The organism is Pseudaquabacterium terrae (genome assembly GCF_013266755.1).
Taxonomy (GTDB): Bacteria; Pseudomonadota; Gammaproteobacteria; order Burkholderiales; family Burkholderiaceae_C; genus Pseudaquabacterium; species Pseudaquabacterium terrae.
In genome coordinates this window covers 390615-445811 of the sequence record NZ_JABRWJ010000001.1, presented here as the reverse complement: position 1 = coordinate 445811, position 55197 = coordinate 390615, and the positions used below count along the sequence as shown (strand labels likewise).

At 71.0% G+C, this 55197-nt stretch carries 54 protein-coding genes and 2 pseudogenes (2 of these 56 running past the window's edge); 18 read left to right on the top strand and 38 right to left on the bottom strand.

The genetic code is table 11. The features are described 5' to 3' along the window. Positions 1–1018: the start of a TonB-dependent receptor gene (locus HLB44_RS02115; RefSeq protein WP_173120108.1), read on the bottom strand. It extends 2075 nt beyond the left edge of the window; 1018 of the gene's 3093 nt are visible here — the first part of the coding sequence; its start codon is at positions 1016–1018; its stop codon lies off the left edge, out of view. Positions 1019–1225: 207 nt separating this feature from the next. Here HLB44_RS02115 and HLB44_RS02110 point away from each other — a divergent pair, with 207 nt between their 5' ends. Next, positions 1226–2083: a glycoside hydrolase family 16 protein gene (locus HLB44_RS02110; protein WP_173120105.1), complete on the top strand. Its 858-nt coding sequence runs from the start codon at positions 1226–1228 to the stop codon at positions 2081–2083. 17 nt (positions 2084–2100) lie between these two features. On the opposite strand, the gene HLB44_RS02105 is transcribed toward HLB44_RS02110, so the two are convergent. The 13 genes from HLB44_RS02105 to HLB44_RS02045 form a co-directional block, all read right to left on the bottom strand. Then, the gene (locus tag HLB44_RS02105; protein WP_173120103.1) at positions 2101–3162 is read right to left on the bottom strand and encodes an ABC transporter ATP-binding protein; all 1062 of its coding nucleotides are present in this window, start codon (positions 3160–3162) and stop codon (positions 2101–2103) included. 21 nt (positions 3163–3183) lie between these two features. Then, on the bottom strand, positions 3184–4518 hold the full coding sequence (locus HLB44_RS02100) for a GH1 family beta-glucosidase (RefSeq protein WP_173120101.1): 1335 nt from the start codon (positions 4516–4518) through the stop codon (positions 3184–3186). 70 nt (positions 4519–4588) lie between these two features. Further along, on the bottom strand, positions 4589–5425 hold the full coding sequence (locus tag HLB44_RS02095; RefSeq protein WP_173120099.1) for a carbohydrate ABC transporter permease: 837 nt from the start codon (positions 5423–5425) through the stop codon (positions 4589–4591). Next, positions 5422–6462 carry a carbohydrate ABC transporter permease gene (locus HLB44_RS02090; RefSeq protein WP_246312007.1) on the bottom strand — a complete coding sequence of 347 codons (1041 nt, stop codon included), beginning with the start codon at positions 6460–6462 and terminating at the stop codon, positions 5422–5424. The genes HLB44_RS02095 and HLB44_RS02090 overlap by 4 nt, the downstream gene beginning before the upstream one ends. Before the next feature lie 11 nt (positions 6463–6473). Beyond that, positions 6474–7763: an ABC transporter substrate-binding protein gene (locus HLB44_RS02085; protein ID WP_173120097.1), complete on the bottom strand. Its 1290-nt coding sequence runs from the start codon at positions 7761–7763 to the stop codon at positions 6474–6476. Positions 7764–7905: 142 nt separating this feature from the next. Continuing rightward, the gene (locus HLB44_RS02080; protein WP_173120095.1) at positions 7906–8943 is read right to left on the bottom strand and encodes a LacI family DNA-binding transcriptional regulator; all 1038 of its coding nucleotides are present in this window, start codon (positions 8941–8943) and stop codon (positions 7906–7908) included. Between the two features lie 54 nt (positions 8944–8997). Continuing rightward, positions 8998–9336: a hypothetical protein gene (locus HLB44_RS02075; RefSeq protein WP_173120093.1), complete on the bottom strand. Its 339-nt coding sequence runs from the start codon at positions 9334–9336 to the stop codon at positions 8998–9000. Then, on the bottom strand, positions 9333–9809 hold the full coding sequence (locus tag HLB44_RS02070) for an MOSC domain-containing protein (RefSeq protein ID WP_217283502.1): 477 nt from the start codon (positions 9807–9809) through the stop codon (positions 9333–9335). The genes HLB44_RS02075 and HLB44_RS02070 overlap by 4 nt, the downstream gene beginning before the upstream one ends. 39 nt (positions 9810–9848) lie before the next feature. Then, a complete protein-coding gene (locus tag HLB44_RS02065; protein WP_173120091.1) occupies positions 9849–10121 on the bottom strand; it encodes a hypothetical protein in 273 nt (90 codons plus the stop codon). A gap of 15 nt (positions 10122–10136) precedes the next feature. Further along, entirely contained in the window at positions 10137–10547 is a 411-nt protein-coding gene (locus HLB44_RS02060) for a GNAT family N-acetyltransferase (protein WP_173120089.1), read from the bottom strand. 8 nt (positions 10548–10555) lie between these two features. Further along, a complete protein-coding gene (locus HLB44_RS02055) occupies positions 10556–11005 on the bottom strand; it encodes a DUF6174 domain-containing protein (protein WP_173120087.1) in 450 nt (149 codons plus the stop codon). After that, complete coding sequence (locus HLB44_RS02050) at positions 11002–12549, bottom strand: ATP-dependent DNA ligase (RefSeq protein WP_173120085.1); 1548 nt, start codon at positions 12547–12549, stop codon at positions 11002–11004. The genes HLB44_RS02055 and HLB44_RS02050 overlap by 4 nt, the downstream gene beginning before the upstream one ends. Positions 12550–12577: 28 nt before the next feature. Continuing rightward, entirely contained in the window at positions 12578–13708 is a 1131-nt protein-coding gene (locus tag HLB44_RS02045; RefSeq protein ID WP_173120083.1) for a hypothetical protein, read from the bottom strand. An 85-nt stretch (positions 13709–13793) separates the two neighbouring features. Here HLB44_RS02045 and HLB44_RS02040 point away from each other — a divergent pair, with 85 nt between their 5' ends. The 3 genes from HLB44_RS02040 to HLB44_RS02030 all read left to right on the top strand — a co-directional run bounded on the left by HLB44_RS02040 (position 13794) and on the right by HLB44_RS02030 (position 17344). Continuing rightward, entirely contained in the window at positions 13794–15407 is a 1614-nt protein-coding gene (locus HLB44_RS02040; RefSeq protein WP_173120081.1) for a hypothetical protein, read from the top strand. A gap of 133 nt (positions 15408–15540) precedes the next feature. Further along, the gene (locus HLB44_RS02035; RefSeq protein ID WP_173120079.1) at positions 15541–16410 is read left to right on the top strand and encodes a helix-turn-helix domain-containing protein; all 870 of its coding nucleotides are present in this window, start codon (positions 15541–15543) and stop codon (positions 16408–16410) included. Positions 16411–16456: 46 nt separating this feature from the next. After that, complete coding sequence (locus HLB44_RS02030; RefSeq protein ID WP_173120077.1) at positions 16457–17344, top strand: SDR family NAD(P)-dependent oxidoreductase; 888 nt, start codon at positions 16457–16459, stop codon at positions 17342–17344. Positions 17345–17349: 5 nt separating this feature from the next. Here HLB44_RS02030 and HLB44_RS02025 read toward each other — a convergent pair whose 3' ends face one another. Then, the gene (locus HLB44_RS02025) at positions 17350–18576 is read right to left on the bottom strand and encodes a YncE family protein (RefSeq protein WP_173120074.1); all 1227 of its coding nucleotides are present in this window, start codon (positions 18574–18576) and stop codon (positions 17350–17352) included. A gap of 119 nt (positions 18577–18695) precedes the next feature. Between HLB44_RS02025 and HLB44_RS02020 the strand changes: the two genes are divergently transcribed. Together HLB44_RS02020 and HLB44_RS02015 are read left to right on the top strand one after the other, a co-directional pair. Next, positions 18696–19682, top strand: coding sequence for a L,D-transpeptidase family protein (locus tag HLB44_RS02020; RefSeq protein WP_173120072.1), 987 nt, complete (start codon positions 18696–18698; stop codon positions 19680–19682). A gap of 6 nt (positions 19683–19688) precedes the next feature. Continuing rightward, positions 19689–20336: a M23 family metallopeptidase gene (locus HLB44_RS02015; protein WP_173120070.1), complete on the top strand. Its 648-nt coding sequence runs from the start codon at positions 19689–19691 to the stop codon at positions 20334–20336. A gap of 3 nt (positions 20337–20339) precedes the next feature. Here the strand turns inward: HLB44_RS02015 and HLB44_RS02010 are convergent, their stop codons facing one another. Then, positions 20340–20981, bottom strand: a complete 642-nt coding sequence (locus HLB44_RS02010; RefSeq protein WP_173120068.1) for a PEP-CTERM sorting domain-containing protein — start codon at positions 20979–20981, stop codon at positions 20340–20342. 119 nt (positions 20982–21100) lie between these two features. Between HLB44_RS02010 and HLB44_RS02005 the strand changes: the two genes are divergently transcribed. After that, positions 21101–22144 (top strand): histone deacetylase family protein, encoded by a 1044-nt coding sequence (locus HLB44_RS02005; RefSeq protein WP_173120066.1) that lies wholly within the window; start codon positions 21101–21103, stop codon positions 22142–22144. 73 nt (positions 22145–22217) lie between these two features. Further along, entirely contained in the window at positions 22218–22868 is a 651-nt protein-coding gene (locus tag HLB44_RS02000; RefSeq protein ID WP_173120064.1) for a glutathione S-transferase family protein, read from the top strand. On the opposite strand, the gene HLB44_RS01995 is transcribed toward HLB44_RS02000, so the two are convergent. The 4 genes from HLB44_RS01995 to HLB44_RS01980 all read right to left on the bottom strand — a co-directional run bounded on the left by HLB44_RS01995 (position 22865) and on the right by HLB44_RS01980 (position 29718). Next, entirely contained in the window at positions 22865–23620 is a 756-nt protein-coding gene (locus tag HLB44_RS01995; protein WP_173120062.1) for a M48 family metalloprotease, read from the bottom strand. The genes HLB44_RS02000 and HLB44_RS01995 overlap by 4 nt on opposite strands. 121 nt (positions 23621–23741) lie before the next feature. Then, a complete protein-coding gene (locus HLB44_RS01990) occupies positions 23742–26777 on the bottom strand; it encodes a di-heme oxidoredictase family protein (protein WP_246312006.1) in 3036 nt (1011 codons plus the stop codon). A 245-nt stretch (positions 26778–27022) separates the two neighbouring features. Further along, the gene (locus HLB44_RS01985; RefSeq protein ID WP_173120058.1) at positions 27023–29245 is read right to left on the bottom strand and encodes a xanthine dehydrogenase family protein molybdopterin-binding subunit; all 2223 of its coding nucleotides are present in this window, start codon (positions 29243–29245) and stop codon (positions 27023–27025) included. Beyond that, positions 29242–29718, bottom strand: a complete 477-nt coding sequence (locus tag HLB44_RS01980; protein WP_173120056.1) for a (2Fe-2S)-binding protein — start codon at positions 29716–29718, stop codon at positions 29242–29244. The genes HLB44_RS01985 and HLB44_RS01980 overlap by 4 nt, the downstream gene beginning before the upstream one ends. A gap of 158 nt (positions 29719–29876) precedes the next feature. Between HLB44_RS01980 and HLB44_RS01975 the strand changes: the two genes are divergently transcribed. Together HLB44_RS01975 and HLB44_RS01970 are read left to right on the top strand one after the other, a co-directional pair. Continuing rightward, positions 29877–30605, top strand: coding sequence for an alpha/beta fold hydrolase (locus HLB44_RS01975; RefSeq protein ID WP_173120054.1), 729 nt, complete (start codon positions 29877–29879; stop codon positions 30603–30605). Positions 30606–30646: 41 nt separating this feature from the next. Continuing rightward, a complete protein-coding gene (locus HLB44_RS01970) occupies positions 30647–31378 on the top strand; it encodes a BPSS1780 family membrane protein (protein WP_173120052.1) in 732 nt (243 codons plus the stop codon). 37 nt (positions 31379–31415) lie between these two features. Here HLB44_RS01970 and HLB44_RS01965 read toward each other — a convergent pair whose 3' ends face one another. Genes HLB44_RS01965 through HLB44_RS01950 form a run of 4 tightly spaced genes read right to left on the bottom strand, consistent with a single transcriptional unit; the run spans position 31416 to position 36332 of the window. Then, entirely contained in the window at positions 31416–33545 is a 2130-nt protein-coding gene (locus tag HLB44_RS01965; protein ID WP_425500757.1) for an alpha/beta hydrolase domain-containing protein, read from the bottom strand. Next, positions 33542–34522 (bottom strand): Bug family tripartite tricarboxylate transporter substrate binding protein, encoded by a 981-nt coding sequence (locus HLB44_RS01960; RefSeq protein WP_173120048.1) that lies wholly within the window; start codon positions 34520–34522, stop codon positions 33542–33544. Before HLB44_RS01960 ends, HLB44_RS01965 begins: the two co-directional genes overlap by 4 nt. Positions 34523–34580: 58 nt before the next feature. Further along, complete coding sequence (locus HLB44_RS01955; RefSeq protein WP_173120046.1) at positions 34581–34955, bottom strand: AtuA-related protein; 375 nt, start codon at positions 34953–34955, stop codon at positions 34581–34583. Between the two features lie 9 nt (positions 34956–34964). After that, positions 34965–36332: an acyclic terpene utilization AtuA family protein gene (locus tag HLB44_RS01950; RefSeq protein ID WP_173120044.1), complete on the bottom strand. Its 1368-nt coding sequence runs from the start codon at positions 36330–36332 to the stop codon at positions 34965–34967. A 63-nt stretch (positions 36333–36395) separates the two neighbouring features. Between HLB44_RS01950 and HLB44_RS01945 the strand changes: the two genes are divergently transcribed. Then, a complete protein-coding gene (locus tag HLB44_RS01945; RefSeq protein ID WP_173120042.1) occupies positions 36396–37319 on the top strand; it encodes a LysR family transcriptional regulator in 924 nt (307 codons plus the stop codon). Further along, positions 37316–37855 carry a GNAT family N-acetyltransferase gene (locus tag HLB44_RS01940; RefSeq protein ID WP_173120040.1) on the top strand — a complete coding sequence of 180 codons (540 nt, stop codon included), beginning with the start codon at positions 37316–37318 and terminating at the stop codon, positions 37853–37855. The genes HLB44_RS01945 and HLB44_RS01940 overlap by 4 nt, the downstream gene beginning before the upstream one ends. A 43-nt stretch (positions 37856–37898) precedes the next feature. Here HLB44_RS01940 and HLB44_RS01935 read toward each other — a convergent pair whose 3' ends face one another. Next, a complete protein-coding gene (locus tag HLB44_RS01935) occupies positions 37899–38558 on the bottom strand; it encodes a class I SAM-dependent methyltransferase (protein WP_173120038.1) in 660 nt (219 codons plus the stop codon). 95 nt (positions 38559–38653) lie between these two features. Here HLB44_RS01935 and HLB44_RS01930 point away from each other — a divergent pair, with 95 nt between their 5' ends. Further along, positions 38654–39913 (top strand): amidohydrolase family protein, encoded by a 1260-nt coding sequence (locus HLB44_RS01930; protein WP_173120036.1) that lies wholly within the window; start codon positions 38654–38656, stop codon positions 39911–39913. A gap of 37 nt (positions 39914–39950) precedes the next feature. On the opposite strand, the gene HLB44_RS37725 is transcribed toward HLB44_RS01930, so the two are convergent. The 3 genes from HLB44_RS37725 to ada all read right to left on the bottom strand — a co-directional run bounded on the left by HLB44_RS37725 (position 39951) and on the right by ada (position 42429). After that, complete coding sequence (locus tag HLB44_RS37725; protein ID WP_173120034.1) at positions 39951–40457, bottom strand: H-NS family nucleoid-associated regulatory protein; 507 nt, start codon at positions 40455–40457, stop codon at positions 39951–39953. 173 nt (positions 40458–40630) lie between these two features. Further along, complete coding sequence (locus HLB44_RS01920; protein ID WP_173120032.1) at positions 40631–41326, bottom strand: 2OG-Fe(II) oxygenase; 696 nt, start codon at positions 41324–41326, stop codon at positions 40631–40633. Continuing rightward, positions 41323–42429, bottom strand: a complete 1107-nt coding sequence (gene ada, locus HLB44_RS01915) for a bifunctional DNA-binding transcriptional regulator/O6-methylguanine-DNA methyltransferase Ada (RefSeq protein WP_173120030.1) — start codon at positions 42427–42429, stop codon at positions 41323–41325. Before ada ends, HLB44_RS01920 begins: the two co-directional genes overlap by 4 nt. Positions 42430–42560: 131 nt before the next feature. On the opposite strand from ada, the gene HLB44_RS01910 reads away from it, so the two are divergent. After that, entirely contained in the window at positions 42561–42977 is a 417-nt protein-coding gene (locus HLB44_RS01910; protein WP_173120028.1) for a GFA family protein, read from the top strand. Between the two features lie 63 nt (positions 42978–43040). Continuing rightward, a complete protein-coding gene (locus HLB44_RS01905; protein WP_173120026.1) occupies positions 43041–43502 on the top strand; it encodes a cupin domain-containing protein in 462 nt (153 codons plus the stop codon). Between the two features lie 15 nt (positions 43503–43517). Here the strand turns inward: HLB44_RS01905 and HLB44_RS01900 are convergent, their stop codons facing one another. Then, a complete protein-coding gene (locus HLB44_RS01900) occupies positions 43518–44414 on the bottom strand; it encodes a ketopantoate reductase family protein (protein WP_173120024.1) in 897 nt (298 codons plus the stop codon). Further along, entirely contained in the window at positions 44411–45244 is an 834-nt protein-coding gene (locus HLB44_RS01895; protein WP_173120022.1) for an SDR family NAD(P)-dependent oxidoreductase, read from the bottom strand. The genes HLB44_RS01900 and HLB44_RS01895 overlap by 4 nt, the downstream gene beginning before the upstream one ends. Positions 45245–45352: 108 nt before the next feature. Here HLB44_RS01895 and HLB44_RS01890 point away from each other — a divergent pair, with 108 nt between their 5' ends. Next, the gene (locus HLB44_RS01890) at positions 45353–45712 is read left to right on the top strand and encodes a hypothetical protein (RefSeq protein WP_173120020.1); all 360 of its coding nucleotides are present in this window, start codon (positions 45353–45355) and stop codon (positions 45710–45712) included. On the opposite strand, the gene HLB44_RS36960 is transcribed toward HLB44_RS01890, so the two are convergent. After that, positions 45693–47582 (bottom strand): tyrosinase family protein, encoded by a 1890-nt coding sequence (locus tag HLB44_RS36960; protein WP_343051229.1) that lies wholly within the window; start codon positions 47580–47582, stop codon positions 45693–45695. The genes HLB44_RS01890 and HLB44_RS36960 overlap by 20 nt on opposite strands. On the opposite strand from HLB44_RS36960, the pseudogene HLB44_RS36955 reads away from it, so the two are divergent. Further along, positions 47488–47757: pseudogene (locus HLB44_RS36955) on the top strand (hypothetical protein); the annotation flags it as partial. The gene HLB44_RS36960 and the pseudogene HLB44_RS36955 sit on opposite strands and share 95 nt — an antisense overlap. 62 nt (positions 47758–47819) lie before the next feature. Here HLB44_RS36955 and HLB44_RS36950 read toward each other — a convergent pair. The 7 genes and pseudogenes from HLB44_RS36950 to HLB44_RS01855 form a co-directional block, all read right to left on the bottom strand. Continuing rightward, positions 47820–50588 (bottom strand): annotated as a pseudogene (locus HLB44_RS36950) (S8 family serine peptidase); the annotation flags it as partial. A 33-nt stretch (positions 50589–50621) separates the two neighbouring features. Beyond that, on the bottom strand, positions 50622–50999 hold the full coding sequence (locus HLB44_RS01880; protein WP_173119337.1) for a hypothetical protein: 378 nt from the start codon (positions 50997–50999) through the stop codon (positions 50622–50624). Between the two features lie 12 nt (positions 51000–51011). Next, positions 51012–51620, bottom strand: a complete 609-nt coding sequence (locus HLB44_RS01875; RefSeq protein ID WP_173119335.1) for a hypothetical protein — start codon at positions 51618–51620, stop codon at positions 51012–51014. 3 nt (positions 51621–51623) lie between these two features. Then, a complete protein-coding gene (locus tag HLB44_RS01870) occupies positions 51624–52091 on the bottom strand; it encodes a hypothetical protein (RefSeq protein WP_173120016.1) in 468 nt (155 codons plus the stop codon). Beyond that, entirely contained in the window at positions 52084–53142 is a 1059-nt protein-coding gene (locus tag HLB44_RS01865) for a hypothetical protein (RefSeq protein WP_173120014.1), read from the bottom strand. Before HLB44_RS01865 ends, HLB44_RS01870 begins: the two co-directional genes overlap by 8 nt. Before the next feature lie 19 nt (positions 53143–53161). Further along, complete coding sequence (locus HLB44_RS01860; RefSeq protein WP_173120011.1) at positions 53162–53377, bottom strand: hypothetical protein; 216 nt, start codon at positions 53375–53377, stop codon at positions 53162–53164. A gap of 129 nt (positions 53378–53506) precedes the next feature. Beyond that, positions 53507–54415: an AfsR/SARP family transcriptional regulator gene (locus HLB44_RS01855; RefSeq protein ID WP_173120010.1), complete on the bottom strand. Its 909-nt coding sequence runs from the start codon at positions 54413–54415 to the stop codon at positions 53507–53509. 179 nt (positions 54416–54594) lie between these two features. On the opposite strand from HLB44_RS01855, the gene HLB44_RS01850 reads away from it, so the two are divergent. Next, on the top strand, positions 54595–55197 hold the 5' portion of the coding sequence (locus HLB44_RS01850; protein ID WP_173120007.1) for an aspartate/glutamate racemase family protein. 120 nt of this gene lie beyond the right edge of the window; only the first 603 of its 723 coding nucleotides appear in the window; the start codon lies at positions 54595–54597; its stop codon lies off the right edge, out of view.

Sequence of the window (55197 nt, the reverse complement as noted above, 5' to 3'; positions counted from 1 at the left end):
CGCCGTTGAAGCTGTAGAGCAGGTTCTGCGGTACCGAGTAGATGTCGTTCGGGCCGGGCCGGTTGGTGATGTTCTCGCTGCCGGGCGTGCCGGGCTGCGGAATCGTGCCCCAGTTGTTCTCGTCGCCCTTGAAGGCGCGCCAGCCGTTCGGCACCGCGGCCTGGTTGAAGCCGAGGTCGCGCTCCTGGTAGCTGGCGCTGATCGCGATGCCGAAGCGGCCGTCGGCGAAGGTGTTGCTGAAGATGCCCGAGATCTCGGGGGTGACCGAGCTGCCCTGCAGGCTGCTCGGCAGGCGGTCGTTGGAATCGTCCTTGACGCCCTTGATGCCGACGCTCGCGCGCAGGCCGGGATTCTCCAGCGGCCGCGCGGTCTTGATGTTCACCGTCGCGCCGATGCCGCCGGCGGGCGAGCTGGCGCGGCTGGTCTTGTAGACCTCGATCGCCGACACCGACTCGGACGCCAGGTTCGCGAAGTCGAAGGCGCGCGAATTCGATGGCGCGGTGTCGGCGATGCTCGACGCCGGCATCTGGCGCCCATTGAGCAGCACGAGGTTGAAGTCCGGCCCGACGCCGCGCACCGTGATCGCCGAGCCCTCGCCGATCGTGCGGTCGATCGACACGCCGGTGATGCGCTGCATCGATTCGGCGAGGTTGGTGTCGGGGAACTTGCCGATGTCCTCGGCGACGATGCCGTCGACCACGCCCTGCGCATTGCGCTTCAGGTCCATCGCCGACTCGAGGCTGCGGCGGATGCCGGTGATGACGACGGTCATCGGCTGCTGCAGGGTGCCGGCCTGGGCCACCGGCGCCACGGTTGCGGCCTGCGCGAGCAGCGTGGGCGGGACCGCGGAGGCGGCCGCCGCAGGCGCCGCGGCGGACGCCGCCGCTGCCGGCGGCGCGGCCGCGGTCTGCGCCAACGCAGCCCCGCTGCACACCAGCCCGCAGGCCGCCGCCAGCGCCGTGATGCGGAAGATCGGGCGCGGGCCGTGAGCCGAACGGGCCGAGGGCAAGGGATTCATCAGCGTAGTCTCCGGTGTGTTTTCGATTGGGGACCCGTGGCGCGGAGGCGGTCAGTGGCGGCAGCCCGTCAAGCCTCCGCGCTCGGTGTCGGTCGAGGGTTGTCGTTGGATTCCGGTGCGTAGAAAGCGCTTTCAGTCGTTGGCGTTTGAAAGCGCTTTCAGCATAATAAGAGCGCCTTCAAGATTTGGAACCTAGGAGACACCCGAATGTCCTTGCCTTTCCAGCGCTTCGGCGCGCTCGCCGCCGCCTTGCTTACCGGCTGCGGCGGCACCGGCGACACCGTGCCGGCGACCGGCAGCCCGCCGCCCGCGCCGACGGCCACGACCTTGACGCTGCCGCCGACCTACCGGCTGGTGTGGTCGGACGAATTCGACGTGCCCGGCCTGCCCGACGCCAGCCGCTGGGTCTACGACACCGGCCTGAACAAGGCCGGCTGGCACAACCGCGAGAAGCAGTACTACGGCCACGCGCGGCTCGAGAACAGCGAGGTGCGCGACGGCCGCCTGGTCATCACCGCGCGGCGCGAAGAACTGCGCCAGGCGGCTGACTGGGGCGGCCAGCGGTACACCTCGGCGCGGCTGATCACCAGCGGCAAGGCATCGTGGACCTACGGCTTCTTCGAGATCCGCGCCAGGATGCCCTGCGGCGCCGGCACCTGGCCGGCGATCTGGACGCTGGGCCACGGCAACTGGCCGGCCGCCGGCGAGCTCGACATCCTGGAACACGTCGGCAGCGCGCCGACGCGCGTCTTCAGCACCGTGCATACCACCTCCGGCAGCGGCGGCCAGGGCGTCGGCGGCGGCTCGCAGCTGCCCACGGCCTGCAGCGCCTTCAACGACTACCAGATGCTGTGGACGCCGCATCGCGTGACGTTCGCGGTCAACGGCCGCGTGCACCACGTGTACGAGAACCGCGGCAGCGGCAGCGCGCAATGGCCATTCGATGCGCCGCAGTTCCTGATCCTGAACCTGGCCATCGGCGGCGACCTGGGCGGGGCGATCGACGACGCGATCTTCCCGGTGCGCTTCGAAGTCGAGCACGTGCGGATCTACCAGGCGCCGTGACGCCCCAGCGCGGCGGCTCAGTGCAGCCGCCGCCCGTCGTCGCCGAAGGCCAGCGCCGCGCCGTCGACGACGCGCAGGTGCAGCACCTCGCCGGCCTCGATCGCCGATGCGCCGTCGTTGATCCGCAAGGTCAGCAGTGGTTCGATGCCGAACACGCGCACATGCGCGACCACGCTGTCGCCCAGACGTTCGGCGAGCGCGACGACCGCCGCGATGCCCTCGCCCGAGGCATCGAGCTGCAGGTGTTCGGGCCGCAGGCCGATGCGCCGCGGCGAGCGGCCGTTGCGCCCGGCCAGCGCCGCATCCCACAGCGCCTGGTGCTCGCGGCTGGCCCCGACCGACGGCGGCGCGTCGACCAGGTTGATGCGCGGCGCGCCGAGGAAGGCGGCGACGAACTCGGTGTCCGGCGCGCGGTACACCGCCATCGGCTCGCCGAGCTGCTCGATGCGGCCGTCGTTGAACACGGCGATGCGGTCGCCCAAGGTCATCGCCTCGACCTGGTCGTGCGTCACGTAGACCATCGTCGTGCCGAGCGTCTCGCGCAGCCGCGCCAGCTCCACGCGCATGTCGACGCGCAGGCTCGCATCGAGGTTCGACAGCGGTTCGTCGAACAGGAACACGCGCGGGTTGCGCACGATCGCGCGGCCGATCGCCACGCGCTGGCGCTGGCCGCCCGACAAGTCCTTCGGATAACGCCCGAGCAGCTTCGTGATGCGCAGCGTGTCGGCCGCGCGCTTGACCTGCTGCTCACGCTCGGCCCTCGGCACGCCGGCCATGCGCAGTGCGAAGGCCATGTTCTCGGCCACGGTCATCTGCGGATACAGCGCATAACTCTGGAAGACCATCGCCGCGCCGCGATCGGCCGGGTGCAGCTCGTTGGCGCGCTGGCCGTCGATGCGCAGCTCGCCGTCGCTGATGTCCTCCAGCCCGGCGATCAGCCGCAGCGTGGTCGACTTGCCGCAGCCGGAGGGCCCGACGAAGACGATGAACTCGCCGTCGTGGATCTCCAGGTCGATGCCCTTGATGACCTCGACGTCGCCGAAGCGCTTGCGCAGTCCGCGCAGTGACAGCTGTCCCATCTCGTGCCCTCTCGAAAACGTTCAGCGCTGCCGTTGACGGGCGAGGAAGTCGCGGTACCAGAGCGCGCTGTCCTTCAGCGTGCGGCGCTGCGTGGCGTAGTCGACGTGCACGATGCCGAAGCGCTTGTCGTAGCCCGACGCCCACTCGAAGTTGTCGAGCAGGCTCCACACCATGTAGCCGTGCACGGGCGCGCCCTGGGCGATCGCATCGCTGACCGCGGCGACGTGCGTCGCCAGATAACGCGCACGATCGGCGTCGTGCACCCGGCCGTGGCTCAGCTCGTCGGCGAAGGCGCCGCCGTTCTCGGTGACGATCAGCGCCGGCACCGGGTAGTCGCGCCCCAGCGCCACCAGCAGCTCGGTCAGCCCCTGCGGGTAGATCTCCCAGCCCATCGCGGTGGTCTCGTGGCCGGCGGCCTGCGCATCCCACGGCTCGGCCGCGCTGACCACCGAGCGCGAGTAGTAGTTGACGCCGAGGAAGTCGATCGGCTGCGCGATGTCGGCCATGTCGCCGCGCTGCACCAGCGGCGCATCCGGGCCGAGCTCGGCGAGCACGTCTTCCGGGTACTTGGCGTGATAGATCGGATCGAGGTACCAGCGCCGCAGCAGCCCGTCCTCGAGCCGCGCCTTGTCGTGGTCGGCCGGGGCATCGGTGGCCGGGTGGAAGGGCGCGAGGTTCAGCACGATGCCGAGCTCGGCCTTCGCGCCGTCGGCGCGCAGGGCCTGCAGCGCCAGGCCGTGGCTCAGCAGCAGGTGGTGCGACACCTGCATCGCCAGCGGCCGGTGCTTCAGCCCCGGCGCGAAGATCCCGTTCTGGTGGCCGAGCACAGCCATCACCCAGGGCTCGTTGTGCGTGGTGATCGAGCGCACGCGGTCGCCGAGGCGCGCATGCACGTGGCGGGCGTATTCGACGAAGCGGTGCACCGTGTCGCGCGCGCCCCAGCCGCCCTCGTCCTGCAGCGCCTGCGGCAGGTCCCAGTGGTTCAGCGTGATGTAGGGCGTGACGCCGCGCGCGAGCAGGCCGTCGACGAGCTTGTCGTAGAAATCCATGCCGGCGGCATTGAACGCGCCGTGGCCATCGGGCCGCACGCGCGGCCAGGCGATCGAGAAGCGGTAGGCCTCGACGCCCAGGCTCTTGACCAGGTCGAGATCGGTCGCCCAGCGGTGGTAGTGGTCGCAGGCGACGTCGCCCGAACAGCCGTCGGCGATCGCGCCGGGCACGCGGCAGAACGTGTCCCAGATCGACGGTCCGCGGCCGTCGACCCTGGCCGCGCCTTCGATCTGATAGGCGCTGGTGGCCACGCCCCAGACGAAACCGGGGGGAAAGGGGGGCGTCAAGCCGAGTGGGTCGTTCATGGTCGAAGCCGGACCTCGCAGGCCGGCGTGCAAGTCAGACAAAGCGGGCCGCAGGAGCCCGGAACAGGCGCTACTGCTTCACGGCGCCCACGGTCAGGCCGGCGATCAATTGCCGGGAGGCGAGCGTGTACAGCACCAGCAGCGGCAAGGTCGCCACCGCCGCACCGGCCATCAATGCGCCCCATTCGGTGTCCGCCGGGCTCTGCAGGCTGCGCAGCGCCAACGGCAAGGTGTAGTTGTCGGGACTGCGCATCACGATCAGCGGCCCGATGAAGTTGTTCCACGAGCCGATGAAGGTCACCAGCCCCAGCGTGCCGAGCGCGGGCTTCAGCAGCGGCAGCACGATGCGCGCATAGATGCCGAGCTCGCCGCAGCCATCCATGCGCGCGGCTTCGATCAATTCGCGAGGCACCGCGCTCAGCACGTATTGCCGCATCAGGAAGATGCCGAAGGCGCTGGCCGCGCCGGGGATGTACAGCGCGCGCGGCTGGTCGATCCAGCCCAGCGCGTCCATGATCATGAAGGTCGGGATCATGCTCATGAACGACGGCAGCAGCATGGTGCCGATGACCAGTGCGAAGAGCGCCTTCTTGAAGCGGAACTCGAACATCGCGAAGGCGTAGCCGCCCATCGAGCAGAACAGCAGCGTCAGCGCCGTCGACGCCAGCGCGACGTAGACGCTCCAGCCGAGATTGCGCCAGAACGGAATGCGCTCACCGAGGATGCGCAGGTTGTTCAGCAGGTCGTCGCCGAACCACATCGGCGGCGGCACGCTGAAGATCTCCGTGCGCGAATGCGTCGCGAAGACGAACATGAACCAGAACGGCGCCAGCATCAGCAGCGCGCCGGCGCCGATGAGGGCGTAGGCGGCCCAGGTGGCGCGAACGGTGTTGCGGCGTGCGTTCATCGCAGGCCTCTGCCGATGCCGCGGTGGATCGCCCAGGTCAGCGCGCCCACCGCGATGAACAGCAGCCAGGACATCGCGCTCGCAGCGCCGAAGTCATTGAAATCGAAGGCCGTGCGGTACAGGTACACCGCGGCCGTCATGCCGGCCTGGTCCGAGCCGCCGCGTCCATCGGGCGTCAGGATGAAGGGCTCCTCGAACAGCTGCAGCCCGCCGACGACGCTCAAGGTGACGCCGAACAGGATCATGGGTTTGAGCCCCGGCAGCGTGATGTGGAAGAACTGCTGCAGCGGGCCGGCGCCGTCGATCGTCGCGGCCTCGTACAGGTCGCGCGGGATCGCCTGCAGGCCGGCCAGGTACAGCACGATGTTGAAGCCGACGAAGCGCCAGAACACCAGCACCGCGATGGCCGGCTTCAGGTGCTCGGGGTCGTTGATCCAGTCGATCGCCTGCGCCGGCATCAGCGCGCCGATCAGTGGCCATTTCGCGAGCCCACGCAGCACCGCATTGATGAGCCCGTATTCGGTGGAATACAGCAGCGTGAAGACGATGGCCACCGCGACGGTCGAGGTGATGTAGGGCACGAAGTACGCGCCCAGCACGATGTTGCGCCAGCGCTTGAAGCCGGCATGGATGAAGCAGGCCAGCGGAATCGCCACCAGGTGCTGCGGCACGCCGCCGGCGACCGCCAGCCACAGCGTGTTCCACATCGACTTCCAGAACCACTCGTCGCTCAACGCGAAGCGGAAGTTGTCCCAGCCGACGAAGCTCATCGCGCCCAGGCCGCTGGTCGGCTCCCAGCTCTGGAACGCGAGGTAGAGCGAAAAGCCCAGCGGGAACAGGCCGAAGATCAGGAACAGCGCGAGGAAGGGCAGCAGCAGCACGTAGGGGGCGGAGCGCGCCGAGATGCGCAGCCGGCTGCCGCGCGCGGGCACCGCTGCACTGGCGGCGCTGGTGGCACTGACAGGAGGCAGCGTCTCGGGTGCATCGGCGGGGCGCAGCGGCGTCGTCATCGCAGGGGGTGTGCCGTCGAGTGCCATCGTCGCCGCTTTCAGCGCAACGCGCGCTGCTTCAGCAGCCGCTCGGCGTCACCCAGCGCGGTGGGAATGTCCTTGCCGCGCAGCAGCACCTTGTCGAGCTCGGTGTTGATCACCTCCTCGGCGAAGCGGTCCTGCTTGTGCACGGTCGGCGCGGTGATGCGGCGTGCAGCCTCACGCCAGACGGTGCGCGCCGGCTGGCCACCGAGAAAGGGAATGGGCTGCTCGAAGAACGGGTCGCCGTAGGTGTCGACCGCCGCCGGGAAGGCATCGTGCTGCTGGAACGCGGCCAGCTGCAATCGGCGATCGGTGGTCAGCAGCGTCGCCAGTTCCCAGGCCAGTGCCTTGCCCGCCGGATCGGCGGCACGCGGCAGCGCGAAGAAGGTGCCGCCGTAGGCCGCGTACGCGCCCTCGGGCAATTGCGCCGCGCGCCACAACCCGCGCGTGCCCGGGGCGAGCCAGTTGTTCAGGTGGCCGGCGAGCCAGGCGCCCATCATCTGCGTGGCGATGCCGCCGCGCCGGAAACCTTCGGTCCAGTCCGACGACCAGGAGCCGATGTTCGCGTCCAGCTTGGCCTTGCGCACCGCACGCGCCAGCTCGAAGGCGCGCGCGTAGTGCGGCGAATTGACGCGCACCGTGTTGCCGCGGCCGAAGTAGATGCCGTCGCCGGGCGTGACGCCGGCGCGGATCAGGATGTCCTTCATGTCGCGCGCATGCGCCAGCAGCACGGCGCCGGTGCTGGCCTTGATGCGCCGGCCGGCCTCGACGAAGCCGTCCCAGCTGCGCACCAGGTCGGCTTCGACCAGGCCGGCGCGCTGCAGCAGGTCGCTGCGGTACAGCAGCGTGCCGGGGCCGACATCGGTGGGCACCGCGACGACCTCACCGCGCGGGTTGGTCGCCTGCTGGTACGCGTAGGGCACGAAACGCTGACGCAGCGCCTCGATGTTGAACGGCGCGCGACGCAGATCTTCGAGCCCGCTGCCGAGCGAGAAGCGGCCGACGTAATCGGCCTCCAGCGCGAACAGGTCCGGCAGGTTGCTCTGGCTCGACAGCGCCGTCGTCATCGCCACGTGGTGGTCCGACGCGCGCCGGCTGACGACCTTCAGCTCGACGTCGGGATGCAGCTCGCGCCAGGCGGGAACAGCACCGCGCACGATCTGGTCGATCGCCGGAAACGCGGCGACCGTCAGCGCGCGCGGCGCCGCAGCGCGCGCCGCCGTCGTGCCGAGGGCCCAGGCCGCAGGCAGCCCCAGCGCGATGCGGCGGCGCAGCGCGTGAACGGTGAAGGGGCGGCGTGAGGACATGGGAAGGCGGGTTGTGCTGAAAGCGCTTTCACACTCTATGAGCGCGCCTCGCAGCTGTCAACTCAGGGTAATCGCGGCCCCGCGGTGCGGCGCGGGACCGGGCGGGCGCTCGAGCGCGCGCTCAGCCCTCTCGGGGCCTCTCTCAGGCCGGCGCGATCGGCCGCGTCGACGCGCGCACGATCAGCTGCGGCTTCGGCAGCTGCGCCTTCGGCAGCTCGCCGGCCAGCAGCTCGAGCAGGCTGGCCGCCGCGAGCCGGCCCATCTCGAGCCCCGACTGCTGGATCGTCGTCAGCGGCGGGATCGAGTGCGTGGCGCCGGCCAGGTCGTCGAAGCCGACCACCGACACGTCGTCGGGCACGCGCAAGCCTTCTTCGTACAGCGCCAGCGCGGCGCCGAAGGCCATCTGGTCATTGGCCGCGAAGATCGCGCTGAACGCTTCGCCGCTGGCCAGCAGCCGCTGCACCGCGGCGCGGCCGCTCTCCTCGATGAAGCTGCCCTGCAGCACCAGGCTCGATTTGAAGCGCACGCCCGCTGCCTGCAGCGCGCTGCGATAACCGCGCAGGCGCTCGTTGGCATCCGGGTGCACCGGATCGCCGGCGATGAAGGCGATGCGCCGATGGCCCAGCGACAGCAGGTGCTCGGTCGCCAGCCGCGCCCCTTCGAAGTCATCGAACTGCAGCGAATACAGCCCCGGCGCCTTCAGCACACGCCCGGTGATCACCGTCGGCAGCGTCTTCGCCACCTTGCCCAACTCGGCATCGCCGAGCCGCCCGGTCAGCACGATCAGCCCATCGACGCGGCGCGAGCGCAGCACCTCGATGCAGCGCTTCTCCTCGTCGGCGTTCCAGTGGCCGCTGACGAACAGCGGGATGTAGCCGGCCTTGTCCAGCACCTCCTCGATGCCGCGCAGCGCGACGCCGTAGAACGGGCTGTCGATCGCCTGCGTGATGACGCCCGCGCTGAGCGTGCGCCCGCCGGCCAGCCCGCGCGCGATCGGGTTCGGCACGAAGCCGAGCTCGGCGATCGCCAGGTCGACCGCCGCGCGCTTCTCGTCGCTGACGACTGCCGTGCCGTTGAGGATGCGCGAGACGGTGGCCGGCGACACGCCGCTGCGCAGAGCGACCATCTCCAGCGTGACCTTGCCGCCGGCGGGACCCGTGCGGGCTGCTGATTTGCGCATGCGCGTGATTGTGCATGCGCTTTCACGGCGGGGCGAACGAGCGCTCAGCCCGGATCAGGCCGTGGGCCTGACTTCGCGGATGATGCTTCCGGCCATGAGGGCGAACACGCCGGCGAATACGGGAGAGACGTAGACGACGAGCACCACGAACAGGCACAGCGCAATGCCGGCACAGACCAGCAGCCGGTCTCTGGACAGCAGGCGCGGCAGCGACAGGAACACCGCCATGGCCAATGAGGCCACCGACAGTGGCCAGCCGACAGTCGGCGCAGACAAGCCCCGCAACCCCGGCAACGGGACTTCAGCGCCAAACAGATGCGGCCACGAGGCGGCAACGATTGCTGCCGCGGCGGCGAGCCAGGCGAGCGGCGCGCTCCCTGCCAGCGGTCTCATGCGCGTGCCTGACCAGACGCCTCGCACTCGAGCTGCGCGCCTTGCCGCAACTCACCGCTCGAGAGCGCATCGGCGCGCAAGCCTGCGCGATGAACGAATGCCTTGACGACGGCAGGCGGTGCAAGCGCTGCCGACGACAGCGCCTGGCCCAGGCCGAGGCACGGCTCGCAGAGCTCGACGCCGCGAAAGCGCAGGCCGCCGGCAATGAACTCCTTGCCGACGAGCTCGTTCAATCGGACGCCGCGGGTCACGACGTTGCGCCTCGTGACCGAAAGATCCCGAGGCCTCGCGTGGAGGTCCTGGAAGGATTCGATGGCCTCCGCCTCGACGAACGTGATGTTCTGGCCCGGCTCGTCATGCCGCCCAAAGTACCGGTCCCCGACGATGCCCGCCCCGGCAATCACCTGGACCGCCGGCACCTCCTGCTGAGAATCGCCGGAGGGTGCGCCGATGTAGATGCGTTCGATGATCAAGCGAATGTCTCCGAGTGGACGGTGAGTTCGAAGAGCCTCCTACTCTTCGGTCAGTGCCGCGATCATCGCCCAGACAGCGCCAAGGAGGATCGCGACGACGGCGAGCTGAAGCCAGGCATCCCACGTCAAGCGGATCCACCTTGCCAGGGCATCGTGTCCGATGAAGTCGGCCGTGCGCTCCCTGCGCGAACGGAAGAGGGCATACGCCCTCAAGCACGCGCTGAACGCGAGGACGAGCAACGTGAACTCGGCCGTGGCCCAGAACAAGGCGGGTACGGCCTCGGCAAGGAAGGCGATGATCCGATCGGCCATCCGTTCGTTTCGCAACTACGCGATGCGCAGGGACATGCCGGACTTCTTGGGAGGCAGCGAGGCTTCGAAGCCGTAGCGCTCGTAGAACTTTGGAGTCCCATGGTCTGCCATCAGGCTGACGTAGGCGGTCGACGGCGCGTTCTCATGAATCCAGCGCATCAGCGCCCTCATGATCATGTCGCCGAGCCCCTTCTTCTGGTGCTCCGGCCGCACCGCGATGTCCACGATCTCGAAGAAGCAGCCGCCGTCGCCGATGATCCGACCGATGCCCACGGGTGCGGCATCCAGGTACACGACCACGCTGAAGAGGCCATTGCTCAGACCGACAGTGGCCGCCTGAGACGACTTCCTGCTGAGGCCCGCTGCGAGGCGAATGTCGATGTAGGTTTCGACGGAGGGAACGTCGTGTCGAAGTACGTAGCGCATTTGATCACTCATGCACCGGCCACGAATTCGACGATGGTGAAGCCGACTTCATCATCGACGAAGCCCCCGCTGTAGTCGATGTACACGCTGGTGGGATAGCCGTAGGTCTGATCGGCCGTCACCCGGATCACACTGGCCTTGTGCGCATAGGCATCGTCGATGCGGTCGAAGATGCGCCCGATGGTCTGAACGGACTTGAGTTCTTCCGCCGGCAGCGCCATGCCGGTCTCCTTCGCGTGCGCCTCAATCACCAGGTTGTCCCGCACCGTGACCGCGATCGGTCCGCGCGAGGGACAGAAGCAGGACATCGAGTACGTGAAGCGATAACTGCGAACGTTGGCGTCCAACCAGCGCTGCTTCGCTGCGGTGACGGTGGGGTCGCGATCCGGATCGGAATCGCCGCCGCAGCCCGTCAACGGAAGCCATGCGGCCACCAGAAGTGCCATCAACCGTTTCATGCCTCATTCGCTCCTTGCGCCGCATACAAAGCCCGCACCGCCTCGATCGTATCCGCCTCCTCGGCCCGCTTGTCCGGCCGGTAGCCCTTGACCCGCGCAAAGCGCAGCGCGAGGCCACCCGGATACTGCGGGCTCTGCTGCAAGTCGTTGAACGCGATCTCGACCACCAGCTCGGGCCGCACATATACCGTGTAAGCATCGCGGCTGCTCTCGCGTGCCAGCAGCTCGGCGGTCTGCCATTCGAGCAGCGCGTCGGTCATGCCCTTGAAGGTCTTGCCCAGCTTCACCCAGCCGCCGGCCGGATCACGCGCACCGAGGTGCAGGTTCGACAGCCAGCCACGGCGGCGGCCGTGGCCCCATTCGGCGGCCAGCACGACCAAGTCGAGCGTGTGGGTGCGCTTGACCTTCAGCCAGCTCGCGCCGCGGCCGCCCGCTTCGTAGGGCGCATCGAGCGCCTTTGCCATCACGCCCTCGTGGCCGCGCGCCAGGGCATCGGCATAGAAGTCTTCGGCGGCGGCGACGTCGGCAGTGATCAGGCGCGGGATCACGAGCGCTGGGGGCACAACGTCGGCGAGCGCATCGAAGCGCTCGCGGGCGGGCCGGTCGATCAGCGGCATGACGTCGCGGTGCAGGCAGTCGAAGAAGTAGACCGCCAAGGGCAATTCGCTGCGCATGCGCGCGACGTCGAGCTTGCGGCCGAAGCGACGCATCGTCACCTGGAATGGCAGCGGCGTGCCGCCGGCGTTCAACGCGACGGCCTCGCCGTCGAGCACCAGTTCCTGCGCCGGCAGCGCCTGCACCGCCTCGACGATCTCGGGCACCGAGGCGGTGACGTCGTTCAGGTTGCGCGTGTAAACCTCGACGCGCTCACCCGACTTGTGCACCTGCACGCGCGCACCATCGACCTTCCATTCGAGCGCCGCGGTGCCCAGCCGCGCCATCGCATCGGCGATGTCCTCGGCCGGCGTTGCGAGCATCGGCTGCAGCGGCCGGTGCAGCGCGACGCCGAAGCCGGCGAGCGCGGCCGCGCCTTCGGTCAGGGCCAGGCGCGCGACCATCCCCACATCGCCGGCAAACATCGCCGCGCGGCGCACGTCGGCCAGCGGCACGCCGGACGCCGCGGCGACCGCATCGATCATCACGCCTTCGAGCGCGCCCTGGCGCAGCTCGCCGACCAGCAGGCGCATCAGAAAGTCCTGCTCGGCCGCCGTGGCGCGCTGGAACAGCTCATGCAGCTGCGCATGGCGCGCGGCCGCCGAGCCTTTGCCGCTCGTCGCCGCGATGCGGCCGAGCGCGGCGTCGACCTCGAGCAGCATCAGCGCGGCTTGCGCCGCGGGCTCGCCGCGTTGTGCGGCCAGCGTGGCGTAGCCGAGGCCGATGCGGCCCTGGCGGATCACACCGGAGAGAAAGGCGACGGCGATCTCGACTTCATCGCCGGCCGCGCCGCGCAGGCAGCCGGCGATCGCATCGCGCTTGGCGATCCGGCTGCTGGTTTCCGCAGCGCGACGGGAGGCATCGACGACAGCGGCGAGCGGGGTCGGCATCGGCGCATTGTGAGTGCGCCGCGCAGCGCTACCGGCGCGTCGAGCGCAGGCCCGCCATCAGCATCAACCCCGTCAGCGCGAGCCCCAGGCTGTCCGGCAGCGGCACGATGAAAGCCGCGCTCATGCCGAACTCCAGGCCGGTGTCGGTCTCGTTCCAGTAGACCTGCTGGTTCGCCCCCAGCCCGTCGATGAACAGCAGGCTCTCGGCGAGGTCCAGCGTCGCCTCGATGTTCATCTCCTGCAGCAGCAGGTACAGCGACTGCAGCACATCGTTGGCGGTCTGGCCCGACACGATGTCGACCACCGCGACCGGCACGCCGCCATCGGGGCTGGTGATCGGATCGCCGAAGCTGTCGACCTCGAAGACGCCGAACGCGGCATACGGCGTCGATGTCGGGTCGCCGGGGAAGTCGCCGATCGAGATGCCGCTGGAGGTCCCGGCCGAGCCCATCATGCTGCCCATCGAGCTGCCCGACGAGGGGGGTGGCGGTGGCGGCACGCCGGGGATCTCGCCCTGGCCCCAGACCCCGCCGCCGGGCTCGCCGGTCGGATTGCCGCCGACGATCTTGATGGTGCCGTTCTGCTGGCGCACGCGTTCGCCGAAGACCACCTGCTGGCCCATCATCTGCGGATCGTTCTTCAGCCGCGGATCGTTGACCAGGTTGGTGAACTCGACATAACCCTGCTTGAACTTCTTGTAGATCGGAATGAAGAAGCCGAACCGATCGCGCAGGTACCTGCCCTGGGCATTCCTGCGATAGCCGACGATGACATTGACCTCCTTGTCGATGGCCTTCGCGGTGCCGGGCACGAGCGCATTGGTCGCGTCGGCGATGGCCGCGGCCTTCTCGCGCGTCAGCCGCGCGGCGTAGGCGAAGTCGTCCTCGCCCTGCTTGCGGTCGGTCTTCACGTAGGTGACGTTCACCTTCTGGATCCGTCCGCGCGTCGCGTCGTTGGGGTCGCGCAATTGCAGCTGCAGGATGATCGGATCGTTGGCCGGCGTGCTGCGCTGCGGTGCGCCGATCGGCGTCTGCAGGGCCGGCAGCGGAGCCAGCGGTTTGGCTGCCTGCGCCTGCGCATCGGCCACGGCCAGGCTGGCGAGCAGCGCGCACAGGGCCGCGAGATGACGCGTGCGCAACCGCAGATCGATGGATCCCATGTCGATGCTCCCTTACAGCTGGACACGACGGTGGATCGCGGTGATGGCACAAACCGGCCCTGTCGACCATCCCTAGGAATTCCAGATGAACGTGCGCGCCCTGCTGCTCTCGCTGTTCGTGACCGCTCCGCTCGCCGTTCAGGCCGGCAGCGTGGTGTGTCCGGCATCGACGCCCGTCCAGGGCGCCGCGGTGCGCGGCGCCGAGCCGGTGTTCCCGGCCGACAACTGGTGGAACCTCGACATCCGCAGCGCGCCGGTCGATGCCAACTCCGCGGCCTTCATCTCGTTCATCAACAACGGCGGCACGCGGCGGCTGCATCCGGACTTCGGCGGCGAGGAGTCCTCCGGCAGCGTCTCGATCTACGGCATGCCCTATGCAGTGGTCGACGGGGCCCAAGTCAAGTCGCGGGTCAGCTTTCTCTACGACGACGAGAGCGACGGCGTCGGCCAGGCCTTCTATCCGATCCCGATCCAATCGATCACGCAGCCGCATTGGGTCGAGGGCGGCGCGCCGGCCAATGTCGACCAGCGCAGCAGTTCCGACCGCCACCTGCTGATGGTCGACTGCAGCAACAACCACCTCTACGAGCTGTACAACGTCTGGTACGACGGCAGCGGCTGGCGCGCCGGCTCGGGCGCGTTCTTCGACATGAACACCAACAATCGCCGGCCGAACGGCTGGACCTCGGCGGATGCCGCGGGCCTGGCGATCTTTCCGGGGCTGGTGCGCTACGACGAGGTGTACGACCTCACGCTTTCCGAGATCGGCCACGCCTTTCGTGTGACAGTTCGTGCGACGAACGGCTACGTCTGGCCGGCCTCGCACCGCGCCGGCAGCACCGCGGGCGCGCTGCCGATGGGCGCGCGGTTGCGCCTGAAGGCCAGCGTCAACGGCGCCGACCCGGCGCTGCGCACCAGCGACCCGAACCTGCGCAAGATCTTCCGCGCGATGCAGAAGCACGGCTTGATCGTCGCCGACAACGGCTCCGACCTGTACGTCACCGGCACCTTCGACACGCGCTGGGACAACGGCGTGCTGAACCCGGCGTTCCGCCTGCTGTCGGCCAGCGACTTCGATGTCATCCAGCTCGGCTGGAACCCGGTGGGCACGGCGCCGGTGCTGAGCACGCTGGGCATCACGCCGAGCAGCGTCAGTGGCGGCAGTAGCGCGACCGGCAGCGTGCAGCTGTCGGCCGCGGCGCCGGCGGGCGGCGCGGTGATCACGCTGGCCAGCTCGTCATCGGCCGCGCTGGTGCCCTCGTCGGTGACGGTGGCTCAGGGCGCGAGCAGCGCGAACTTCACGATCACGACGACCTCGGTCAGCGCGACCACCACGGCCAACGTCACTGCGAGTTATGCCGGCGTCAGCAAGACCACGGCATTGACCGTGACGAAGGCCGCCGCGATGCCCGCGCTGACCTCGTTGGTGCTGCAGCCGCGCAGCGTGGTCGGCGGCCAGTCGGCGACCGGCGTGATCGGCCTGGCCGGGCCGGCTCCTGCCGGCGGCGTGCTGGTGACGCTCGGCTCGTCGACCCCCGCGTGGGCGGCGGTACCGGCCAGCGTCACCGTGCCCGCCGGTGCCAGCAGCGCGAGCTTCACGATCACGACCGTGGTGGCCCCGCGCAACCGCGGCGTGACGATCAGCGCCAAGGCGCCCGTCGGCGCCCGGGCCGCGGGCCTGACGATCACGCGCAACTGACGGCGCCGCGTGGCGGAAATCGCCTCGTCAGCGCATCGCGGCGTAGCATCGCAGAGATGGTCGGCCCCCAGATCACTGCGTTCGCGGCCCCCGGGGGGCGCTCAGTGCCCTTCGGACGGCCGGGCGGGCACTGATGCCCGAGCGCCTCTTCGTTCGCCTCGACGGCGACCCGCTGTACGCGCCGGAGACCGACGTGCCGGCCGGCACGATGCAAGGGTTCGCGGTCGCGCCGCCGCTGCGGGAGTTCGTCGCCAACATCACCGCCTACCGCGAGCAGATTCCCGACGGACGTGCAGTCGAGGAACGTGTGCTGCCCGATGGCGCAGTGCACCTGATCTTCAACCTGGGTGATGCGCCGACGATCGGCGGGCAGGCCGCGTTCGCGGCCGAGGCGGTGGGCGCGAGCGCGGCGCCGGCGGTGCTGCACCTGCAGGGCCGCGTCGCCGGCCTGTCGCTGACCTTGCGCCCCGGCGCGGCCGCCGCGTTGCTCGGCGTGCCGGCAAGCGAGATCGCGAGCACCGCGGTGTCGCTCGAGGCGCTGTGGCGTCACGACGCGGGCGAGCTGCTCGAGCGTCTGGCCGCGGCGCGCGACGATGCCGCCCGTGTCGCGCTGCTGCAGGAGGTGTTGCAGCGCCACTTGAATCCCGCCGACCGCAGCGTGCGCCAGCAGGCGATGCAAGCCGCGCGCCTGCTCGCCGAATCGACCGGCAATGAAGGTCTGCGCGATGTGACCCAAAGCCTCGGCATCGGCGAGCGCCGGCTGCAGCAGATCTTCCAGGCCCACATCGGGCTGACGCCGCGCGCGTGGCGGCGCCTCGCGCGGCTGCATGCCTGCCTGCGTGCGCTGCGCCAGCCAGTGCCGCCGCGCTGGGCGGAGGTCGCGCAGGATCTTGGGTTTTACGACCAGTCGCACCTGGTCAACGAGTTCCAGGCGCTGTGCGGGCTCACGCCGGGATTGTTCTTCGAACGCGTCGTTGCGGGTTCTTCCAAGACGAGCGACTGAGGCGCCGCTATCGTCGATCCATCGTTTCGACGCATGGGAGACTGCCATGGCCCACCCGCCCCTGAAGGACTGCATCGCGATCGTCACCGGCGCCAGCCGCGGCGGCGGGCGCGGCATCGCGGTCGAGCTCGGCGCTGCCGGCGCCACCGTCTACGTCACCGGCCGCAGCACGCGCGCGCAGCCGGCCGAGCGCTACGGCGAGCTGATGGCGATGTCCGGCCTCGCGCGCCTGCCGGGCAGCATCGACGACACCGCCGACGAGGTCACGGCCGCCGGCGGCCGTGGCATCGCAGTGCGGGTCGACCACACGCAGCAAGACCAGGTGCGCGACTTGTTCGAGCGTGTGCAGCGTGAAGCCGGCCGGCTCGACCTGCTGGTCAACAACGCCTGGGGCGGCCACGAGAGTTTCAACGGCGTGTTCCAGGCGCCGTTCTGGGAGCACCCGCTGGCGCAGTGGGATGCGATGTTCGATCGCGGCGTGCGCAATCACCTGGTCGCCGCACGATTCGCCGCGCCGATGATGGTCAAGCAGCGGCGCGGCCTGATCGCCAGCACGACCTTCTGGGACCGCGACCGCTATTTGACCGGCAACCTGTTCTACGACCTCGCGAAGTCGGCGATGAACCGGCTGGCGTTCGGCATCGCGCAGGAGCTGCGCGAACACGGCGTCGCGTCGCTCGCGGTATCGCCGGGCTGGATGCGCACCGAATTCATCCTCGCCGGCCACAAGACCGACGAGGCGCATTGGCGCGAGCGGCCGGCGCTCGCGCGCACCGAGTCACCGCGCTACCTGGGCCGCGCGATCGCCGCGCTGGCCGCCGACCGCGAAGTGATGGAGAAGAGCGGCCGCGTGCACCGCGTCGCCGACCTGGCCCGCGAATACGGCTTCACCGACATCGATGGGCGGCAGGTGCCGGCGTTCGAGATCGACTGAGCCGTCTACTCGGCAATCAGCAGCTTGCCCGTGCGCACCCGTTGCGGGTGATCGCCGACCTTCACGCTGGCCACTTCCCGCGCTTCAGCGAACGAGATCACCGACACGCGGTCCTGTTCGCTGACGGAGATGTAGCAGTGCTTGCCGTCGGCGCTCTCGGTGGCCCAGTACGGCTTCGCGCCGAGCGGCTTGTCGGACAGCGGGATGATCGTCGGCTTCAGCGTCGCGCGGTCGACGATCGCCGCATAACCCGACATCGTGGCGGCCACGCAGAGCTTGGTGCCCTCGGAATTGATCGCCAGCCCGTGGTGCGCCGAATTGAGCTGGTAGCTCCAGTACGAGAGCTTGGCGATCTCGTCGGGCACCGGCAATTCGGCGACGCGGGTGATCTTCTCCTGCTGCAGGTCGTATTCGAAGAAACCGTGGAAGAACGAGACCTGCATGTAGACATGGCGCTCGTCCGGCGCCACCGCCATCGGCCGCACCGCCTTGTCGACCCAGGGCCGGCCGAATGCTTTCAGTTTCTCGCCGATGTCGATGCGCTTGAGCACTGCCCAAGTCTTCGCATCGACGACCTGGAACCAGCGGTCGCCCTTGATGCCGTCGAGCCAGCCGGCGGTCGTCGGCACGTAGACCTTGCCGATGCTGGCGTGGTAGATGCGCTGGCCGTCCTTCGAATAGTTGCTCTCGTGCGGCTGGTCGCCCGACTCGAAGCCGCCGATGATCTTGCCGGTGGCGGTGTCGATCGCGTGCACCTTGCGTGCGGTGGACGCCGAGACGAGGAAGGTCTTGCCGTCGGGCGACAGCGCCGCGTGGTCGGCGCGCACGCCTTCGATCGGCGTGCGCCAGGCGATCTTGCCGGTCAGCACGTCGAGCGCGACGACGTCGGCGAAGCTCGGCCGCGACGCAAAAAGCAGGCGGCCGTCGTGGGACGGGAACAGGTCGTCGACGAGCTGGTCGTGGCCCTCGCCGATGACACGGCGGATCAGCTGGAACATGAAGCGGCGCTTCAGGCCGGCGTCCTCGATCTCCTGCAGGCGCTCGGCGCGGTCGGGCACGAGGTTCAGGCGCTTGAGCACCTTGAAGGTGTGCGGATCGAAGATCTCGGCGGTGCCGTCCCAGTTGCTGCCGACGACGACGACGTCGCGGAGCGTGGCGGCCGGCTGCGCGGCGGCGAGGCTGCCGGCGGCGAGCAGGCCGGCGGCGAGGAGGGAACGTGGGAGCAGGCGCATCTCGTGGGTGGCGGTGGTTGGAGCGACGCGCGCGACTCTAAGCCGCGCGCCGCCATCCGCGCCATTGGGGTTCGCCGGCAGTGCCGTGGCACCGGGTACACGGTTTGCCGGTTGTTGCCATGAACACGCTGCGCCTGCTTTCCCCGCTGCTGGCCGCCTTGTTCGCGGCGCCATTGCAGGCGAAGCCGCTGCCGAAGTCGACCGCGGCGTCGATGATCACCGCGATCGAACGCGCCGAGCGCCTGCCGGTGCTCGGGCCCGGCAGCCGCGGCGCGGCCGTGGTGCGCGCGCAGGTGCTGCTCGATCGCCAGTGGTTCTCGTCGGGCGAGATCGATGGCGTGTTCGCCACCAACATGCGGCGCGCGGTGAGCGCGTTCCAGGCCTCGCACGGGCTGCGGCCGAGCGGGCGCATCGATGCGCCGACTTGGGGAATGCTGCAGTCCGACAACGCGGCGCCGCTGGTGCGCTACGTGGTGTCGGAAGCCGACCTGCGCGGCCCGTTCCAGCCGGTGCCCAAGGACATCATGGCGCGCGCCGACCTGCCGCGGCTGGGCTACCAGACCCCGCTCGAGGGCCTGGCCGAGAAGTTCCACTCGTCGCCGCGCCTGCTGCAGCAGCTGAACCCTGGCCGCCAGTGGGCGGTCGGCAGCGAGCTGGTCGTGCCGGCGGTGCTGGACACCAAGCCGCAGCGCGCCGGGGCGTCGATCCGCATCCTGAAGGCCGAGCGGCAGCTGCAGGTGCTGGACAAGCAGGGCCAGCCGGTGGCGGCCTTCCCGGTCAGCATCGGCGGGCGCCACGATCCCTTGCCGGTCGGGCAGATGCGCATCAAGAACGAGGTCGCCGACCCGTCGTTCCACTACGACCCGGCGCTGATGTGGGACGCCAAGCCGAACCAGCGCAAGGTCGAGATCAAGCCGGGGCCGAACAATCCGGTCGGTAGCATCTGGCTGGGCTTGAACAAGCCGCACTGGGGCATTCACGGCACGCCGGAACCGTCATTGGTCGGCCGCATGGAAACGCATGGCTGCGTGCACCTGACGAACTGGGATGCGAAGCGGCTCTCCGCGCTCGGGTCGGCCGGATTCGTGGTCGACGTGAAGGGGTGAGCGCGGATGGTCGCGCGTCGCGCGGTGCGGACGGTCGCGTGGTGCGCGGTGATCGCGGGCAGCGTGACGATCGGCTGCAGCGACGAAGCGGTGCGTGAACGGGCGGGCCGGCACGCCGCGCCTGCTGCCCCGTCCGCCCCGGTCGCCCCATCCGCGCCGGCCGCCGCTGCGGCGGCATCGGCATCGGCGCCAGCGGTGCTCGCCGGCATCCATCCACCCTCGCCGGGCTCGCTGCGGGTCCCGGTGGCCGGCATCGATGCCTCGATGCTGCGCGACAACTACGAGCAGGCGCGCGGCGCGCAGCGCCATGAAGCGCTCGACATCCCGGCGCCGCGCGGCACGCCAGTGGTGGCCGCGGCCGATGGGCGGGTCGTCAAGCTGTTCAACAGCAAGCCCGGCGGCCTGACCGTCTACCAGTTCGATCCGACCGAGCGCTATGCCTACTACTACGCTCACCTGGATCGTTATGCGGACGGCCTCAAGGAAGGCGCGTGGCTCAAGCGTGGGGATCCGGTCGGCACCGTCGGCTCGACCGGCAACGCATCGGCCGACGCGCCGCATCTGCACTTCGCGGTCTTCGTGCTCGGAGCGGAGCGGCAGTGGTGGAAGGGCACGCCGCTGAATCCGTACCCGCTGATCGTCGGGCAGCGCTAGGCACTAACGGCGCACGCCGCGGCGGCCGAGTGCGACGGCCACGAGGCCGACGCTGAGCAGCGCGAGGCTGCCCGGTTCCGGTACGTCCGCGGTGCCGCGGCCCGGCTCGTAGGTGTAGGTCAGCGTGACCTTGCCGTTGTACTCACCCGAGACCTGCGCCGGGAACAGGCCGCTGCTCATGTCGAAGATGGCCTCGAACAGCCCGGCGCTGAACTTGCCGCTGCCGATGACATTCGCCAGGTTCAGGTTGGCACTGCCGTCGGGGCCGTCGATGTCGAAGAGCTTCGTCGTCAGCAGGTGGTCGAATGCCGTCACGTCCTGCTGGCCGCGGAACTGGAAGGTGATCGTGCCATCGGTCCAGACCACCGCGGGCGGCGGCGCGAGGGCCGGCGTCACCGACGTGTTGCCGCCGAGGTCCCATTCGAGCAGCGCCGACTGCAGTGTGCCGAGATTGGTGTCGAACTTCGTGAACTCGACGTCCTCGCTCATGTAGACGACCGGGTTGAGGTTGGTCACGTTCGGGTTGCCGCCGGCGCCGTTGAGCATCGCCGTCTGGGTCATCACGGCCGCCTGCGCCGTCTGCGCTGCACCCACGGCACCCAACGCCGCCAGGACCATCGCATTCATCATCGTTGTCAGCTTCATTACTGCGCCTTCATTGGTGGATTTGCTGTGGAAGGCAGTGTTGCGAGTGCGCGTATCGAGCCCGTTCCAGTTCAAGCACAGCGCGGTTTCAGTTGTTCGGCCTGAACCACAATCGCCCGATGCTGATCTTTCACAACCCCGCCCACGCCCGCCACGATGGCCGCCAGGAGATGTTCCGCGGCCGCCTGGTGCCCTGCCACGAAACGCCGGCGCGGCTGGCGCACGTGATGGCCGAATTGCAGCGCCGGCCGGTCGGCGAACTGCGCACGCCGGGCGATGCGGACCTCGCGCTGATCCGCCGCGTGCACCAGCCACGCTATGTCGATTTCCTCGCCACGGCGTGGGACGAATGGGTCGCGCTCGATCCCGAGAACGCGGCAGTCGACGTGCTGCCCTCGGTGTGGCCGGTGCGCGGCTTTCGCGACGATGTGCTGCCGCTGAATTTCGCCGCGCGCGTCGGGCTGTTCTCGTTCGATGCCGGCTCGCCGCTGACGGCCGGCACCTGGGACGCCGCGCGCACCGGCGCCGCCTGCGCGATCGATGCGGCGCGTGCGCTGCTCGCCGCCAATGCGCCGCGCGCGACGATGGCGCTGACCCGCCCGCCGGGTCACCATGCCGGCGCCGATTTCTACGGTGGCTACTGCTTCCTGAACAACGCCGCGCTCGCCGCGCAGGCGCTGCGCGACGGCGGAGCGCGCCGCGTCGCGGTGCTCGACGTCGACTACCACCACGGCAACGGCACGCAAAGCCTCTTCTACGAGCGCGCCGACGTGATGACCCTGTCGATCCACGGCGACCCGTCGACCGAGTACCCGTTCTTCCTCGGCCATGCCGACGAGCGCGGCGCCGGCGCCGGCGCGGGCTGCAACCTGAACCTGCCGCTGCCGGCCGGCACCGATTTCTCCGGCTGGTCCGCGGCGCTCGAGCAGGCGCTGGCCGAGATCCGTCGCTTCGGCGCCGATGCGCTGGTGATCGCGCTCGGCGTCGACACGTTCGAAGGCGACCCGATCTCGCGCTTCCGCGTGAGCAGTGCCGACTATCTCCGAATCGGAGCGGCCATCGCCACGCTCGGCCTGCCGACGGTGTTCACGATGGAAGGCGGTTATGCGGTCGCCGAGGTCGGCATCAACGTTGTCAACGTGCTCGAAGGATTCGTCGCGTGAGCGCCGCCCGGCCGTTCCGAAGGCGCTCGCTCCCCCTCGGGGGGACCAGCCCGCAGGGCTGTAGGGGGCACGGATGACCGGGCTGACTGTCTACGGCGCGCAGTATTCGGGCTCGACCGCGGTCGAAGCGGCGCTGACGCTGATCGGCCAGCCGTACACGCTGATCGAGGGCGCGACCTGGGCCGAGGCCGACGCGCGCGAGCGCGTCGCAGCGGCGAACCCGATGCGCCAGATCCCGACGCTGGTGAGTCCGGATGGCGCGGTGATGACCGAGAGCGCGGCGATCCTGATCCACCTGGCCGATGCGCATCGCGAAGCGCAGCTCGCGCCGCCGATCGGCGACCCGCGGCGCGCGCAGTTCCTGCGCTGGATGCTCTACGTCTCGTCGGCGATCTATGCGCTGCACTGGATCAAGCCCGACGTGCGCCGCATCGGCGCCGAGCCGGCGCAGCGCGAGCGCGTGCACGATGCGGTGCACGATCGCATCGCCTTCTGCTGGCAGCAGATGGATGCGCAGCTCGCGCCGGCCGGGCCCTACCTGCTCGGCGAAGCGCTGACGGTGCTGGACCTCTACGTCACCGTCGTCTCGCGCTTCGGGCCGTGGCGGCCGCGCTTCTACGCGGTGGCGCCGCGGCTCGCGCCGATCGTGCGACGCGTCGATGCCGAACCGCGGCTGGCGGCGTTCTGGGACGCGCGCTTTCCGTTCGAAGCGGACGAGCGTTAGGTCGTTCCACCCAGCTGCGTGCGCATGCGCTGCGCGCGGTCGCGCGGTGCCGGGTGCGTCGACAGCCAGTGCGCGCCGCCGCCGCCGCTCATCTTGTCGAGCTTCTCCAGCGCTGAGACCGCAGCGCGCCGGTCATGCTGGCGGCGCGACAGGAACTGCATCGCGTAGTCGTCGGCCTCGTTCTCGTTGGACTGCGAATGCTGCGCGCGCACGACCTTGACGAAGAGATCGCCCAGCTCCGATGACGCCAGCGCCCCGGCCTTGCCGCCGGCGGCCAGCGCCGCTTCACGCGCGGCGCCCGAGCCGAGCGCCACCTGCATGCGCTTCTTCGAATGGCCGGCCTGCACGTGGCCGATCTCGTGGCCGATGACGTAGCGGACCTCGTCGTCGCTCATCATGTCCATCAGCCCGCTGTAGAAGCGGATCGAGCCGTCGGCCAGCGCGAAGGCGTTGACCTCCGGCGTCTGGTAGACCTTGTAGTTCAAGGCCAGCCCCTTGTCCTCGCGGCAGCTCTGCGTCAGCGCGGCCAGGCGCTTGGCATGCGCGCTGGTCGCCGGGGCGATGCGCGATTGCGCATCCATCTGCGCGGCCATGCTGCGGGCATGGGCGCGGATGTCGTCGTCCGACAGGCTGGCCGCCTTGGCGGCGCCTTGTGCGGCGCCGAGCGCCTTGTTCAGGTCGAAGGCGAAGGCCTGCGGCGCCAGCGCGGCGGCGGGCAGCAGGAACAGCGTTTGGCGGCGGTGAAGGTTCATGGCGGCTCCGGTGAAACAAGCGCGAAAACGCCACTGTGCGCGTCGCGTGCGTCAGCGGCGCATCAGTGGCGGTTTCGTTCGTTTCAGCGGGCCGCGTTTCCGGAGCCGGGCGTGGCGTGCTTCACAGCGAACGCAGGAAGGCCAGCAAGGCCTCGCGATCGGCCGCCGTCATCGCCTCGAAACCGCGCCGGCTCGTGTCGGCCTCGCCGCCGTGCCACAGGATGGCTTCGGTCAGCGTGCGCGCGCGCCCGTCGTGCAGGTAGCGCGCCTTGTCGTCGCCGCCTTGCACGTAAGGCGTCAGCCCGATGCCCCACAGCGGCGGCGTGCGCCAGTGGCGCCCGGTTGCGCGCGCTTCGCCCAGCGTGTCGGCCAGCTTCGGCCCCAAGTCGTGCAGCAGCAGGTCGGTGTACGGGCGGATCGTCTGGCCGCGCAGCTCGGCGAACGGGTGGTTGGCGCCGGTGCGCAGCTCCGGCGTGTGGCAGCCGATGCAGTTGGCCTGGCCGAACAGCGTGCGGCCGCGCTGGATCTGCGCCGGGTTGACGTCGTGCTCCTTCAGCACCACCGCACCGGTCGGGAAGCCGCTGCGCAGGCTGCGCTGCGCCGGCACCGCCAGCAGCGCCAGGTACTGCGTCAGCCGCGTCAGCTCGGCCTCGCTGACGCCGGGCGCGCTGCCATCGGGCCGGCGGCAATCGAGCTCGGTGTACTGGCAGGACTTGCGCGGAAACACCGGCGTCGTCACGCCCATGTCGCGCAGCAGCGCGGTCGCCACCTGCTGCCGGATGCTGGCCTTCGATGCCTTCCAGCCGAAGCGGCCGAGCCGCGGCTGCGTGCTCTCGCCATCGAAGACGATGTTGGCGATGCCGCGGATGCCGTCGCCGTTCAGGTCGTCGGGATCGGCGCGGGCGAGGATCGCTTCGTCGGGCACCGCCTCCAGCAGCCCGAGCCCGATCAGTGGCATCGCCGCGCGCAGCGAGAAGGTCTGCGGCAACGCGCCGCCGCCGCTGAAATCGAGCACCGGCTTGCGCAGCTCGATCCGCTGGCCGTCCGGCAGCACGCGGGTCTCGGTCTCGAAGCGCGTGACGCTGATGCGGCGGTGCAGCGCATCGGCGCTGCCGTTGAGCTGCACGTTGCCGCCGTAGACCGGGTCGGGCCGGCGCTTGCCATCGGCGCCGACCGTGCCGGTCAGCACCGACATCGCATCGGGCCGCTGGCCGAGCGCGAGCGCCGGGCTGCGGCCGTTGAGCGTGTGGCATTCGATGCAGGCGGCCTTGTTGAAGCTCGGCCCCGCCTTGCCCACGGCCGGTTCGTAGACGCCGTTGTCGTTGACATGCTCCGAATGGCGGCCGGTGACGAACGAGGTATGCAACAGCCGCCGCCCTTCGACCCAGCGCTGCGCATTGCGCATGCCGATGTTGTTGAACATCTGCTGGAACATGCGGAAGGCTTCGTCGGAATAGTTGTACGAGACCGAGCCGAGCCCGCCCGACAGCGTTTCGTCCGGCAGCGGTGCCGAGTCGAGCCGCGGCTCGACGCCGATCCACGGCCGCAGGCCCCTGCCGACGACGTACAGCGACTCGGCCGAGTAGTAGCGCGCGCCGCCGCCATCGGCGGTGGGCCGCGCGAGGAACGGCGCCGGCGCCAGTTCGATGCGGTCGCCGATCTTCAGCGGGCTGTGCGGGCTGGTCGACCAGTTGCTCGAGACCACCAGCTTGCACAGGCGCTGGCCCTTCGGGCAGAAGTGCGACGACGGGCTGCCGTGCGTGAAGCCGCCGTTGAGCGACCAGCCGTAGTCGCGCACCTCCGGATTCAGCACGTTGCGGAACAGGCTGAAGGTGGTGCCGTCGTGGTCGTGGTCGGGGTTGTGCAGCCAGAACTCGATCGTCTTGCCGCCGGCGGGAATCGTGTCGCGGATCTCGATGCCGAAGGTGCGGTTGCGGAAGTAGCGCGCCGGGAAGCTCAAGTAGCGGCCCGGGCCTTTGTCCGCCTCGGTCCAGTCTTCGCCGCGCTCGCGGGCATGGCGCTCGTGCGAGCGTGCGCCCATGAAGGTCACCAGCGTGCCGTCGGGCTCGACCTGCTGGATGGTCTCGATCGGCGGCAGCGGCTCGCGGTACAGCGCCACCGGCTGCGCGCCCGGCGCCGGCTCGGCATACGGCGGGGATGGCGGCCGCGACACGACCGCCTCGGGGCCGAGGATGGTCACCTCCCACAGCGAGTAGCCGTACGCCGTCGCGCGCCGCAGGCCGTGGATGCGCAGGTAGCGACCCGCTGCATTCAGGTGATACCACTCTTCGATGCCGCCGGCGCTCGGGTCGACCGTCAGGATCGTCTTCCACGACACGCCGTCGTCGGACACCTGCAGCAGGTAGGCCGCGGCATGCGCGTTCTGCCACTGCAGCTTGACCGCGCCGATGGTCTGGCGCATGCCGAGGTCGAACTGGATCCACTGCTGGTCGTTGAACGCGCTCGACCAACGGGTGCTCGGGTCGCCGTCGATCGCCTTGTCGGCGGACATCGTCGAGCGCTCGGCGCCCGAGGCCAGTGCGGCGACCGGCTTCAGCACGCCGGGGGGCGTCGGCGGCTGCGTCGGCGGCTCGGGGGGTGGCGGCGGCGGTGGCGGCGGATCGCCGGCCGCCGTGCCGAAGGCCTGGATCTCGAAGATCGAGTAGCCATAGGGCGTCGCGCGCTGCAGGCCCTTGATGCGCAGGTGGCGGCCGCTGCCGGCCAGCGCCGACAGCGTCTCGCTGCCGCCGCTGCTGCTCGGCACGGCGCGTAGCGTCGACCAGCTGACGCCGTCGTCCGAGGCCTGCAGCTCGTAGGCCTTGGCATGCGCCGCTTCCCACTGGATCTGCACGCGGCTGAAGCTGACGCGCGCGCCGAAGTCCAGGCTCAGCCACTGGTCGTCGGTGAAGGCGCTCGACCAGCGCGTGGCGGTGTTGCCGTCGATCGCCTTCTCGGGCCCGAGGTCGCCGCGCTCGATGGCCGAGGCCTTCGCCGACAGCGGCACCAGCGGGCGCTCGGCGCTCGGCGCCGCCTCGGCAGCGGCCGCCACGGCCTGCGGCTGTCGCTGCGCGTCGGCCTGCGTCGATGAGTCATCCGCTGCGCCGCCGCCGCAGCCGCTCGACACCAGTGACAGCAGCAAGACCAGGGCAGCACCCAAGCGGCCGCTTCGCGCCGGCGACCGGCGCGACGAATCCACTGCAAACATCGATTCCCCCTCGTCCCAACGACCGCCCCCTCGGCGGCGTGGGCGCGATTGTGGGGAACGCACCAGGGGTATGGCGCAGCCGTAACCGGCGGGTTACGAGCAAATTACGAGGTATTACTCAAAGCACCTGTTCAGTGCCGATACGCGTTTTCCCAGAGCATGTACGCGCTTTCACTCTCCGCCTCGCTTGCCGCGTTTCACGCCAGCTTGAACGGCAACTCGCGCACCGGCTTGGCCCCCGCGCGCCGCAGCGCATTGGCCAGCGCCGGCGCGAACGGCGGCAATCCCGGCTCGCCCATGCCCTTCGGCGGATCGTTGCTCGGCACGATGTGCACGGCGATCTTCGGCGTGTCGGTCATGCGCGCGACGGGATAGTCGCCGAAGTTGCTCTGCTCGACGACGCCGTCCTTGAAGGTGATCGCCGCGCCGGGCAGCGTCGTCGACAACGCCATCACCGCGGCCCCCATCACCTGCGCTTCGACAGTGCGGGGGTTGATGCAGAAGTTGCAATGCACGCCGGCGGTGACCTGGCCGATCACCGGCTTGCCGTCCTTGATGCCGGCCTCGACGACATAGGCCACCACCGACTCGAAGCTCTCGTGCACCGCCACGCCCCACTGCATGCCGGCGGGCAGTGTCTTCTTGCCGTAACCCGCTTCGGTCACGGCCAGCTGCAATGCCGCGCGGTGGCGCGCGTGCTCGGCGCCGTCGCCCATCAGCTTCAGCCGGTAGGCCACCGGGTCCTGCTTCGTCGCCTCGGCGATCTCGTCGACCAGCGTCTCCATCACGAAGGCGGTGTGCGTCGAGCCGACCGAGCGCCACCACAGCACCGGCACGTTGACCTTCGGGTGGTGCACCGCCACGCGCATCGGCAGCTTGTACGGGTCGCGCATGCCTTCGAAGGCAGTGTCGTCGACCCCTTCCTTGACCATGAAAGCCTCGAACGGCGTGCCGCCGACGATGCTCTGCGTGACGATGCGGTGGTCCCAGGCCAGCACGTTGCCTTGCGCGTCGTGGCCGATCTCGGCACGGTGCACGGTGAACGGCCGGTAGTAGCCGGCGCGCAGGTCGTCCTCGCGGCTCCAGATCACCTTCACCGGCGCGGCCTTGCCGGCGGCGGCCAGCGCCTTGGCCACGGCCACCGATTCGAGCAGGTACTCCGAGCTCGGCACCGCGCGCCGGCCGAAGCCGCCGCCGCCCATTTGCACGTGGATGCGCACCTGCTCGGGCTTCAATCCGGTCGACTTGGCGATCGCCATCGCGTCGATGCCGGGCATCTGCGAGGCGGTGTAGATGTCGCAGCGGTCGGCCTTCAGGTTCACCGTGCAGGCCAGCGGCTCCATCTGCGCGTGGTTCAGGTACGGGAAGACGAACTCGGCGCTGAGCTTGTGCGGCGCATCGGCGAGCTTGGAAACATCGCCCCGCAGGTTCGGGTTCGGCGCCAGGTTGCCGCCGGACTTCGCGAGCTCGCGGTACTGCGCCAGCTGCTTCGCCGTGTCGACCTTCTCGAGCCCGCTTGAGTCCCAGTCGATCTTCAGCGCCTCGCGCGCGGTCTTCGCGGGCCAGTAGCCGGAGGCGATCACCGCGACACCGCGCGCGCCGCGGTCGAGCTCGACCGGCAGCACCGCGCGCACGCCGGCGACCTTCTGCGCCGCCGCGGCATCGAAGCCCTTGGGCTTGGCGCCGAACACCGGCGGATGGGCGATCACCGCGACCAGCAGGCCGGGCAGCTTGACGTCCATGCCGTAGCCCTGCTGGCCGCTGGACTTGGCGCGCGAGACCTTCAGGCCGGTCGGCTTGCCGACTATTCTGAAATCCTTCGGATCCTTCAGCGCCACCTTCTCGGGAATCGGCTGCTTCATCGCGGCATCGAACAGGTTGCCGTAGGGGGCCGACTTGCCGGCGCCCTTGACAAAGCCGTTCTCGGCCGTCAATGAGCTCGCCGGCACGTTCCATTGCTCGGCCGCCGCGGCGATCAGCATCGCGCGCGTGCGTGCCCCGAGCTCGCGGTACTGCGTATAGCTGTTCTTGATCGAGTTCGAGCCGCCGGTCAGGTGCATGCCGAAGGCCGGGTCGATGTAATTGGGCCGCGCATCACCGAAGCCGGTGCGCACGGAGGCCCAGTCGGCGCCGAGCTCCTCGGCGCAGACCATCGCCAGCGCGGTCTCGATGCCCTGGCCCATGTCCATGCGGTTGCACAGCACGGTGACGAGGCCGTCGCGGCCGATCGTCACGAAGGCCGCCGGCTGCTCGGTCGGGTTCTGGCCCGGCGGCAGCTTGGCCGCCTGCTGCGCCAGCGCGCCCAGCGGCAGCAGCGCCAGGCCGACGCTGCCGCCGATCGTCATCGTCGCGAACTGGCGGCGGGTCAGGCCTTGCGGCGCAGCGGGCTGCGCGGCGCGCAGCAGCTTGTCGGTGATCATGCGACGCTCCCGTTGCCCAGCGTTCCGGCAGCGTCCTTGACGGCCGCTCTGATGCGCTGATAGGTACCGCAGCGGCAGATGTTGCCGGCCATCGCGCTGTCGATGTCGGCGTCGCTGGGTTTCTTGTTGGCCTTCAGCAGCGCGACGGCGCTCATCACCTGGCCGCTCTGGCAGTAGCCGCATTGCGCGACGTCGTGCTTGACCCAGGCGTCGATCACCGCCCTGCCGACGCGGTCGCCGCCCTGGGCCTCGATGGTGCGCAGGTCGGCGCCGACGGCGGCCGAGATCGGCGTGACGCAGGAGCGGATGGCCGCGCCATTCAGGTGCACGGTGCAGGCGCCGCAGAGCGCGGCGCCGCAGCCGAACTTGGTGCCGGTCATGCCCAGCTCGTCTCGCAGCGCCCACAGGATGGGCGTGGAAGGATCGGCCTTTACCGTCACCGGCTTGCCGTTCAGCTTCAGGGTGGTGCTCATTGCGTTTCAGTGGCGGGAGGAGGAAGGCGGCGAGTGTCCGTCGTGACCACGACGCCGCAAGGGCCACGCGAAGCAACCGCATTCGTACTGGGGCTTTGTCTTTGGCTGCGCCGGGCGTGACGATTGCCGGACCCGAAAGCGTCTTCCTGGAGAACCCTATGGACAACAGCGCCGACCGCCCGACTCTCGTCTTCCTCTGTGCCCACCTGGCCGACGAGCGCCTGTTCGCCGCGCAGACCGCGGCGCTGAATCACACCCATGGCTGCCGCGTGATCGTGCCGCGCGACCAGGACTCGATGGCCGCGATGGCCGAGCACGTGCTCGCCGCCGCGCCGCCGCGCTTCACGCTGATCGGGCTGTCGCTCGGCGGTTATGTCGCCTTCGAAGTGATCCGCCGCGCGCTGCCGCGCATCGAGCGCCTGGTGCTGATGGACACCACCGCGGCGGCCGACACGCCGGCCAAACGCGATGGCCGCCTCGCCGACATCGAGCTCGTGCGCCAGCGCGGCCTCGACACGCTGATCCCCGAGCTGCCGAAACGCTGGCTGCTGCCGGCGCACCAGCAGGACCCGGCGCTGGTGGCGCTGCTCGGCGACATGGCGCGCTCGGTCGGCGCGCTGGGTCAGCGCAACCAGCAGACGGCGATGCTCGGCCGGCCCGATTCGCTGGCCGATCTGGAGCGGGTGAACGTGCCGACCTTGGTGCTGTGCGGCCGCCAGGACGCCGTCACGCCGCTGGCCGACCACCAGGCGATGGCCGAGCGCGTGCCGGACGCGCAGCTCGCGGTGATCGAGGACTGCGGCCACCTGTCGGCGATCGAACAACCGGCGGCGGTGACCGAGGTATTGCGCGACTGGTTGCAGGCCACGGCCCCATCCGGGCGCTAGACTCGCCGCCACCTGTGCACCCCAAGGGCTGGAGGCCAACGATGGACGACACATTCAAGGGCAGCGTCGAAGCACGCAGCGTGGAAGCCGGACGCGGCATCACCTGGTGGACCGACGCGTGGGCGATGTTCATGAAGAACGCCGGCATGTGGATCGTGCTGGCGCTGATCTTCCTGGTGATCTTCATCGTGCTCGCCTTTATCCCGTTCCTCGGCGGCATCGCGACGGCCCTGCTGGCGCCGATCCTGGTCGGCGGCTGGATGATCGCGGCGCGCAAGGTCGACGCCGGCGGGGCGCCCGAGCCGGCTGACCTGTTCGCGGCGTTCCAGTCGAAGGCCGTGCCGCTGCTGGTGATCGGCGCGCTGCTGCTGGCGGCGGCGATCGTCTTCGGCATCGTCGTCGGCGTGCTCGGCTTCGGCGCGGTCTTCGGCATGGCGGCCGGCGGCGCAAGCCGCAGTGCCGGCGGCATGGCCGCGGGGTTCGGCGTCGGCCTGCTGGTGGCGCTGCTGTCCCTCGCCTTCGCCTTCGTCGTCTCGATGGCGATCTGGTTCGCGCCGGCGCTGGTTGTCTTTCGCGACCTGTCGCCGGTCGACGCGATCAAGACCAGCTTCGCCGCCAGCCTGAAGAACATCGTCCCCTTCCTGCTCTGGGGCGTGATCTACATCGTCGCGGCGATCGTCGCGTCGATCCCCTTCGGCCTCGGCTGGATCGTGCTGATCCCCGTCACGCTGCTGACGGCCTACGTGGCGTACAAGGACTTGTTCGGCGCATGAGTCGAGCCGCGTGTCGCGCACGACACGCGGCCCAAGATCAGGGCAGCACCGGGTTGGCGATCGCCTGCGCGACGATGCGGTCGGCGTCGCGCTGCAGCAGTACGCGCTCAGCCACCAGCGCCGCAGCCGCAGTCCGCACGGCGGCCACGTAGCCGGCCTGGTCGCCGTACAGCTCCTCGAGCGACGGCCGCTCGTCGCCCGCCGCCAGCCGCGCCGCACGGGTCTTGTGGAACGGCAGGAAGGCGCCGGTCAGGTTCGACAGGTCGACGATGCCCGGCGTGGCGACGTAGTTGAACTCGACGCTGGTGCCCAGCGGCACGCGGGCCTCGACGCTGCGGATGCCGGCCTTCGTCAGCCCGGTGGACGCATCGACCTGCGGCACCAGGATCGCGTAGTCGCGGTTCAGGTAGGCCGGCGGCAGCATGCTGGCGATGCCGGACTCGTCCTGCGGCCGGTAGCTCGGCCCGAAGTCGAACAGCGGGAAGCCGTTGTGCCGCGCCAGGTACTGGAAGTCGGGCACCGGCGTCGCGACGCCGTTGACCGGCCAGCTCAGGCCCTTGATCGCCGGGAAGCGCAGCGCTTCCGGCCGCACCAGCGTGCCGTCGGCGATGCGCGGCACCGCGCTCGGCGGCGGTTCGACGCCGCGCACCACCCAGTCTTCCAGCGCGACGAAGAGCGCGCGGAAGGTGTCGTTGAAGTGCACCACGGTGCCGGCCGGGTAGACGTTGCGCGCCGGCGTGTAGTTGATGCTCGCGGTGCCGCCGGGGCCGCCGTGCTGCGTGCTGGCGTAGTAGTAGACGCGCGCATTGGCGGGCTGCTGCAGGTCGCGCCAGCCGTAGGCGTCGGTCAGCACCGGCGAGCCCTGCAGCTGCCAGAACTCGGTGCCCGACAGGCCGAGCACGAACTTCGGGCAGGTGCTGCTCGCCTCGCAGCGCTGCATCACGCCGCCCTGGCGTCCGGCCACGTCGTCGGCGTAGTCCTTCGCCAGCCCGCGCGGCGCGGTCTGGCCGAACGCCGTGTGGTCGGTGCGCAGGCCGCCGCCGCCGCCCGGCACCGCGAAGCGCGTGTTGACATGCGTCTGGCGCGCCGCGACGTGCGAGTACAGGCCGTCGAACACGCGCCCGCCGCGCAGCGATTCGTTGAAGCCCAGGTGCAGGAAGGTCTTCATCGCGTTGCCCGACTGCGAGGTGCCCTGCCCGAGCACGTGCGTGATGCGCCCGGCCAGCGGGTTCGCACTGCCGGCCGAGTCGGCGCTCGCGCCGCGGAAGAAACTCACCGTGTCGCGCAGCGCCGCGAGGCCCACGCCCATCACCTTCGGGTCCTTCGCGACGTAGACCAGCTCGTACAGGTACTTCGGGTCGAACCCGCCCTTCAGGCAGATGCGCGTGCCGTCGGGCGTGCCGGGGAACGGATTCGCGCCGGCGTCGCAGCCCGCGAACTTCCAGTCGGCGGGCGCGATCGCGATGCGCGGGTCGGTCTCGTTGATGCGGCGGGTCAGCGAATAACCCGGCTGCGTGTTGTCCAGGCTCGCTGGCTCGTACGGGATCATCGTGCCGTTGAACACGCCGCCGGGCAGCGCCATCACCGGCGTGGCCGCGGCCGGCACGAGCTCGGTGCGGTAGGGGCCGGTGATCGCGCTGCCGTCCTTGTTCCTGGCCACCGGCACGCTCACCGTCAGCCGCGCCGGGGTGCTCTTGGGCACATCGCCCTGCCAGGCCGAATACAGCAGCACGTAGCCGCGCTCGAGGTACACCGCGTCGCTCGGTGCCGCGACGGGATTGAGCATCGTCAGGATGTTGCCGCGGTTCGGCGCGTCGTAGCGCAGCACGCCCGAAGCCTTGCTCATGTCCTTCGGCTTCAGCAGCACGAAGTCGGCCTTGTACTCGACCATGCCGTTGGCATTGACCGGCGCGAGCTCGAGGTCCTGGATCACGCGGTTGCGTGCGTCCTTCGGATCGACCTCGCCGCTGATCGTGCCGGTCAGCTTCTCGTAGGCGCCGACCGTGCCGTAGCTGCCGGCGAAGTCCTCGGTCGCGGTGATCGCGAGCTTCAGCTGCGGCGCCGCGGCGGGCGGCGGCGTGTCGTCGTTATTGCTGCCGCCGCAGGCGGTGAGCAGCAGGGCGGCCGCGCCGGCGGCCAGCGATGAATGCAGGTGTTTCATGGTCATTCCGCCTCGATGCCGGCGGCCTTGATGACCTTGCCCCACTTGGCCGTCTCGGCGGCCTGGAACTTGGCCAATTCCTCGGGCGTCGTCGTCCAGGCGTCGGCGCCACTGCCGTCGAAGAAGGGCTTCGCGGCGGCGCTCTTCACCGCGGCGACGAGGATCTCGCGCAGCCGCGCGACCACCGGCTGCGGTGTGGCCGCCGGCACGTAGGCGGCGAACCAGTAGCCCATGTCGTAGCCCTTGACGCCGGCCTCGTCGATCGTCGGCACCTCGGGCAGCAGCGCGATGCGCTTGGTCGTCGAGACGCCCAGCGCGCGCAGCTTGCCAGCCTTGATCTGCGGCAGGCCGGTCGCGGTGTCGGTGATCATCAGGTCGATCTGGCCGCCGAGCAGGTCGGTCACCGCGTTCGGGTTGCTCTTGTACGGCACGTGCAGGATGTCGGTGCCCGAGAGCTGCTTGAACATCTCGCCGGCGACGCGGCTCGACGAGCTGCCGCTGCCGAAGCTCAGCTTGCCGGGGCTTTGCTTGGCCTTCGCCAGCAGATCGGCCACCGTCTTGTACGGCGCGTCGGCGCGCACCACCAGCACCTGGCCGCCCTTGCCGAGGCCGGTGACCGGCGCGAAGTCCTTCAGCGGGTCGTAGCCGAGCTTCTTGTACAGGTGCTCGTTGGCGGCATGCGTCGTGTTGGTCGTGATCAGCACCACGCTGCCGTCGGCCGGCGCGCGCGCCGCTGCCTGCGCGGCCATCATGCCGCTGGCGCCGGCCTTGTTGTCGACGATCACGGTCTGTTTGGTCTGCTCGGTGAACGACTGGCCGAGCGCACGCGCGAGCTGGTCGGTCGCGCTGCCGGCGGCGAAGGGCACGATGAAGGTGACCGGCTTCTCCGGGTACTTCGTCGCCTGCGCGAAGGCGGGGAGTGCGAAGCCGGCGGCCAGCGCGGCCAGCAGCGCCGTGCGGCGGATCGGGTGGGGGGATGTCATCGTGAATGTCTCCAGCGTCGGGGTTGTCGGGGGGCGTCGAGGTGGTCGGGGTGCGGAATCACTCGGCCGGCCCGCGCAGCAGCGGGGCCAGCTCGGCAGGAACGTCGATCGCCAGTTCGAGCAGCAGGAAGGACAGCGCCTTGCCGTGGCTGTCGAGGTTCAGGGCGTCGTTGACACCGCCGTCGAGCACGTCGTCGAGCACGACGTTGATCGATTGCAGCGCCGGCAGCAGATAACTCGTGATACGAGCGGGTGTGCGGTGCGCGAACTGCGCGGCGATGCGCGCGGTCGTCAGCTGCTCGGCGATCACCGGGTACAGCGCCGGATGCCAGGCGATCACGCTGATGTTCGAACGGTTGCCCTTGTCGCCGGTGCGGCCGTGGGCGGCGCGCCACAGCGGCACGGTGAGCGTCGGGGAGGAGGTGTGATTCATGGCGCGCCTTCAGTCGAGCATCTCGAAGCCGCTGCGCACGGCGTCGCGCGGCAGCAGGCAGGACACCGTGCCGAGCGTCGGCCGCAGGGCCGTGCGCACGCCGCCGCCGCCGGCCGGGCCGCAGGTGTAGAGGGCAGTCACCTCGCGCAGCAGGCGTTCGGCGGCGGGCCTGTCGACGTGGCGCAGCGCCACGCGCAGCCGCACGTCACGCGCCGCGCCGGCGGGCTGCGCTTCGAACCAGCGGCCGTGGTCGTCGCCGAACACGCTGGCCACGCCGATCAGGTCCGCGCGCAGCGTGCCCAGCCCCGCCAGCCGCTCGCGCAGCACCTCGGCGGCGAGGCGGGCGCGGCCTTCGGCGCGCGCACCGGCGTACGAGATCTCGCCCTCGGCGAGCCAGCCGCTCTCGAAGCAGACGTTGACCTTCAGCGTTGCCGGCCGCGCGTGGCCGCGCACGCCGCTCAAGGCCACGCGGTCCGGCGCGAGCTGATGCACCTCGGCCGCGCCGATGTCGGCGATGACATCCGGCGTCAGGTAGGCCGCCGGGTCGTGCACCTCGTAGAGCAGCTGCTCCTTTACCGTGTGTTCGTCGACGCGGCCGCCGCTGCCGGCCGGCTTGCCGATCACGCAGGCGCCATCGGCCGCGATCGCCGCGATCGGATAACCGAGCTGCGCGAGGCCGGGCACGTCCTTCAGCCCCGGGTCGGCGTAGTAGCCGCCGGTCACTTGCGCGCCGCATTCGAGCAAGTGGCCGGCCATCGTCGCGCGCGCCAGCCGATCCCAGTCGTCCGCCGCCCAGCCGTGGTGGGCCAGCGCCGGGCCGACGCTGAGCGACGGATCGGCGACGCGGCCGCAGACGATGATGTCGGCGCCGGCGCGCCAGGCAGCGGCGATCGGCTCGGCGCCGAGGTAGGCGTTGGCGCTGACGATCGCGCGGCCGGCCAGCGCCTCACCGGCTTGAGCGTTGATGGCCGCGCGGTGTTCAGGACCGGAGACGTCGTCGCCGAACACCACCGCGATGCGCGGCCGCGGCAGCCCGAGCTCGCGCGCCAGCGCCTGGATGCGCAGCGCCGCGCCGCGCGGGTTGGCCGCGCCGAAGTTGCTGACGATGCGGATGCCGTGCGCCAGGCAATCGCCCAGCACGGGGGCCAGCAGCGCGTCGAGCAGCGGCTCGTAGCCGCCGGCCGGGTCGGCGCGCCGCGCCAGCTGCGCCAGCGCCAGCGTGCGCTCGGCCAGCGTCTCGAAGATCAGCGCCGCCGGTCGGCCGCTGGCAATCAGCGCCTTGACCACCGGCGCCGCGGCATCGGTGCGGTCGCCCGAGAAGCCGGCGGCGCAGCCGATCAGCAGGGTGTCGTCGCGAGGGCCATTGGGGAAGTCCATGGGCTCACTCTAGGGGCCGGGACTTCATCTGTGAAACTCAAAGAAGCGATACATTGATCTGTAATGCCGATCAATCTCTCGACCCGCGAGCTGCGCGCCTTCGTCAGCCTGGCCGACGAGCGCAGCTTCACGCGCGCGGCGTCGCTGAACCACCTGTCGCAGCCGGCGTTCTCGGCGCTGATCCGCGGCATGGAGCAGTCGCTCGGCGCGCGGCTCTTCGACCGCACGACGCGCAGCGTCGAGCTGACGGCCGAAGGACGCGTCTTCATCGACGCCGCGCGCCGGCTGCTGCAGGACGCCGAAGCCGCGTGGGACGATGTGCGCGAGCATGCCGCGCGGCGCCGCGGGCGCGTGGCGATCGCCGTGCTGCCCTCGCTGGCGGCGGGCTGGCTGCCGCCGCTGCTGGCCGGTTTCCACCAGCAGTTTCCGGGCATCGAGCTCGACGTCGCCGACGTGCTGTCGGATGACTGCATCGAGCGCCTGCGCGCCGGCCGCGCCGACTTCGCGCTGGCCTCGACGCGCGCCGAAGCGCCCGAGCTGCGCACCGAGGACTTCTGCCGCGACCGCTTCCACGTCGTCTGCCGGCGCGACCATCCGCTCGCCAAACGCCGCGGCGCGCTGGCGCTGGCCGACCTGGCGCCGCATCCGATCGTGCAGCTCGCGCGTTCCAGCAGCGTGCGCCAGTACCTCGAGGCCGCGATCTATCCGACGCGGCTGCGCACGATGCTCGAGCTCGACCAGCTGAGCACCGTCGCCGGCATGGTCCGCGCCGGCCTTGGCCTGACCGTCGTGCCCTCGCTGACGCTGTTCCACTTCGACCACGCCGACCTGGTCGCCCGCCCGCTCGACGCCCCCGGTCTGGAGCGCCAGGTCTTCGTCGTGCGCCGCGCCGACCGCGGCCTGTCGACTGCCGCGCAGGCGCTGTACGAGGTGCTGCTGCGCGAGCGGCCGCGTGCGGTGGCGCGTCGCCGACAATCGTCCGCATGATTCTCGACAACCTGACGCTGCGCCCCGCCACCCACGCCGATGCGCTGTGCATCGGCGTGCTCGCGACGCAGGTCTTCCTCGACACCTACGCCACCGAGGGCATCCGGCCGGCGCTGGCGCGCGAGGTGCTGCAGACGATGTCGCCGCAGGCCTTCGCACCGCTGCTGCTGGATCCGTCGATCGGCTTCATCCTGGCCGAGCTGAACGCGCACCTGGTCGGCTTCGCGCAGCTGCAGCTGCCGGCGCTGCGCGACGACGTGCCTTCGCGCCGGGCCGCCGAGTTGCAGCGGCTGTACGTGCAGGCGCGCTTTGCGTCGGTGGGTGTCGGCACGCGCCTGCTGCGCGCTGCCGAAGCCGAGGCCGCCGCGCTCGGCGCCGACACGCTGTGGCTGACGGCGTGGAGCGGCAACCAGCGCGCGCGGGCCTTCTATGCGCGGCGCGGCTACGCCGACATCGGCGCGACGAGCCACCATTTCGAGCAAGAGAGCTTCGAGAACCGGCTTTTCGTGCGCGCGCTCGGCAGCACCGCTGCCTAGCACGCTAAAGACGCGTCAGCGCTTCCGCGCCAGCGAAAGCGCGTCAGCGCTTGCGCGCCAGCGTCAGCCCGTCGCCGACCGTCAGCATCACCAGGTCGATGCGCTGATCCGCCTTCAGCTTGGTATTCAGCGCCTGCAGCGCGCGCGTGTCGGCATCGTCCGCCGGCTGCGCGACCAGTCCGCTCCACAACACGTTGTCGATGGCGATCAGCCCGCCCGGGCGCAGCAGCTGCAGGCAGCGCTCGTAGTAGCCGTCGTAGCCGGTCTTGTCGGCGTCGATGAAGGCGAAGTCGTAGTGCCCGGCGCGGCCGGCGGCGAGCTCGGCATCGAGCGTCTGCAGCGCCGGCGCCAGGCGCAGATCGATCTTCTGCGCTACGCCGGCGGCCTGCCAATGCGGCCGGCCGACGGCCGTGAAGGCCTCGCTGACATCGCAGGCCAGCACGCGGCCATCGTCGGGCAGCGCCAGTGCGACGGTCAGCGCGCTGTAGCCGGTGAAGACGCCGATCTCGATCGTGTGCTTCGCACCGATCAGCTGGACCAGCAAGGCCAGCAGCGCCCCCTGATCGGGGCCGATCTGCATCAGCGCGTAGGGATGCGCGCTGGTCGCTTCGCGCAGCGCGGCCTGCGCCGGGTGCTCGCGCACGCCGTGCTCCACGAGGTAGCGGTAGAGCGTGTCGTCGATGTTCAGGTGGCGGTTGTTCATTGGGGGGTGGCGGTGGAGCGGAAGCGGCCATTGTGCGCGGCCCACGCGGAGCTCGGCGATGATCGCGCCCTGCCCGCTCCAGTCGCCTTGATGCCATGAATCGTTCCGACTCACCGTTCCGTCGTCGCGCGCTGCTCGTCGCCGCGCTGCTCGCCGCCACCGCCGCCGCTCAGGCGGCCGATGCAGCCGTCACCGTGCTGCGCGCGCAGCGCCTGTACGTCGCGCCGGATGCCGTGCCGATCGACGATGCCGTCGTGCTGATCGAAGGCGGCAAGATCAGCGCCGTCGGCGCGCGCGCCGCGCTGACGGTGCCGGCCGGCGCGCGCGAATCGAGCTGCTCGGGCGGTGTCGTGACGGCCGGCTTCCAGAACAGCCACGTGCACTTCACCAGCCCCGTCTACGCCGGCAGCGACACGGCCGCGCAGGCCCAGGCGCTGGCCGCGATGTTGACGCGCTACGGCTTCACCACCGTGCTCGACGCGGCGTCGGATCCACGCACGACGATCGCGCTGCGCCGGCGCATCGAGTCCGGCGCCGTCGCCGGGCCGCGCATCCTGACGGCCGGCACCGGCCTCTATCCGCCGAATGGCATTCCGTTCTACCTGGCGAGCCTGCCTAAGGCCGTGCTCGAGCAATTGCCGCAGCCGCCGACGGCCGAGGCCGCGCAGCAGGTCGTGCGCTTCAACCTCGAAGCCGGCGCCGACGCCACCAAGCTCTTCATTGCCACGCCGCAGGCCGACCGCAGCACGAAGCTGATGCCGGGGGAGGTGGCACGCGCCGCGGCCGACGAGACGCACAAGCGCGGCAAGCTGGTGCTGGCGCACCCGACCAACATCGACGGCCTGCGCGCTGCGCTGGCCGCCGGCGTCGACATCCTCGCGCACACGACGCTGACGCCCGAGGGCGCGTGGCCCGAGGCGCTGGTGGCGCAACTGGTCGCGCAGCGCGTGGCGCTGGTGCCGACGCTGAAGCTGTGGGGCTTCGAGCTGGCGAAGGCGGGCGTGCCGGCACCGGTGCAGCAGAAGCTGATCGGCTCGGCGCAAGCGCAGTTGAAGGGCTTCGCCGCGGCCGGCGGCCAGGTGCTGTTCGGCACCGACGTCGGCTACATGACCGACTTCGACCCGGCCGACGAGTACAGCTTGATGGCCGGTGCGGGGCTGACGCCGATGCAGATCCTGGCCTCGCTGACGACCGCGCCGGCCGCGCGCTGGAACGAGAGCGCGCGCCGCGGCCGCGTCGCCGCCGGCCTCGATGCCGACCTGGTGGTGCTCGACGGCGACCCGGGCGCCGACGTGCGCCGCTTCGCGCAGGCGCGCTGCACGATCCGCGGCGGCATGCCGCTGCATCCGCGCTGAGGGGCAGCGCAGCGCTTGCCGCCGCGGCGAACGGCGGCTACTTGATCAGGAACGGATCGCGGTCCTTGGCGCCGGCGATCCACAGCGGCGGCTTGCCGCGGCCGGTCCATGTCTTGCCGGAGGCGGGGTCGCGGTACTTGGCGACGCCTACCGACGTCGGACGGCTGCCATTCAAGCGGCGCTTGCCCTTGGCCGGCGTCGCGTTGCCCGAGGCGGCGGGCGCCGCCGCCGAGATCAGGAACGCGGTGCGGTCCTTCTTGCCGGCAATCCAGGCCGGCGGCTTGCCGCGCCCGGTCCACGTCTTGCCGGTCGCGGGGTCACGGTACTTGGCCACGCCGAACTGCGGCGCCGGCTTCGCGGCCTCGATGCTGACCGCGGCGGTCTTGCCGGACTTCGACAACCCGAGATCGGCGGGCGTGATCCCATAGAGGCTGATGGCCTCGCGGATTCGCGCAATGACACCCGATTTCTCGGCATTGCGCAGCTTCTCCGCCTGGGCCTGCAGCCGGGAAATCTCGGCCGTCAGATCACGATACGTACTCATTCCGTGTCCTTTCAAATGGAGCCATTGTTTTTGTCGGCATCCCTGGAAAGGGGTATTGTGAGGCAATTCGGTGCGGACAAAGCAGCTCGTGTCGCGACACGGCGATAGTCACGGATTCACTCAATCCCCTGGCAAGGGATTGAGTCAGTGTCATTCGGTGCGAATAAGACACTTCAGCGCGCATCGTGGAACACGATGCCCGCCACATGCCGACGCCCGGAGCGCACGCGGCTGACGCCGTGGCGCAGGTTCACGCGGTAGGCGCCGCGTGCCCCCTGCACCGGGCGGTGCTGCACGGCGATCACCGCGGCGTCCCCCTGCTGCAGCGGCAGCACCAGCGGCCGCGACTGCATGCGCGGACGCTGTTCGGTCAGCACGAATTCGCCGCCTTCGAAGTCGCACCCCGGCTGCGACAGCAGCAGCACGACCTGCAGCGGGAACACGTGCTCGCCGTAGAGGTCCTGGTGCAGGCAGTTGTAGTCGCCCGCGCCGTACTGCAGCAGCAGCGCCGTCGGCCGGTCCTGCCCGGCGGCGTGGCAGCGCTCGAGAAAGGCCGCGTGCTTTGCGGGATAGCGAATCGGATTGCCCAGTGCTTCGTTCCAGCGGTTGGCGATCGGCACCAGGCGCGGATACGCGGCTTCGCGCAGGCGCTGGATCAGCGGCGGCAGCGGATAGGCGAAGTACTGGTACTCGCCACGGCCGAAACCGTGGCGCGCCATCACGACGCGACTGCGGAAGACCGGCGTGTCGTACGACGCGGCGAGCGCCCGGCACTCCTGCGACGACAGCAGGCCGGGCAGCAGCGCCGCGCCGTCGGCATCGAGTGCGGTTTCGACCGCTGCCCAGTCCACACCATCGAGCCGATTCATGCCGCCGCGCTGCCTTCGCGTTCCAGCAAGGCCTGCTTGCGCTCGACGCCCCAGCGGTAACCCGACAAGGCGCCGTCGCGGCGCACCACGCGGTGGCAGGGAATGGCCACTGCCAGCGCATTCGCCGCACAGGCCTGCGCGACCGCGCGCACCGCCTTCGGCGCGCCGATGCGCTCGGCGATCTCGGCATAACTCGCGGTGCGGCCGGCCGGGATGTCGCGCAGCGCCTGCCACACGCGCTGCTGGAAGGCCGTGCCGCGCACATCGAGCGGCAGGTCCAGGCCCAGCCGCGGCGCCTCGACGAAGCCGACGACGCGTGCGACCAGCGTCTCGAAAGCGCGGTCGCCGCCGATCAGCCGGGCGCGCGGAAAGTGGTCCTGCAGCTCGCGCAGCAGCGTGTCGGGATCGTCGCCGAGCGTGATCGCGCAGATGCCGCGTTCACTCTGCGCGACGAGGATCGCGCCGAGCGAACACTCGCCGAGCGCGAAGCGGATCACGCTGTCGGCGCCGCCGGCACGGTAGCGGCCCGGTGTCATGCCGAGCTGCCGGTCGGCCTCGGCATAGAAGTGGCCGCCGGAGCCATAACCGGCGTCGTACAGCGCGTCGGTCACGCGGGCGCCGGACTGCAACTGCTGGCGCATGCGGCCGGCACGCTGCGCGGCGGCGTAGGCGCGCGGCGTCAACCCGGTGATCGCCTTGAAGACGCGGTGCAGGTGATAGGGGCTCCAGCCCGCGCGCGCGGCCAATGCGTCGAGGGTCGGCGCTTGTTCGCTCGCTTCGATGTGACGGCATAGCGCGGCGATGATCGCGGCCTGCTGCGCGGCGATGCTCACGCCATCGGGCCGGCAGCGCTTGCAGGGGCGAAAGCCGGCGGCTTCGGCCGCCGACGGATCGGCGTGGAAGGCGATGTTTTCCGGCCGCGCCGCGCGCGCCGGGCAGCTCGGCCGGCAATAGACGCCGGTCGTGCGCACCGAGTAGACGAACCGGCCGTCGGCGGCGGCATCGCGGCTGCGCACCGCGGCCCAGCGCGGGTCGCGTTCGACCACCGCGGCGAGCTCGGCGGCGCGCGGGTTCAGCGGCGGACGCGCGGGGTGGACAGGCATGGGAGCGGGGTGGTGCAGGTTCATGGTGCCACTCTAGGCGCCGGGTCGGTGCGCCGCACTCGTCGCCTTGCGGTCGAATTCGAAACCCGGGGCGCACCGCTGCTAAGCTGCCGCGCCCGACAGGAGTCCTCGTGCCACACACCGGAAGCTGCCTCTGCGGCGGCATCACCTTCCGAATTCATTCGCCGCTCGAGCCGATCCAGGTCTGCCATTGCAGCCAGTGCCGGCGCGCCCAGGGCGGGCCGTTCGTGGCGATCATCCCGGTGGCGACGGCCTCCTTTGCGCTCGACGATCCGCAGCATCTGCTGACCGCCTACGAGGCCACGCCGGGCAAGCAGCGGATGTTCTGCGGTCGCTGCGGCTCGCCGCTCTTCAGCCGTCGAGACGCCTTGCCGGACGTCGTGCGCGTTCGCGCGGGCCTGATCAGCGAACCGGTGCCGGCGCGGCCGGCCTGGCATGCCCACGTCGGCTCGAAGTGCAGCTGGTGGCCGATCGACGACGGCCTGCCGCAGTACGCCGGGGCTTACGTCGCAGCGAACGAGCCCTGAGCTTCAGCACGTCGTGCGCTTGTCGACGTACGATGGTCCGCTCCACCCCGAACGGTGCGCAGCATGAGCAACGAACCCCGCTGGAAGCACGACGGCGTGCGCGTCGTGCCGCACGACCGGCTCGACCCCAACACCGCGCAGACGCCTGGCATGGACCGGCAGGCCGCGGTCACCTTCGCGCGCGTCGGCGCGCAGAAGCTGTGGGCCGGCACCGTGCACATCCACCCCGATGCCAAGACCGGCGCGCACCACCACGGCCCGCTCGAGAGCGTGATCTACGTCGTGCGCGGCCGCGCGCGCATGCGCTGGGGCGACCGGCTGGAGTTCACCGCCGAGGCCGGCCCGGGCGACTTCATCTACGTGCCGCCCTACGTGCCGCACCAGGAGATCAACGCCAGCCCGACCGAGGTGCTCGAATGCGTGCTGGTCCGCAGCGACGGCGAGGCGGTGGCGATCAACCTCGACATCGAGCCGGTCGAGAAGCCGGAGCAGGTGGCGTGGATCGATCCGATCCATCGCGGTTGAGGGACCCCTCGAGGCTCAGCGAGCAGCGCGCCCTTCGACCAGCCTGACCAGCGTGTGCAGCACGCGATTGGCCGGCGTCGGAATGCCCAACGCCGCGCCGCGCGCGACGATGTGGCCGTTCAGGTGGTTGATCTCGCTGGGCCTGCCGCGCGCCAGGTCCTGCGCCGTCGACGACAGCTGCGCCGGCATCGTCTCGGCGATGCGCAGCACCGCGGGCCACGGGTCGGCGGGCAGCTGCACGCCATCGGCGGCGGCGACGGCGAGGCATTCGTCGACGACATCGCGCATCACCGCGCCGACGCCCACGCCCTGCACCAGCGTGCCGTAGGGCTGCTGCGTGATCGCCGACAGCGCGTTGTAGGCGCAGTTGAGGATCAGCTTGGACCACAGCGCGCCGCGCACGTTGTCCGACACCTGCACCGGCACACCGGCGGCGCCGAACATGGCTGCCAGTGCCGCACTGTCGGCCGAGGGGCCGATCACCAGCTCGCCGCGGCCGTTGTGGCGCACGTGGCCGGCGCCGGCCATCTCGGTCGCGACATAGACCACCGCCGGCAGCACCGGCCGCCGCAGCACCGCCTGCAACCGCTCGGCATTGTCGACGCCGTTCTGCAGGCTGAGGATCAACGCGCCCGGCGCCAGGTGCGGCGCGAGCAGGCGGCCGGCACTCTCGGTGTCGGTGGACTTCACGCACACCAGCACCAGCGCCGCGCCGGCGCAGGCGCTGGCATCGCTGCTGGCGGCCAGTGGAATGCGCTGGTCGAAGCTCTGCGCCTCGAGCCGCAGCCCGTCGCGCTGCATCACGGTGACGTGTTCGGCGCGGCCGATCAAGGTCACCGCATGGCCGGCGCGCGCGAGCATGCCGCCGTAGTAGCAGCCCACCGCGCCCGCGCCCATCACCGCCGTCTTCATCGCCCGCCTCGTTTCATCTCTTCGCGCAGCGCCTGCTGCGTGGCCCACCGTACCACCCCGGGCAGCCAGCGGTTCAGCACTGCGGTGAAGCGCGCGCGCCCGGGCACGATGATCAGCGCCTGGTTGCGCTCGACGCCGCGCAGCGTGTCCTCGGCCGTTCGATCGGCCGGATAGGGTGGCCCCGACAGGCGCTCGAGGTAGTGGCGCACGTCGGCTCGCCAGCGCAGCGGCGGCAGGTCGGCCGGGTTGCTCGAGTCGAGCAGCGGCGTCTCGACCGCCGCCGGACACAGGGCGCTGACGCGCACGCCGTGCAGCGCGGCTTCGGCCCGCAGGCTGGTGGACAGGCCGACGACGGCGTGCTTGGTCATCGCGTACGGCACCAGCAGCGGTACCGGCGTCAATCCGGCCAGCGACGCGGTGTTGACGATGTGGCCGCTGCGCTGGCGCACCATCACGCCATAGGCGGCGACGGTGCCGTTGACCACGCCGCGGATGTTGACGTCGATGCTGCGGTCGTAGTGCGCGACGCCGAGCTCGCTGGCTTCGCCGCCGATGCCGATGCCGGCGTTGTTGAACACGTAGTCGAGCCGGCCGTGTTCGCGCGCGACGCGCTCGATCAATGCTTGCAGCGCGGGGGCGTCGCGCACATCGAGCGTTGCGGCCTGGCAGGCCGAGCCGAGGGCCTGCGCCGCCCGCTCGAGGCCGGCGGCATCGATGTCCACCAGCCAGAGCTTCGCGCCGCGCGCGGCGAGCGCCCGCGCCAGGCCGAGACCGATGCCGGACGCGGCCCCGGTGACGATGGCGGATCGGCCGCTGAAGGCTGACTGCATTCGATCCCCTCGATCGCTGTGCGCCGGCGACGGCCGGCGTCCGCGGCATTATCGGCAGCCCGTGCGGCGAGGCGGCACAGCCCGTGCGCCGCTGCGGCGCCGAGCGCCATGCCGGTGGCCATCGCCAGCAGCATCGCGGTGAAGGCGGAGCGGCCGGCGAGCACGCTGCTGAAAGGCAACGCCGCCAGCATGCCCAGGCCCATCGCCGCCGCGCACAGCGAGGCTTCGGCGCGGTGCGGCCAGCGGCGCCGCGGCAGCAGCCACGGCAGCAGCGGCAGCGCGGCGGTCAGCAGCGTCGTCGCCGGCATCACCCTGCGGTGCAAGGCCCAGGCCTCGGCCAGCGTCGAGGCCGTGCTGCAAACGCTGGCCAGCGCCTCGGCGCTGACGTTGCGCGTATCAGCCCACAGGCCGAGCGCCATCGCGCCGGTGCAGGCCAGCGCCATCAACCTCATTGCTCGACGATGCTGATGTCGCCGATCAATGGCCGGGCACTGGACGCCGGCGCGCCGGCCGGTGCGATCGTCACCGCCGGCGTGCCCTGCCAGCGGCCCTCGCTGCGCAGCCGCCGCACCAGCGCGGTGACGTCGAAGCTGGTCGACTTGCCGCTGAAGTGCGCGGCATGGCCGCGGCGCGGCACCGCATCGAAGAAGCTCAGCGGGCCGACGTAGTAGCGCGCCGCCTCGCGGCCGCTGGTGCCCGGCGGCAGGCCGAGGTAGACGTGGTACGTGACCCCCGGCGGCGCATCGGCGCGGAAGTTGTTCAGCACCAGGAAGCTGCGCTTGTCGCCGGCGGCTTCGTCGGCGGCTTCGTGCTCGTCGCGCGGGCCCTGCGCCGGCAGCGTGACCTGGATCGCCTGGCCGCCGAGCGGGATGCCGCCGCTCGGCGCGGCGCGGTGGCGCGTGGTGCTCATCGTCGTGCTCCCGGCAGGCGGTGACAGGTCGGCCGCGAAGTCATCGGACTCGGCGCTGGCGCCGCGCGGGGCAGCTTCGAGCCGGTCGTAGCGCAGGCCGAGGCGGGTGATGTCGGTGAAGTCGCGGTTGCGCGGGTTGACCTCGCGCCCCGCTTCGTCGGCGAACGTGAAGCTGGCGTCGAGCCAGCCGGCGTCGCCGGGGTTGCGGCGGCCGAGCGCATTCCAGCTCGCCCACACGCGGTCGATGTTGCAGTGGTGCAGCCAGAAGATCGGATCGGCGGCAGCCCACTCGACGCTGCCCATGCCGCGGCCGGTGCCGATGTTGCCGTGCACGACGTTGTGCGGCCGGCTTTCGAGCGTCAGGCTGAAGCCGAAGTCGCCGCCCTGGCGCGCGAAGTTGCGGTTGGCCAGCGCGTCGGCGTATTGCAGCCGGGTCTGCGGCGTGTCGATCGCGCCACCGGCATTGACCGCCGGCGTGCGGTCGGCATGGAAGAGCGGGCTGCCGCGGTCGCGGAACGGCGCCGGCAGCACCGACGAGCCGTTGACGTAGTCCCAGTACGGCAGCGTGAAGTTCTCGTCGCCGAGCACGCGGCGGCAGATGCGCTCGAAGTAGTGCACGTACATCCGGTGCCAGGGCAGGAAGTACAACTCGTGCGTCGGCCGGTCGGTGGTCTGGTGGGCCTGGCAGGTGTTCCACACGCGCGCGGCGAGCCGGCGCACCGGCGAATCGGCGCCGCCGAACGCGGCCTGCAACTCCTGCGCTTCAGTGCGGTCGTCACGCACCGCGTGGATGTACCACTGGAAGGTCCAGCTCGCGGGGTCGCGCGCCGGCAGTGCCCGCATGCGGCGCACCGCCTCGGCGTAGCGGTCGAGCATCGCGCGGCCCTGCGGCGTGCTGACGTCGTGGCGCGTCAGGACGCGTGCGGGCGGTGGTGGCGGGGGCGGCGGTGGCGGGGTCGGTCCCGGGCCGGGGCCGGGGCCGTACGGGGTGTCGTAGCAGACGATCACGCGGCGGTTCGCCGGGCCGCCGCCGGCGACCTGCTGGGCTTCACCTTCGGAGCGGATGTCGTAGCGGATGCGCGCGGCGTAGCCGGGACGGCGGCGCTCGATCGCTGCGCGCAGCGCGGTGGCCAGGTTCTGCGCGCGCTGCTGGCCGAGCGCCTGGTTGTAGGTGGCGGCACCCTCGGGGCTGCTGTAGCCGGTGATGCGCAGTGCCGTGACATTGCGCGCAATCAGCTGCTGCGCCAGCGTCTCGATCGTCGCGCGATGTGCATAGGTCGGCGTGCTGCTGTCGTAGCCGTAGTTGTTGAAGACCTCGCACTGGCCGTAGCCGGGCGGTGCCGTGTACGGCGGCGGAGGTGCGGCATACGGCGGTGGCGGCGGTGTGTACGGTGGCGGCGGCGCGGCGTACGGCGGCCGTGGCGGCACGTACGGCGGTGGCGGTGCGTACGGCGGCGGCGGCGCCGCATAGGGCGGGGGCGGCGGCGTGTACGGTGGCCGCGGTGGTGGCGTGTAGGGCGGGCGCGGTGGCACGTAGGGCGGCGGCGGCGCTGCATACGGTGGCGGCGGCGGTGTGTACGGCGGTGGCGGTGGCGGCGCATAGGGCGGCGGCGGTGGCGTGCCGTAGCCGCGATAACCGTCATAGTCAGCGTGCAGGGCCTGCAGCGTCTGCGGTCCGACCAGGCCGTCGGCGGCGAGCCCGCGCGAGGCCTGGTAGCGCTTGACCGCTTCGCGCGTGGCCGTGCCGGCGATGCCGTCGACGACCAGCCCGGCGTTGCCGATCGCATTCAACGCGGTCTGCAGCCAGCGCACGTTCGGATCCGGCGCCGCCTCGGTGTCCTCGATGTGCTCGCCGAGCGGCGCGCCGCCGCGGCGCGGCCGCAGCAGCAGGCTGTCGGGCCGCAGCGTGCCGTCGGCGCCGGCGATGCGGCGTGCGAAGCGTTGCCGCGCGTGGTGCGGGCGCGCGCCCGGCTCGATCACCGGTGCGTACAGCCCCGGCCAGGGCCCTTCGAGCTGCAGCCCCTGCGCCGGTGCCTCGGGCGGGCTGGTCAGCTGGCCCTGCGTCAGCACCGCGGCATGCGCGCGGCCGCCCTCGCCGCGCCGCAGCAACAGGTCGCCCGGCTGCAGCGGCGCATCGATCGCCGCGCCCGGCGGCACGACCAGCTCGAACTGCGCCGCGCGCTGCGCCTGGCGCTCGGGCCCGAGGCGGCCGCTCAGCTCGTCGAAGAGCTGCGCGGTGCGCGCCGTCGGGCTGTCGCCGCCGAGCTGGCGCGCGACGAACTGGTCGACCTCGGTGATGCCCTCGTCGAGCAGGGCTTCGGCGATGTCGACCGGATGGGGCGGCGGCTCGGCGACGTAGAAGGCCTCGGCAGCATCCGCGATCTCTGCCGCTTCGTCGGACTCGATCACTTCGACGCTCACGTCGGACGTCAGCGGCGACGGCACGACCTGGATCTGCGGCTGCTCGGCCTCGGCGATCAGCTCCGGCCCCGCGTCTTCGGCCAGCGGCGACGGCACCACCCGGATCACCGGCTCGGCTTCGGCCTCGATCGCGGTCTCGGTCTTGCCGCACTCGTGCCCCGCACCGTGGCAGCACGGGCAGGTGGCGCAGGATTCGGTGGCGCAGTGCTGGCAGTCCTTGCACCGCTCTTCGCCGCAGCAATCGGGGTTCATCGTCATCTCCTGAGGGGGTGTCGCCCGCACGGCCCCGCCGCCGAGCGCGGCCGCGCGCCGCACCGCGGCGGCGCTGTCGAGGCGGCCGAAGCCGAGGCGGTGGTGGTCGGCCGGGTCGCCGGTGTCGAAGGGTTCGAGCGTTTCGAACAGCGCGCTGCGCAGCCGGGCGATCGGCAGGCGCCCGGCCGCCTCGTACATCAGCGCGACGGTGCCGCTGACATGCGGCGCGGCCATGCTGGTGCCGCTCATGCGCACCAGGCGCGCCGCGCGGCGGCCGATCAGCGGTGTCGAGCGCGCCGACAGCACGCGCACGCCGGGCGCCAGCAGCAGCGGGCGCACGCGGCCGTCGCGCGTCGGCCCGCTGCTGGAGAACGGCGCCAGCAGCGGCTCGTCGGCATGGCCGTCGAGCGCGCCGACGACCAGCGCCTGCAGGCCGTTGCAGATGCTGCCGGTGGTCGAGCGCGCATCGGCCTGGCCGGGCGTGAACAGCGCCTGGCAGTGCTTGCAGCCGGGGTCGCGCTCGAGCCAGGCGTGATAACGCCCATCGGACACGTCCTCGCCGGTCAGCCGCAGCTGCCAGCGGCCGGCCGGTGCGCTGGGGTACTGGAACAGGTGGATGTGGTGGTCGCCGTTGTTCGGATCGCGTGCACGGTGGTAGAGCGTGCCGACGCAGCGCTCCGCAATCAGCACCGGCGCGCGGCTGCCGAGCTCGGTGCGCGCGACTTCATGGCCGCTGGGGTCGATCAGCGCGGCGACGAAGCGGTCGTGCCCCGGGTACCAGAGCTCGAGCTCGTTCGGTGTCGTGTCGCCGCTGTGCACGTCGAAGCTGATCGTGTCGGTCTCGCCGGCGCGCAGCTGGCCGGCCTGGTGCACCGCGCGCTCGAAGTAGTTGCCGGTGCTCTGCACGATGCAGGTGCCGGGGCGCGCGCGCAGCAGCCAGTCGATCGCCAGCTCGATCGGCGTCGAGCCGTCGTGCGGGCCGGCGTGGCGGCCGATGCTCAGGTTCAGCACCAGCGGCCGGTCGCCGGCCTCGTCGACGAGGAAATGGATCGCTTCGAGCAGGTGGCTCGAATCGCCGAGCGGGCCGCTCTTCTCCCAGCCGGGTGCGCCCAGGTGCACGAAGGCCAGCTCGGCATCGGGCGCCAGGCCTGACGGCCCCCCGGCGCGGCCATTGCCCGCGGCGATGCCCATCACGTGCGTGCCATGCGCACCGGCGCCGGTGTCGGCGCGGCCCGGGTGGTAGCCGACGGCGGCGTACGGATCCTTCGCCCGCAGCGCGGCGTTCAGCGCATCGCGGCGCAGGATGCGGCCGTAGCCGTAGCGGTTGCCGTCGTTGCCGGCGGCACGCTGGTCCCACAGCGCGCACAGCCGCGTATCGCCATGCTCGTCGAGGAAGTCGGGATGCGCGAAGTCGCAGCCCCAGTCGACGAATCCCATCAGCACGCCGCGGCCGGTCTGCGGCAGGTCCTCGGGCCGGCGCCGGTCGCTGTCGAGGACCTCGGTGAACTCGGCGTCGTCGCGATCGATCAGCGCGCCGTATTCGCTGATCAGCCAGCGCGGCGCCTTGAGACTCGCGATGGCCGGATGGCCATAGACCTGCCAGACGGCGGCGCGCTCGATGCGCGCGGTGGCGATGGCGCCGAGCCGCGCGACGATGCGCAGCACCGCCGGCGGCGGCTCCGCATCGCGCAACCGCAGCACGACGGCGACTTCGTCGCTCGCCTCGCCGCTGGCGAGCAGCTCCTGCAATGCCGGGTCCATGGCAGGGGCTGCCGCGGTGGCGAGCGCACGCGCTCAGGCACGCGCCTTGGCGGGCGTGCCGGTGGCGCTGCCGGTCGAGCTGCCACCACCGGTGGTGGTGATCTCGCCGGTGGTCGTCGTGACGCCGATGGTGGTGCCGCCGGTGGTGGTGGTGCCGGTGCCGCCGGCGGTGCCGCCGGTCGTGGTGCCGGTGCCACCGTCGGTGGCGGTGCCGGTGCCGTCATCGGTGCGCACGGGCACCGGCGGCGGCACGTCACGGCGCGCGATCTCGCGCGTCACCACGATGCCGGGCAGGCCGAGGCCGAACATCATCATCATCAGGCCGGCGCGGTTCTTCGACGCGTCATCGACGACGCCGATGCTGCCGGCGAGCGCGCGGCCGAGCACGAAGGGAACGAGGGGCGATGCCATGGCCGCCTCCGCTTACTTCTTGTCCTGCATGGCCATCATCAGCGCGACCATCATGATCCCGCCGGAGTCGCCGCCGAACATGCCGCCGCCGCTGTTGCCGCCGCTGCCGCCGGACGACGAGCCGCCGAAGCCGCCGCTGAACATCAGCAGCGGCAGGACCTTGCTGAAGCTGTCGCCGGTGTCGACGACGACCTTGTCGCCGGCGTTGATCGTGCCGCCGACGGCGGTGGTCACGGTGCGCGTGGTCTGCGAGGTCAGCAGCGGCATCAGCATCGCCATGTTGCGCACGTCGTTGATGCTGCCCTGCAGCTTGTTGACGTCGGTGCGCAGCTTGGTCTGCTCGGTCGACAAGGTATTGACGCGGCCTTCGACGGCCTTGATCGCGCCCGAGTTGGTGGCGATCTTGGCGTCGAGGCGGTTGGCGGTGGCAGTCAGCTCGGCGCGGGTGGCGAAGCCGGGCGTCGGCCGCGGCGGCACGTTGCCGCCGCGCTTGGCGGTGCGCACCGGCCCGCGCGCGCCGCGGCGGCGCTTGGCTTCGTCGGACTCGTCGCTCTCGTCGTATTCGAAGTACTCGTCGTTCTCGATCAGCTCGTCGGTTTCATACGGGGCGTAAGTGAGCATGGCTCATCTCCTGTCGGTGGGGCCAAGGGACACCGCCAGCCGCGCCGCGGCGACAGGCGCTTCGGCGATGACGCCGAAGCGCTGCGCCAGCTGGGGATCGGCGGCGAAGCGGCCCGGCTTGCCGCGGCCGCGGCAGCTCGGGCAGCCGGGGTCTTCGCCCCAGCACAGGCCGCAGGCACCGAAGGCCGCGGCCAGATCGGACAACAGCTCATGCGCCGCCGTCAGCTCGCCGGTGAGGCGCCGGTGGCTGCGCACGAGCCGCTCGATGCGCGTCTCGGCCTGCGCCAGCGCCTGCTGCAGCAGCGCGCATTCGTCGGCCTGCGGCTCGGCGATGGCCGCGGCCGCGGCGGCCGCCTGGCGTTGCGCTGCCAGCATCTGCGGCAGCCAGGCGAGCTGCGGGTTCTGCTGCACGAAGTTGGCGAGCATCGCGCCGGTGTCGGGCAGCGCGATCGCATTCGGTTCTTCAAGCATGGCGATACTCCTCGGCCCATTCGGCCTGCCACTGCGCCTCGTTGGCCAGCAGCCAGGCGTCGCGGCGCAGGTCTTCGGCGCTGTAGACGCTCTCGTCGACGGCCTCGTCGTGCTCGTCCGACTCGTCCGTCTCGTCGGTGTGCCGGTGATGCTCGATCGGCCACGGCACCGGCGTGGCGGCGAACAGTTCGAGCAGCGCATCGGTGCGCTGCTCGGCATCGGCCGGGTCGATCGCCAGCTCGCCGTCGGCGCCGTAGAAGTACGCGGGCATGCCGGCGTGCTCGGCCTCGGCCTCGCCGGCCGCACGACCGGCCAGGCCGCCGAGCGCCGAGAGGATCGACTGCACCGGCACCGCGTGGCCGCCGACCGACACCTGCGAGCGCCCGGCCGGGCCGAGCGCGGCAGCGGTCAACGCGCGCGTCGTCTCGGGCCGCGACAGCAGGCCCATCAAGGCATTCGCGGCGCCACCGCGGCCGGCACCGCTGCCGAGCAGCGAACCACCGGCGCGTGCCAGCGCACCGAGCGTGCCACGCTGCCCGCCGAGTCCACCGAGGGCACCGAGCGCGCCCTGCGCCAGGCCACCGAGCCCGCCACGCGCGCCGCCGCGCGCCGCGCCGAGCGCGACGCCGGCGAGCTGGCCGACCGCGCCGCCGAGCCGGCCGGCCGGCAGGAACTGCGAGGCCAGCTGCGTGGCGCCGCCGATCGCGCCGCCGATGCCGCGCAGCGTCTTGTTCTTCGACCGCGACAGGATGCCGCCCGCGCCACCGGCGACCGCACCGGCGATCGCGCCGAACGGTCCGCCGACGCTGGCGCCGGTCAGCGCACCCTGCGCGATGCCCGGCGCCGCCTGCTGGGCGAAGCGGCCGACGCTCTTGCCGACCTTCAGGAAGCCTTTGCCGGCGTCGCTCCAGAATGATTCGACATCCTCGGCGCCGACGGCGGGCCCGTAGAGCTCGGCGACGAGCGCTTCGATCTGCGCGTCGCTCCACTCGATGCATTCGGGCGCCAGGCCGGCGCGCAGCGTGGGATAGGCGGTGGCGGTCATATACATCAGGGCTCTCCGGATCGGTTCAGGACGACTGCAACAGCAAGGTCACGCCGGTGACGCGGCCGATCAAGCCCACCAGCTCGGTCGCACTGGCGAACGAGCCGAGCTCATGGCCCTGCAGGTCGCTGACGGTGCCGCGCCAGACCGGTTCGCCGTCCGCCTGTTCGGGCGCTCGGCGTTCCTTCCACAGCCGTACGAGCAGCGTGTGGGCGGCAGCGTCGGGTGGCGGGCGGGACATCGGCTGACAACGAAGCCGGGGGTTGATCGGATGGCTTCACTCTGCGCGGGCGCTGTCACCGCCCTCTCACCGCCGCGTCACCGGACGCTCACCGGCGCGGTTTTTGCGCCGACGCTCTAGGGGGATGGTCTAGGGGGGCGGCAGCGATTGCAGCGCGGCTTCGAGCTGCAGCTGCGAGGCCGCTAGCACGCGTTGTACGCGGCCGATGCGTCGCCGCGCGGCGCCGAGCGCGCTGTCCGCCGCGCCTGGCGGCAGCGCCGGGGCCGGCGCCGTCGCAGGCGCGGTCGCGACATCGCCGGCCTGCGCGAGCCGCTGGTACAGCGCGCGCGTCTCGGCCATCGGCTCGACGCCGAGCTCGCGCGCCAGGCGCTGCGCGTGCTCGCGGTACTGCGCCAGCGCGCCGGCGCGGTTGCCGGTGTGCGCGAGGGCCAGCATCAGCGTGCGCTGCACGTCCTCGCGCAGCGGCTCCTCGCGCGCGAGCAGCCGGCCCCAGGCGAGGGCACGCGCCCATTGAGCGCGGGCCACGCAGGCCAGCGTCAGCTGGTACAGCGCATCGCAATACAGGCTGCGCAGGCGCTGGCGTTCGATCAGTGCCCACTCGGCATCGATGCCGGCAAGGTAGGGACCGCAGTACAGGCGCAGGCCGCGCTCGAGCCGCGCGAGCTCGGCCGGCGCCAGTGTGTCGGGATCGCGCCGCAGCAGCGGCGCGAGGCGCTGCTCGAAGGCCCATGCGTCGACCCACACCCGTGCACCGTCGTTCAATGCCAGGTCATCGCAGCCGCAGGCGGCGAGCAGCGGCGGGCCGCTGCCGATGCACTGCTTCAGCCGCCACAGCGCGGTCGACAGGCAGCGCCGCGCGCTGTCGCTGTCCTGGCCCGGCCACAGCAACTCGGCCACTTCCAGCCGCGGCACGGCACGCCGGCGCTGGGTCAGCAGATAGCCGAGCAGCGGCCGGCACGAAGCGGCCAGCGGCAGGACCCGCGGGCCGGGCACGGCGAGCGAGACGCCGCCGAACAAGGTGATGCGCAATCGCGACATGCCGTTGTCCTCCCTGGCAGCCTGGCGATACCGATCAAGTCTAGGAAGGCGCCGCGGACGCGTCGCCGCGCTTCTAGGGGCGCGGTCTTGCACGGGTGTGACCGAGTTGGCATCCGAGGACAGCGATGTGTCGCAGCGGGCACACTGGTAGCGACCGGATTCGACGACCAGGAACGCCGATGATCACTTCGACCCGCCCTCCGAAACACATCGGCATCGTCGCCTGCTCGGCCGAAGGCGCGGCGCTGTGCTACCGCACGATCTGCAGCGAAGGCGCGGCGCTGCTCGGCGCGCACGCACATCCCGAAGTCTCGCTGCACGGCGCCTCGCTGGCCGACTACGTGCACTGCCTCGAGCGCGACGACTGGCCCGGCGTCGCCGAGCTGATGCTGGCCTCGGCGAAGAAGCTGGCCGCGGCCGGCGCGCAGTTCCTGGTCTGCCCCGACAACACGATCCACCAGGCGCTGCCGCTGGTCGTGCCGCGCTCGCCGCTGCCGTGGCTGCACATCGCCGAGGTGGTGGCCGACGAGGCGCTGCGGCGCGGCTTTCGGTGCCTGGGCCTCACCGGCACGCGCTGGCTGGTGAACAGCGCCGTCTATCCGGATGCGCTCGCCGCGCGTGGCCTGCGCTGCGTCAAGCCGGGTGATGATGAACGCGACCGCATCGACCGCATCATCATGGACGAGCTGGTGCCGGGGCGAATCGATCCCGCCTCGGCGGCCGTCTTCCAGGCGGTGATCGACCGCATGAAACACGCCGGCTGCGAGGCAGTGGTGCTCGGC

Bases quoted from the DNA above. Each gene is read 5' to 3' on its own strand.
- HLB44_RS02110 (WP_173120105.1), top strand. From the start codon at position 1,226: ATGTCCTTGCCTTTCCAGCGCTTCGGCGCGCTCGCCGCCGCCTTGCTT.
- HLB44_RS02105 (WP_173120103.1), bottom strand. From the start codon at position 3,162: ATGGGACAGCTGTCACTGCGCGGACTGCGCAAGCGCTTCGGCGACGTC.
- HLB44_RS02100 (WP_173120101.1), bottom strand. From the start codon at position 4,518: ATGAACGACCCACTCGGCTTGACGCCCCCCTTTCCCCCCGGTTTCGTC.
- HLB44_RS02095 (WP_173120099.1), bottom strand. From the start codon at position 5,425: ATGAACGCACGCCGCAACACCGTTCGCGCCACCTGGGCCGCCTACGCC.
- HLB44_RS02090 (WP_246312007.1), bottom strand. From the start codon at position 6,462: ATGGCACTCGACGGCACACCCCCTGCGATGACGACGCCGCTGCGCCCC.
- HLB44_RS02085 (WP_173120097.1), bottom strand. From the start codon at position 7,763: ATGTCCTCACGCCGCCCCTTCACCGTTCACGCGCTGCGCCGCCGCATC.
- HLB44_RS02080 (WP_173120095.1), bottom strand. From the start codon at position 8,943: ATGCGCAAATCAGCAGCCCGCACGGGTCCCGCCGGCGGCAAGGTCACG.
- HLB44_RS02075 (WP_173120093.1), bottom strand. From the start codon at position 9,336: ATGAGACCGCTGGCAGGGAGCGCGCCGCTCGCCTGGCTCGCCGCCGCG.
- HLB44_RS02065 (WP_173120091.1), bottom strand. From the start codon at position 10,121: ATGGCCGATCGGATCATCGCCTTCCTTGCCGAGGCCGTACCCGCCTTG.
- HLB44_RS02060 (WP_173120089.1), bottom strand. From the start codon at position 10,547: ATGCGCTACGTACTTCGACACGACGTTCCCTCCGTCGAAACCTACATC.
- HLB44_RS02055 (WP_173120087.1), bottom strand. From the start codon at position 11,005: ATGAAACGGTTGATGGCACTTCTGGTGGCCGCATGGCTTCCGTTGACG.
- HLB44_RS02050 (WP_173120085.1), bottom strand. From the start codon at position 12,549: ATGCCGACCCCGCTCGCCGCTGTCGTCGATGCCTCCCGTCGCGCTGCG.
- HLB44_RS02045 (WP_173120083.1), bottom strand. From the start codon at position 13,708: ATGGGATCCATCGATCTGCGGTTGCGCACGCGTCATCTCGCGGCCCTG.
- HLB44_RS02040 (WP_173120081.1), top strand. From the start codon at position 13,794: ATGAACGTGCGCGCCCTGCTGCTCTCGCTGTTCGTGACCGCTCCGCTC.
- HLB44_RS02035 (WP_173120079.1), top strand. From the start codon at position 15,541: ATGCCCGAGCGCCTCTTCGTTCGCCTCGACGGCGACCCGCTGTACGCG.
- HLB44_RS02030 (WP_173120077.1), top strand. From the start codon at position 16,457: ATGGCCCACCCGCCCCTGAAGGACTGCATCGCGATCGTCACCGGCGCC.
- HLB44_RS02025 (WP_173120074.1), bottom strand. From the start codon at position 18,576: ATGCGCCTGCTCCCACGTTCCCTCCTCGCCGCCGGCCTGCTCGCCGCC.
- HLB44_RS02020 (WP_173120072.1), top strand. From the start codon at position 18,696: ATGAACACGCTGCGCCTGCTTTCCCCGCTGCTGGCCGCCTTGTTCGCG.
- HLB44_RS02015 (WP_173120070.1), top strand. From the start codon at position 19,689: ATGGTCGCGCGTCGCGCGGTGCGGACGGTCGCGTGGTGCGCGGTGATC.
- HLB44_RS02010 (WP_173120068.1), bottom strand. From the start codon at position 20,981: ATGAAGCTGACAACGATGATGAATGCGATGGTCCTGGCGGCGTTGGGT.
- HLB44_RS02005 (WP_173120066.1), top strand. From the start codon at position 21,101: ATGCTGATCTTTCACAACCCCGCCCACGCCCGCCACGATGGCCGCCAG.
- HLB44_RS02000 (WP_173120064.1), top strand. From the start codon at position 22,218: ATGACCGGGCTGACTGTCTACGGCGCGCAGTATTCGGGCTCGACCGCG.
- HLB44_RS01995 (WP_173120062.1), bottom strand. From the start codon at position 23,620: ATGAACCTTCACCGCCGCCAAACGCTGTTCCTGCTGCCCGCCGCCGCG.
- HLB44_RS01985 (WP_173120058.1), bottom strand. From the start codon at position 29,245: ATGATCACCGACAAGCTGCTGCGCGCCGCGCAGCCCGCTGCGCCGCAA.
- HLB44_RS01980 (WP_173120056.1), bottom strand. From the start codon at position 29,718: ATGAGCACCACCCTGAAGCTGAACGGCAAGCCGGTGACGGTAAAGGCC.
- HLB44_RS01975 (WP_173120054.1), top strand. From the start codon at position 29,877: ATGGACAACAGCGCCGACCGCCCGACTCTCGTCTTCCTCTGTGCCCAC.
- HLB44_RS01970 (WP_173120052.1), top strand. From the start codon at position 30,647: ATGGACGACACATTCAAGGGCAGCGTCGAAGCACGCAGCGTGGAAGCC.
- HLB44_RS01965 (WP_425500757.1), bottom strand. From the start codon at position 33,545: ATGACCATGAAACACCTGCATTCATCGCTGGCCGCCGGCGCGGCCGCC.
- HLB44_RS01960 (WP_173120048.1), bottom strand. From the start codon at position 34,522: ATGACATCCCCCCACCCGATCCGCCGCACGGCGCTGCTGGCCGCGCTG.
- HLB44_RS01955 (WP_173120046.1), bottom strand. From the start codon at position 34,955: ATGAATCACACCTCCTCCCCGACGCTCACCGTGCCGCTGTGGCGCGCC.
- HLB44_RS01950 (WP_173120044.1), bottom strand. From the start codon at position 36,332: ATGGACTTCCCCAATGGCCCTCGCGACGACACCCTGCTGATCGGCTGC.
- HLB44_RS01945 (WP_173120042.1), top strand. From the start codon at position 36,396: ATGCCGATCAATCTCTCGACCCGCGAGCTGCGCGCCTTCGTCAGCCTG.
- HLB44_RS01940 (WP_173120040.1), top strand. From the start codon at position 37,316: ATGATTCTCGACAACCTGACGCTGCGCCCCGCCACCCACGCCGATGCG.
- HLB44_RS01935 (WP_173120038.1), bottom strand. From the start codon at position 38,558: ATGAACAACCGCCACCTGAACATCGACGACACGCTCTACCGCTACCTC.
- HLB44_RS01930 (WP_173120036.1), top strand. From the start codon at position 38,654: ATGAATCGTTCCGACTCACCGTTCCGTCGTCGCGCGCTGCTCGTCGCC.
- HLB44_RS37725 (WP_173120034.1), bottom strand. From the start codon at position 40,457: ATGAGTACGTATCGTGATCTGACGGCCGAGATTTCCCGGCTGCAGGCC.
- HLB44_RS01920 (WP_173120032.1), bottom strand. From the start codon at position 41,326: ATGAATCGGCTCGATGGTGTGGACTGGGCAGCGGTCGAAACCGCACTC.
- ada (WP_173120030.1), bottom strand. From the start codon at position 42,429: ATGCCTGTCCACCCCGCGCGTCCGCCGCTGAACCCGCGCGCCGCCGAG.
- HLB44_RS01905 (WP_173120026.1), top strand. From the start codon at position 43,041: ATGAGCAACGAACCCCGCTGGAAGCACGACGGCGTGCGCGTCGTGCCG.
- HLB44_RS01900 (WP_173120024.1), bottom strand. From the start codon at position 44,414: ATGAAGACGGCGGTGATGGGCGCGGGCGCGGTGGGCTGCTACTACGGC.
- HLB44_RS01895 (WP_173120022.1), bottom strand. From the start codon at position 45,244: ATGCAGTCAGCCTTCAGCGGCCGATCCGCCATCGTCACCGGGGCCGCG.
- HLB44_RS01890 (WP_173120020.1), top strand. From the start codon at position 45,353: ATGCCGGTGGCCATCGCCAGCAGCATCGCGGTGAAGGCGGAGCGGCCG.
- HLB44_RS01880 (WP_173119337.1), bottom strand. From the start codon at position 50,999: ATGGCATCGCCCCTCGTTCCCTTCGTGCTCGGCCGCGCGCTCGCCGGC.
- HLB44_RS01875 (WP_173119335.1), bottom strand. From the start codon at position 51,620: ATGCTCACTTACGCCCCGTATGAAACCGACGAGCTGATCGAGAACGAC.
- HLB44_RS01870 (WP_173120016.1), bottom strand. From the start codon at position 52,091: ATGCTTGAAGAACCGAATGCGATCGCGCTGCCCGACACCGGCGCGATG.
- HLB44_RS01865 (WP_173120014.1), bottom strand. From the start codon at position 53,142: ATGTATATGACCGCCACCGCCTATCCCACGCTGCGCGCCGGCCTGGCG.
- HLB44_RS01860 (WP_173120011.1), bottom strand. From the start codon at position 53,377: ATGTCCCGCCCGCCACCCGACGCTGCCGCCCACACGCTGCTCGTACGG.
- HLB44_RS01855 (WP_173120010.1), bottom strand. From the start codon at position 54,415: ATGTCGCGATTGCGCATCACCTTGTTCGGCGGCGTCTCGCTCGCCGTG.